A 56895-nucleotide genomic window follows, 5' to 3' on the forward strand; every position below is an offset into this window, starting at 1 on the left:
CCGTCGTCGGGCGCGAACGGCAGGTAGTACCACTCGCTGACGGCCTTGTGGCCGCCGCGCTCCATGTTCGCGCCGTCCCAGGTGGCGAACGCGACGTTCAGGTCGTTCTCGAGCGCGACGTCGGTCCGGTTCGGGCTACTCGCGTGCAGGTCGCGGTGGAAGACGACCGCCCAGTGGCCGTCCTCGTAGGTCGCGTTCGCCGCGACCGTCGCGTTCGCGAAGCGCGTCGTCGTCCCGGGGCCGCCCGCGAGCAGTTCGTCCGTCCCCTCGGCCGCGCTCCACACCCAGACGTTCACGGGCGTGCCCGTCGACCCCATCGAGATGGGCGGGCGGGCGCTCGCGTTCACTGGGAGTTCGATCGCGGCCTTGTCGGGGAACTGCCGCGGGCCGGTGGCCGAGCGGTTCGCCGTCGGGTCCGCCCACTCGAGGCGGACGTAGAGTTCGCGCTCGGTGCGGACGACGCGGACGTTCGCGCGCTCGGCGGTGACGTCGGAGGCGTTCGGCGCGCCGCTCGGCGCGCTCGCCAGCGGCACCTCGACGCCGGAGGTGTTCAGCCACGCGTCCGCCCCGGGGTCGGCGAAGCGCGCGCCGTCGTCGACCTCGTGTACCGGGATCTCGTAGGCGGGGCGGCCCGCGACGACCGCCGGCCCGACCGCCATCGCGACGAGCAGGACGGCGGCGAGCACCGCGAACGCCCGGCGGCGGCGGTCAGTCGGCACGGCCCTCCCCCTCATCGAAGACGTCGAGGCGGTACTGTCGCGCCGGGTTCTGGTCCTGGAGGATCTCCATGAGCTCGCTCTCCCCGCCGTTCTCGACGCGCGTCCGGTGGCGCTCGATGGTGTCGAGGGCGTCGTGGACCTGCTCGCCGAAGAGGTCCTCGAGGTAGTTGCGCGGGATGCGCTCGACGTCGATGGTCTCGCCGTCCTCGGAGTGCTGGGGCGGCGCGAACGGCGGGATGTAGTAGACGTTCGGCTGCGTCCGGAACTCCGGGTGGAGGCGGAGCGCGACGCCGTACTCCTCGACGAGCTTGTAGATGGGGCCCTTCGGGTCGTCGAGGAAGCCGACGAGGCGGAGCTGGGTCGGGCACTGCTCCGCGCACGCCGGCGCGTGCGTCTCGCCGTCCGGCCCTTCGCCCTCGACGCGCGGATAGCAGAAGAGGCACTTCTCCGACTTCTTCCGCTGGGCGTTGTAGTAGATCTTCTTGTACGGACAGCCCTCGACGCAGTAGCGATAGCCCCGGCAGCGGTCCTGGTCGACGAGGACGATGCCGTCCTCGGCGCGCTTGTACACCGCGCTGCGCGGGCACGCCTCGACGCAGGAGGGATGCGTGCAGTGGTTGCAGATGCGCGGGAGGTAGAAGTGATAGGAGTTGGGGTACTCGCCGGCGCCCTGGTCCTCCTCCCAGTTCGGCCCCCACTGCGGGTCCTGCTCGGGTTCGACGTGCTCGCTCTCGCCGGTGAAGAGCGTGCTCTCGTAGTCGAACTCCCACGGCTCGCCGTAGTCCTCACCGTCGGGGATCTCGCCGACCTGCCGGTCTGTGTGGTCGTCGGACTGCCAGCCGCCGCCGAGGTCCTCCCAGCCGCGCGGGTAGCCCTCGCCGGGCTTCGTCTCGACGTTGTTCCAGTACATGTACTCGCGGCCGCCGGAGTCCGTCCAGAGGTTCTTGCAGGCGATGGTGCAGGTCTGACAGCCGACGCATTTGTTCAGGTCCATCACCATCGCGACCTGGTGGTCGATGCCGTCCGCGATGTCGACGCCGTCGGGCGTCTCGGAGGCCTCCTCGGCGCTCACTGGCCCTCACCCCCCTTCTTGCGGACGTCGATACGGACGTCACTGTTCACGCCCGTCGGTCCCCAGTAGTTCGGGGAGAAGGAGAGGTGTTCGCCCGAGTCCGCCGGATACTGAACGAGTTGAGTGGGCTTCATGTACATCGGAACGAGCGCGTTGAAGTTCTGGTGGTCGGGGAACTGATACATCTCCCACGCGTGGTACATCGTCGCCGACCCCTCCGGGCTCGCCGGGTAGATCTTCGCGACGGCCTCGACCTCCGCGAGGTCGTTGAAGAGGACGACGTCGTCGCCGTCCTCGATGCCGCGCTCCTCGGCGTCGCCCGGGTTGAGGTAGACGACGGGTTCGCCCCGGTTGAGCCGGAGCATCTGCGGGTGGTCGCGCCACGTCGAGTGGATCGACCACCGGCCGTGGGGCGTGTTGTACTGGAGCGGGTAGTCGTCCTGCATCGTCTCCGGGGACTTGTGCGTCGGGAGCTCCTCGCCGAGGTCGAGGAACCAGTCGTGGTCGATGTAGTACTGCTGGCGCCCGGAGAACGTCGGCCACGGCTCCTTGTCCTGCACGAAGTCCTTCCACGGCGCGTACGCCTCGCCCTCGTCGAGGTCGGACGTCCAGTGGCCGCCCGCCGCTTCGAAGCGCTGGGGCTGCTCGACGATGTCGTCCACCGTGACGTGGTTCTCGCTCTCCTCGGGGTTCGTCTCCTCGGAGTGCTCGAGGACGAAGTCCACGGCCCCGCGGTCCTCGGCGAGCGCGCCGGGCTCGCCGCTGATCCAGTCCCGAACGTAGTCGTCGTGGATGGACTGGAGGTCGATCTCGCGGTCGAACTCGCGGTCGTCGATGGGCTCGACGCCGCGCTCGGTGGCGACCTCCTGTATCTTCGCAGCGAGCTCGCGGAAGATCTGCCAGTCCGTCTTCGCCTCGCCGAGCGGCTCGATGGCGGGCGTGAACGGATGCACGTAGGAGTGCATGTCCGTCATCGAGAGGTCGTATTTCTCGTAGTGGCTCGCCGCCGGGAGGACGATGTCCGAGTAGAGCGCCGTCGAGTCCATCCGGAAGTTGACGTCGACGACGAGGTCGAGTTTCGGCCAGAGCGTCTCCTCGACGGCGACGTTCCCCTTGGACTGGTTGAAGTAGTTCCCCCGCCAGACGAACATCGTCGAGGGGTCGGGGCGCGTGCCGTCCGGGCGCTCGGCGGGGTACATCGGCATCCAGTCCTTCTCGAGGGCCTCCTCGACGCGCGCGACCGTCTCCGGGTCGGCGTTGTCGAGGACGCCGGCGTGGTAGTACGTCCAGAGCGTCGTCGGGACGCCGCGAACGTCGCCGGTGGGGAAGGAGAGGCTCTTCCAGCCGTGCGTCGTCCAGATCTTCTCCTGGCCGACGTAGTGGTCGAAGCCCGTGCCGTTCTCGCCGATGTTCCCGGTGAGCGTGCAGAGGAGCTGGATGGCGCGGTTCCCGAGGTCGTTGTGGTACCAGTCGTTGACGCCCTTGCCGTGGATGATCTTCGCCTTCTCGGCGTCGGCGAACTCGCGGGCGATGCGCTGGAGCGTCTCCGTGCCGACGCGCGTCTCCTCGTGGACGGCCTCGGGGGTGTACTCGGCGAGGCGGTCGGTGAGCTTGTTCCACACCGTCGTCACGGGGACGCCGTCGACGGTGAGGTCGGCGTCGAGGCGGGGGTCGAAGTCGAGGGTGATGCTCGACTCGGCGTCGTACTTGCCGTCGCGGACGCCGAGCGACCCGGGCGCGACCCGGACGTCGCCCCCCTGGTCGCACATGAGGAGCGTCTTGTCGTTCCCCATCCCGACGTCGCTCGCACGGAGGTACTTCCCGGTGTCCTCGCGGACGAGCAGCGGCATGTCCGACTGCTCTTTCAGGTGCGCCTCGTCGTAGCGGCCCTCCGAGACGATGGTGTGTGCCATCCCGAGCGCGAGCGCGGCGTCCGTCCCCGCCTTCGGACTGAGCCACTCGTCGGTGTGGATGGCGGTCTGGGAGTAGTCCGTGAAGATCCCGACGCGCTTCGTGCCGTCGTAGCCGGCGTCGAGGAAGTACTTCGCGTCCGGGATGCGCGTGACGTTCACGTTCGACCCCCACGCGATGAGGTAGTCGGCGTTGTACCAGTCGGCGGCCTCCGCGTTGTCCGTCTGGTGGCCGTACGTGAGCGGCTCTCCCGGCGGCAGGTCCGAGTACCAGTCGTAGAAGGAGTGACTGACGCCGCCGAGGAGGTTGACGAGCCGACTCCCCGAGGCGAAGGAGACCGGGCTCATCGCCGGGATGGGCGTGAAGCCGCTGATGCAGTCGTAGCGCCCGGCCTCGACCTCGTCGACGACGTGCTCGGCGATCTCCGTGAGCGCCTCCTCCCACGTGATGCGCTTCCACTTCCCCTCGCCGCGCGCGCCGGTGCGCTTCAGGGGGTGCTTGATACGCTGCTCGGCGTTCACGTAGTCCGAGTAGCACGCGCCCTTGTTGCACCCGCGCGGGTTCGGGTCCGGGAGGTCCTCGTCGAACGTCGGGTAGTCGGCGGCCTGCTCCTCGCGCCAGACCTGCCCGTTCTTCACGTAGACGTCCCACGAGCAACTGCCCGTGCAGTTGACGCTGTGCGTCGAGCGCGAGATCGAGTCCCAGTCCCACTTCTCCCGGTAGAAGTCCTCCCAGTCCCGATAGGGGTAGTCCCCGATGGGGTCGGAGACGACTTCGAGGCCGGTCAGTCCCTCCTCGCGAGCGGCGGAGAGGCCGCTGATGCCGAGCGCGGCGGCCGTCCCCGCGCCGGTGAGGAAGCTCCGGCGCGAGAGGCCGCCGCCGTCGTCGGTCGTGTCACGATCCGTCCGTGGTGCGTCGTTGGTCTCACTCATTGTCGTATCAGTCGTCGGCAGGTCGTTCGTCGACGGTTCGGTCGGCGGGGTCGTCGCCGCGGAGCGCGTAGTAGGTCGCGAGCGCGCCCGCGGTCGGCCAGACGAAGATGGCGATGGTCAGCGCGGTGTTGACGGGGCCAGTGCCAACCCCGAGCAGGTTCGCGAGCAGGTTGTTCATCCCCGCGATGGAGGCGATCATGACCATGAGGACGCCCGCGACGCCGACCGCCGTCGCGACCGGGCGCGCGAGCGGGTCCGCAGTGAAGTGGACGCTCCGCTCCTGGGGCCGGACGAACGGCCACGCGAACACCGCGAGGAACACCAGCCCCGAGAGGCCGACGCCGGCGAGGAACTCCGGGGAGAAGTGGAAGCCGGCGACGCTGAAGTTCAGCCACGTCGGCCAGAGCTTCAGGAAGCCGTAGACCCACATGAGGAACCAGTCCGGCATGATGACCGCCGGGGTGCTCGCGGGGTCGTGCGGGCCGTACTCGGCGACGTTGTGCACGGGGAGGAACCCCGCGAGGAGCGACGTCGTCGCGACGGTGAGGAAGAAGACGACCGCGCTCACCGCCGTCTGGTTCGGGACCGCAGGGAGGCCGATGACGACGTCGCCGTCGTCGCGCTCGACCGTCCCGCGGCTCGTCTCGACGTCGTCCTCGCGCGCCGCCTCCGTGTGCTTCTGGTGGACGAGAATCGCCATGTGGAGCGCGATGAAGCCCGCGATGAGCAGCGGGACGACGAAGACGTGCAGGAAGTAGAGGCGCGGAATCGAGGTGTTCGTCGGGTAGTCCCCACCGAAGACGAGCTGCGCGAGGAAGTCCCCGAGGAGCGGGATGGAGCTCGCGAGGTTGAACCCGATGGACGTCGCGGTGGTCGCGAACTCGTCGAAGGGCAGCGAGTAGCCCGTGTAGGCGGCGAGCATCGCGAGCGCCGCGAGCACGACGCCGACCGCCCAGTTCGCCTCCCGGGGCTTCCGGTACGCGCCCGTGAAGAAGACGCGGAGCATGTGGAGCGCGATGGAGGCGACGAAGATGTGGGCGGCCCAGTGGTGGAAGCGCCGCACGAACATCCCGAACGGGACGTCGTAGGTGAGTTGCAGGACGGAGGCGAACGCCCCGGGGAGCTCTTGGCCCTGATAGCGGACGACGCTCCCGTGGTAGGTGACGGACTCGATCGACGGGATGTAGAAGAGCCCGAGGTACGTCCCCGTGAGGACGAGGACGACGAAGCTGAAGAGCGCGACTTCGCCGAGGAGGAAGGAGTCCTCCGCCGGGAACGACTTCCCGAGGTAGGGCTCGAACACCTCCGTCTCGAAGCGCTCGCTGACCCACGCGGTGAGGCGGCCCATCGTCACCCACCTCCCGCGCCGACCGGCGCCTCGAAGTCGCCGATGGCGATGAGTTCGCCGCTCTCCGTCTGCGTGATGGGGAGCTGGGGGAGCGGGCGCGGCGGCGGCCCGCCGACGACGGCCGCCCCCTGCGTCGGGTCGTACTTCCCGAAGTGACAGGGGCAGACGAGCGGGTTCTCGTTCTCGCCCCCGACCATGCAGCCGGCGTGCGTGCAGACCTTCGAGTAGGCGGCGTAGCCCTCGACGACGGAGTCCATCCGCGTCTCGCCGCCATACTCGCTCTCCTCGTAGCGCACGAGCACCGTCGGCGCCTTCGCGATTCCCGGGTGCGTCGCGGGATAGACCGTCATCCCCTCGCCGTAGTCGAGCGCCTCGGTCGTCACGCGGTTCCCGTCGCCGTCGACGAGGTGAACGCCCTCGGAGTAGATCGGCCCCGTGTACTCCTGCTCGAAGACCTTCGTGAGGCTCGCGACCGGCGCCGCGAGGCTCCCGACGGCCGTGAGGCCGCCGACGGTCGCGAGCGCTTGGGCGTAGCGCCGGCGCGGGAGCGAGCGCCACGCCGCCGTGAAGATGCTCGGCGACACGCTCTCGCCCCCGTCGTCGTGCGGGCACGACTCGCAGGCGTCCGATTCGTCGTGGTCGTGATCGTGGTCTGATCGAGTCATGCGCGATGGCTCCGTTCCTCCGCGACCTCGACGTGCGGCATGAACCACGCGTAGTAGGCGATCGTCGACCCCGCGAGCGAGAGGAACATCCCCGCGAGGTAGACGCCGAAGAACTGCGTTCGCGCAAGCGTGAGGTACTCGCTCGTGAACAGCGCCGCGAAGACGATCGCGAGGACGGTCAGCCCGCCCATCGCGACGAGTCCGGTGACGTCCTCGCTCGGCGCGTGGTACGCCGCGACCCATCGGTCCTCCGTCTCGATCCACGGGAACGTCGTCCCCTCGTCCGGCGGCGTCGACGCTTCGCCGTCCGCCGGCCGGACGAGTCGGTCCATGAACCGGTGGGTGGCGACGAGCGCGACGACCAACCCGAACAGCGCGAGCCAGACGACGACGCCGACCTCGCTCGGCATGAGCTCGTTCGGCGTCGCGACGAACCCCGAGAGGGGGCGGATGCGGGATACGGACTGGTCGATGGCGATCTCCTCGACGTGGCCGTAGTCGTTGAGCGCGACCACCCACATCGGGACGAGGACCGAGGCGACGAACCCCGATACGATCCAGAGCCGTGTCTTTCGTCTCATATATTGCTATCGTTCATCTGCTTCAGTCGCGTCTCGACACACGAGGAAGTCGGCACGAAACAGGAATAGAGGAGTGCCCCGTATGCGGTGGTGTTTTAAGTACCCGGGTGGGTGGATCCGGCCGTCACGACGTCGAGGAAGACCCCGACAGCGGGACGAAGTCCGCCTCCGAGAGCGGCGCCCCGCAGAGGACGCACCCGGCGGCGAGGAGGTCGTCGCGCATGGCCGCGTCGACCGCGAATGACTCCGCGCAGGACGGGCAGCGGACCCGGTATTCGGCCTCGGTCATCGGTGCAGACGGGTACCGGCGTCTACTGGGTAACCACTCACCCCCGATATGGCGGGCCACTTTACGGACCGTGAAAGCCCTCGATACCGTGGTCGGGTCGTGAAGGACGGACGACGCGTCGATACGCATGATGTCCATCGTAGACAGCGTCACCGACCTCGTCGGGGAGACGCCGCTCGTCCGCCTCGACTCCGTCCCCGGGACGGTCGTCGGGAAGCTCGAGTCGGCGAACCCGACGCACTCCGTGAAGGACCGCATCGCCGTCGCGATGCTCGAGGCCGCCGAGGAGCGCGGGCGCCTCGACGACGGGACGACGATAATCGAGCCGACGAGCGGCAACACCGGCGTCGGTCTCGCGGCCGCCGCCGCGGCGAAGGGGTACGACCTCGTGCTCACGATGCCCGAGTCGATGAGCGAGGAGCGCCGCCGCCTCCTCGCGGCGTTCGGCGCGGACCTCGTGCTCACGCCGAGCGCGGACGGCATGGACGGCGCCGTCGAGCGCGCGCACGACCTCGCGGCCGACACCGAGGGCGCGTTCGTCCCCGAGCAGTTCGAGAACCGCGCGAACCCGCGCGTCCACCGCGAGACGACCGGGCGCGAGATCTGGGAGGCGACCGACGGCGACGTCGACGTCGTCGTCGCGGGCGTCGGCACTGGCGGCACGATCACCGGCGTCGCCGAGCACCTCGTCGAGGAGCGCGGGGCGGACGTCACGGTCGTCGGCGTCGAGCCCGCCGGCTCGCCGGTCCTCTCCGGCGGTGACCCCGGCTCGCACGGCATCCAGGGGATCGGCGCGGGCTTCGTCCCGGACGTCCTCCGCACGGACCTCCTCGACGACGTCGTCACCGTCGAGGGGGCGGCGGCCGAAGAGCGAACCCGGCAACTCGCGACCGAGGAGGGCATCCTCGCCGGCGTCTCCTCGGGCGCCGCGCTCGACGCGGCCGCACGCGTCGCCGCGCGCCCCGAGCACGAGGACGACCGCGTCGTCGTCGTGCTCCCGGACACCGGCGAGCGCTACCTCTCGACGGACCTCTTCGCCCACGAGTGACCGAGCGCACCGGCTGACGCCGCGCGGCGCGCTCCGAACTCTCGCGACGCGCGCTCGATCGGCGGAAGCCGTTATGCCCGTCGAGCGCGAACGCGTCCGCGTGCAGTCCCACGACCGCGCGGGGAGCGTATCCGCGACCGCCCGAAGCCGGAGGCTGGGGGTGCGACCACGGTGACGGCGGCGCACCTCCCGGTCGAGCACCTCCCACCGCTCGCGACGCGCGTCGACGAGGTGCTCGCGGACGTCGGGTACGAGGTGGCGGCCGCCACGGACGCCATCGACGACGCCGTCCCCGGCTACGGCGGGCTGTTCGACCCCGCGACGACGCCGGCCGAGTTACGGGGCGCGCTCGACGACCTCCGCGAGACCGGCGTCACCCGTCCGCCGACCCCCGAGCCGTCGGGCGACGCGTTCGTCCTCTACGTCGACGGGAGCTCGCGCGGCAACCCCGGACCGGCAGGTGCGGGGGCGGTCATCGTGGACGCCGAGGGGGCGGAGCTCGCCCGCCTCGGCCGTCCCGTCGGCGCTCGCACGGGGAACAACACCGCGGAGTACGTCGCGCTCCACCTCGGGCTCACCGAGCTGCTCGCGCGCTACGACCCCCGGACGCTCGAAGTCCGAATCGACTCCATGACCGTCATCCGCGACGTCTGGGGCGGCGAGGCGCCGAGCGAAGCGGGCGTCGAGTCGTACAGCGACGCCGTCGCGGCGGCGCTCGCGTGCATTCCGAGCCACCGCTACACGCACCTCGCCGACAGCGACCCGAACCCCGCCGACGCGCTCGCGACCGTCGGTGCCGACATCGCGGCGCTCGGCCCGTGAGCGCGCTCAGTCCCGTGGCGCGCCCGGTGACGCCTCGGGGTCGACGGTGACGAGCCGCTTCACGTGTGACGCGTCGGCGTAGCGCTCGTGGATGCGCTGGTCCCACAGGAGCGCGCCGAGGCCGACGCCGTCCGCGACGCCCGCCGCGCGTTCGACGGTCGCTGGCGAGCGTTCGCGCTCGGCGCACACGAACACGAGGGCGGCGTCGCGCTCACCGCCGCCGACGCGCGGCGATACCCACGTCGGGTCGTCGTCGTCCGGCAGTCGGATGGCGAGTCGGCCGACGCGGCCGTCACCGGCGACGACGCGAACGTCGCCGTGCCCGAGCGCGCGCACGGTCGGCGTCATCATCGCCTCGAAGAGGTCGGCGAGCAGCGAGCTCACGACGAGGGGCGACACCGCGTCCCGGTCGATGGGGACGACGAGGTTCAGCGCCGCGGTGAGTTCCGACGGGACGTCCGAGAGCCCCTCCGCGACGAACACGGAGCACGCGCCGGTGGAACGCGCGAGGTCGTGCGCGCACCCGACCACGCCGGCCTCGTCGGCGTCCCCCGTGAGGAAGACGAACGCGGCGTCCACGACGGCGTCCCGGAGGCTCGCGGGCGTCTCGGGCGGGTCGTCGACGGTCCGGAGCGTCGCCGCGGTGTCGGTGTCGATCCGTTCGACCGACGCGGTGCCCGCGGCTCCGAGGCCGACGACGACCACCGCGGGCTCCCAGGCCGGCGACTCACTCATCGACGTGCGTCGGCCTCACGGTCCGTCGCGCTCGGTCGGGTCGGTCGGAGTCGGTGCCCTATCGGCGTCCCAGCGTGGTGTGCGTTCCCCGTCACCGGGCGGGTGATTCGGCTCACGTGCGGATAAAGCGATGGGGTGCGCTCTCGTGCCCACACGCCGGGCGCTCGGACGCTCCGCGGTTCACGCTCCGAATCAGACGGTCGTCGTCGCGACGTCGCCGCTCGGCGTGCGACGGACGGCGGTGAGGTCGTCCCGGGTCTCGACGAGGACACCCTCGCCGCCGGGCGACCCGTGATTCATCCGAATGACGTTCCCGCAGACGACGTTCCCGTTTCGGGTGGCGCGGGCGTGCTTCGTGTGGCCGACGACCTGCGGCGGCGCGGAGGCGTCGAGGTGCGCGAAGTCCATCCAGCAGAGGCCGGCGTCCGGCCCGCGCCCGCCGTGGCTGTCGCCGATACCGAGGATGGCCGCGTGCTGCGACGCGAGGCGGCGCTGGACGCGTTCGTCGCCGCCGTCGCGCGCGAGGAGTTCGCTCGCGGCGTCACGCAGGGCGTCGTTCACGTCGCCGACGTCGAAGGGGTCGTTGCGCCCGGCGTGACTGTACGTGTAGTCGTATCCGTCGAACGCGGCGGTGACGGCGCCGTCGGCGACGCGTTCGAGGAACGCGCGGCGCTCCTCGGGGGAGAGGGAAACCGAGTACTCAGTGCGCCACCCGACGAGCGCCGGGAGGAGGACCGCGAGTTCGTGGTTGCCGATGTGGTAGCGCACGCGTCCCGGTGGGGCCTCGCGCTGGAGGCGCCGGACGAGGGCGAGACACTCCGCGTTCGCCGGCCCGCGGTCGATCAGGTCGCCGTTGACGACGAGGACGTGGTCGTTGTCCGCCCAGTGGAGCGTCCCGTCGTCGTCGGCCGTCACGACCGGGTCGAACGCGTCGGTCTCGCCGACCGCGCGCAGCGCGCGGCGCGCGTCCGCGAGGTAGCCGTGGACGTCGCTGACGTGGACGACCGTCGGGGCGCCGTCGAAGGCGTCGACCGTCGCTGGCGGCGTGGACATGGACCGGGATTGCGTCTCGTCCGGGGTAGGTCTTTCTCCGAACCGCGGCGTCGGCGCCGCGCGCGTCGCACGTGGCCACAGCCCCGTCGACATAACTATACGTTATACCTATACCGAATAGCTATACTCGAATGGCCGTCGCGCTCGCCCCACGGCATCGGCAGCGCGCGAAACCGGCGGGTCACTCGTCGTCGGCGTCGGTCGACTCCACCGGCTCGGTGATCCGGAGCGTCCCGTTCGCCTCGTAGAGATAGCCGCGCTTCAGGAGGCGCTCGACCGCGTACTCGCTGTCGCTGTGCTCGGCGGAGACCGCGTCCGCGTCGTCGAGAACCGCGTAGGCCTCCTCGTACGTGAGTTCGCCGTGCGGGCCGTCGGCGGCGTCGACGAGGGACGCGTAGGCCTGCTGGACCCACTCGGGGAGCGGCGGTCGCGGGTCGGACGGATCGGGGAACGGAACCATTGGGTTTCGTGACTCGTGGTGTGGCCTACGGCCGGCGGGCACGTGAACGTTCCCACCGACGCCACGTCGCGCTGGCGCTCGCGAACGCCCATGCGCGCGTCGCCGTGGGACTACTCGCGGACGCAGTCGGGGGACTCTGAGCCGGTGGGCGTCGAGTCGTCGGAACCCTCGAGTACGAGCGCGAGTGCGAACGCGGTCGGGGACGTGCTCGGCGCCGACCAAGGTTTATCGACGTGACGCTCCTCAGATGCGGTAATGACCGAGACACCGGACACGACGGGGGCGTCGAGCGCGGGCGAGCGACGCCGGACGCTGACGGTCACCCTCACCGTCCCGGAGATGGACTGCCCGTCGTGCGCGCAGAAGGTCGAGAAGGGCCTGCGTCGCGTTGAGGGCGTCGTCGAGACGGCGCTCCGACCGACCACGGGGACGGCGACGGTGACCTACGACCCCGAGCGGGCGAGCGACGCCGACGTCGCCGACGCCATCGAGGGGGCCGGCTACGAGGTCGTCGGTCGCGATGCCGACGACGCGGACGACGCGGAGCGCGAGGAGGTGCGGGTCGCGCCGCCGTCCGAGGTCTGGACGAGCGCGCGTGCGAAGAAGACGTGGGTCGGCGCGGCGCTCGTCGCCCTCGGCCTCCTCTTCGAGTTCCTGCTCACCGGGCAGAACGCCCCCGTCGCCAGCGTGCTCGACTACCCGCTCCGCGTCGCCGACTGCCTCTTCCTCGGCGCGATCGCGGTGAGCGGCGCGCCGGTCGTCCGAAACGGCTACTACTCCGCGCGGGCCCGCTCGCTCGACATCGACCTCCTGATGGGAACGGCGATACTCGCCGCGACGGGCATCGGTTACTTCGTCGAGGCGGCGACGCTCGCCGTCCTCTTCAGCGTCGCGGAGTTGCTCGAGGAGTACGCGATGGACCGGGCGCGCGACTCGCTGCGCGAGCTGATGGCGCTCTCGCCGGACGAGGCGACGGTCGTGCGCGATGGCGAGGAGGTGACGGTGCCCGCGGCGGCGGTCGCGGTCGGCGAGACGGTGCGCGTCCGGCCGGGCGAGAAGATACCGCTCGACGGCACCGTCGTCGAGGGCGAGAGCGCCGTCGACGAGTCGCCGATCACAGGCGAGAGCGTCCCCGTCGACAAGGGCGTCGGCGACGACGTGTACGCGGGGTCGATCACCGAGGAGGGCTACCTCGAGTTCGAGGTGAGCGCGCCCGCCGCCGAGTCGACGCTCACCCGAATCATCGACCTCGTGCAGGGCGCCCAAGAGCAGCGGACCGAGACCGAGCAGTTCGTCGACCGCTTCGCCGGCTACTACACGCCCGCCGTCGTCGCGCTTGCGATACTGACCGCCGTTCTCCCGCCGCTCCTCGTCGCGGGAAGCGTGACCGTGGACGTCGCGGGCGTCACGCACACGGTCGCGGGGGACTGGCGGACGTGGTTCGTTCGCGGGCTCACCCTCCTCGTCATCGCGTGCCCGTGTGCGTTCGTCATCTCGACGCCCGTCTCCGTCGTCTCCGGGATCACGAGCGCCGCGCGGAACGGCGTACTCATCAAGGGCGGCGTCCACCTCGAAGCGATGGGGGACGTCGACGTCGTCGCCCTCGACAAGACCGGGACGCTCACGAAGGGCGAGCTCGCGGTCACGGACGTCGTCGCCGTCGGCGACGCGGACGAGGGAGACGTCCTGCGGTACGCGGCGGCGCTGGAGCAACGGAGCGAGCACCCGATTGCGACGGCTGTTCTGGCGCGCGCCGACGAGGCGGGCGTCGACTACCCGGCGTTCGAGGCGTTCGAGAGCATCACCGGTCGGGGCGTCCGCGCGACCGTCGACGGCGAGACGTACTACGTCGGGAAGCCCGGACTCTTCGCGGAGCGAGGCGTCGACCTCGACGCGCGCGGCCGGCCGGACGGCGGGGCGCTCGACGACGCCGAGCGTGACGGGCGTTCGGGGAGCGTTCGGGAGACCGTCGAGCGCTTCGAGGCCGAGGGGAAGACGGTTGTCCTCGTCGGGACGGGGACCGACGTGCTCGGCGTCGTCGCGGTCGCGGACGAGGTGCGCCCGGGCGCGGCGCGGGCGGTCGCGCGCCTCCGCGAGCGCGGCGTTTCGCGCGTCGTGATGCTCACCGGCGACAACGAGGGGACGGCGCGCGCAATCGCGGAGCGCGTCGGTGTGGACGCCTATCGGGCCGAACTCCTCCCGGAGGAGAAGGTCGAGGCCGTCGCCGACCTCCGCGAGTCTGACGGCGACGTCGCGATGGTCGGCGACGGCATCAACGACGCGCCCGCGCTGGCGAGCGCGGACGTCGGCATCGCGATGGGGGCCGCCGGCACCGACACCGCGCTGGAGACGGCGGACATCGCCCTCATGGGCGACGACATCGACAGGCTCCCCTACCTCTACGCGCTCTCGAAGGAGGCGAACGGCGTGATCCGCCAGAACATCTGGGCGAGCCTCGGCGTGAAGGCGCTGCTCGCGCTCGGCGTCCCGCTCGGCCTCGTGAACGTCGCGATGGCGGTCGTCGTCGGCGACATGGGGATGAGCCTCGGCGTGACGGGGAACGCGATGCGACTCTCGCGGATCCGTCCGGAGAGCGTCCGCGACGACGCGACTACCGGCGAGTAGCGCGATTCGGGGCCGGGTCGCGGGTGTGGGCTGTGTCTACCGAGGAGAGTCGGCTCGCGAACCGGAATTAGATTCGTCTAATTATGAGATTCGGTAGAAGAAACTTTATAGTTAGTCGGTCTCGGGGACGGTAGACAGTCGTATGCGTCACCCCTCTCCACTGCGGTCGGCTGCCGGCACTGCGCGCTCGCGGACACGCCACGGTCCCGCGCTCGCCCGTCGAGGCCGCGAATGACCGCGAGCAGCCACACTCTCGGCGCGCTCCCCGCCGCGCTTGGCATCGGCGTCGAGGACGCCCTCGACGTCCTCGTCTTCTCCGTGCGCGACGGCTTCGTGCAGGTGAGCGCGTTCGTCGCCGTCACCGTCCTCGTCTTCAGTTACGTCCAGTACCGCACCGACGGCCGCATCGTCACCTACCTCGAGAACAACGAGCGCATGCAGCCGCTCGCCGGCGCGCTCCTCGGCCTCACCCCCGGCTGTGGCGGCGCCATCATCGCGATGCCGCTCTACATCCGTGGCACCGTGAGCTTCGGCACCGTCGTCGCCGCGCTCGCCGCGACCGCCGGCGACTCCGCGTTCGTCATCCTCGCGCTCGCCCCCGAGGCCGCGCTCTACGCCTACGGCCTCGCGTTCGTCGCCGCCGTGCTCTTCGGCTACGCGATCGACCTCTGGGGGCTCGGCATCGGGCGCGTCGACGCCGCCGTGCGCCGCATCGGTCGCCCCGTCACCGACGGCGGCTTCCGGACTAGGAGTGTGGCGGCCGGCGGCCCGAGCGTCCCCGACTTCGAGGGGGGAGCGCACGCCGAGCACGGAGACGGCGACTCCGCCGATACACGGATGGTGACGCTCACGCACGGCGTCCACGTCCTCTGGTGGGTCGTCGCCGTCGCCGGCCTCCTCGCGGGCGTCACCTACCTCGTGCGCGGCGCGCCGGACGTCCCGCTCACCGTCGGCCTGACGTTCGCCGGCGTCTTCACCGTCGCCGGCCTCACCGGCACGCTCGCGTCGTTCTATCTCCACTTCGTCGGCCGCCACTACATCGGTGCGGGCGCGGCCGGCCGCATCCGCGACGACTTCACGAGCGCGTACGCGACCTTCCAGCACGCCGCGATGGAGACGAGCATGGTAACGGTCTGGGTCATCGCCGCCTACCTCATCTACGAGTACAGCATCGCCGTCTTCGGCATCGAAATCGCCGCCATCGCCGCTTCCGTCGGCGTCCTCGCACCCGTCGGCGGCGCGCTCCTCGGGCTGATCCCGGGCTGTGCGCCCCAGATCGTCTTCGCCGAGATCTACGCCGAGGGCGGCCTCCCGTTCTCCGCGCTCGCCGCGAACGCCGTCAGTCAGGACGGCGACGCGCTCTTCCCTCTCTTGGCCATCGACGCGAAAGCCGCCGTCGTCGCCACCATCTACACGACCATCCCCGCGCTCGTCGTCGGCGTCGCCCTCCACTACCTCTGGCCGCACGCCCAGTTCGGCTTCGGGGTGATATAGATCTACGACCGCATCCTCGTGCCGACGTGAGGGAGACGCTGCGCGACGTCGGCGAGGCCCGTGACGATGCCGACCGGAAGTCGGAGGGGGCTGAGCGCGAGGCGCGCGTCGGCGCTGGCCGGGACGTCCGATACGGTCAGCTCCCCGCGTCGCGTTCGGCCTCGATCTCGCGCGCCCGAGCGAGAACGGCGTCGTCGTCGACGTGCTCGAGGAGTCGCTTCTGGCCGCGCTCGGCCGCCGCCGCGAGCGCCTCGGCGTCGCGATACGTGTCGAGTCGGCGGTCGATCTCCCGCTCGCGGACTGCGGCGACGCGCTCCTCCTCGAGGTCGACGTCGTCGGGAACGCGCTCCGCGAACCAGTCGCGCCACGTGTCGCGCTCCGTCCACTCGCCGCTCAGGTCCGCCTCGCGGCGCACCCAGTCGTAGTGGTCGGCGACGGCGTCCGGATAGCCGCGCTCGCGCCGGACGTCCGCGAGGAGCGTGCGCGCGGTGCGCGCGCCCTGCCCGGCGGCCATGATCGCCTGCGCGTCCGCCGTGCTCGTCGGCGACGCGACGTAGACGCCGTCGATGGGCGTCCGGCCGTCCGCGTCCGGGTAGTCGCGGTCGAAGTGCTCGTGGGTCTCCCCGTCGTGCTCGTGCGACTCGAACATCGCGTCTGTATCGCCGAGCGCGCGGAGGTAGTCGCCGTCGTAGCGGGTCGCGGCGACGACGCGGCGCGCCGTCAACTCCCGGCCGTCCTGCGTCTCGACGGCGAAGCCGTCGCCGTCGCGCGTCACGGTCTCTACGAGGTCAGCGACGAGGTCGGCACCCGCCTCCGCGACGTGCTCGTGCAGCAGGCCGTAGAACGTCTCGATGTCGATGCCCGCGGGGAAGCCGAGGTAGTTCTCGAGGTACGCACAGCGCCGGAGGGAGGCGGTCCCACGGTCGAAGACGGCGGTGTCGAGGCCGTAGCGCGCCGTGAAGACGGCGGCCGAACAGCCGGCGGGGCCGCCGCCGACCACGACGACGTCGCGGTCGAACTCGTCCTCGTCGTCGGCCTCGTCTACGTTCGGCATCGTCAGCGCTCCCCGTTGATGACGTCCGCGACGCGCTGGCGGTCGAAGAACTGCTCGCTCTCGGGAATCTCGGGATACGGCCCCTCAGTGTACGTGGGCCACTCGCCGAAGACGTCGGGGTAGAGCTGTTTGGCCGTCATCTCCAGCTGGAAGAGGTTGAGGACGGGGCCCTGGTAGCGGCCGCCCTGCGGGTAGATATTGCCGTTCTCGACGGCGGGAATCGTCGCGCCGACGGGGTCGTCTTCGAGCGACGACCGGATCGCCGCCATGTCGTAGCTCGGGTGGAGGCCGCCGAAGACGAGGATGACGTCGGGGTTCGCCTCCGCGAGCGACTCCATGTCCACCCGCGAGCCGGACGTCACGTCGTCGCCGAACGCGTCCACCGGCTCGAACGGGCGGACGTGCGCGCTGAGGAAGCCGGGCGTGTCGACGTTGTAGACGTAGGGCGCGGCGGGGTCGCTGAACCCGCCCATGACGATGCTCGGGCGCTCCGCCTCTGCCGGGAGGCCCGACTCGATGCGGTCGAGCACGTCGTCGTGAATCGCGGCGAGCGCGTCGTACTTGGCCTCGTCCTCGAAGACCTGCGCGACCTTCTCGAACTGCTCCCAGAGCGTGTAGTACTCGTACGCGTCGGCGTAGGCCGCCGGTGGCTCGGAGTGGCTGTCGCTGAACGTGTTGCCGAACCACGGCCCGACGTTCTCGCTGATCTCCGCGATGTCCTCAACGGTCCAGTCGTCGAGCGCGACGACGCTCGCGGGGTCGGCGAGGTGGACGTCGCTGTCGAGTTCGTAGAGTTTCTCCTTCGAGGTGGTCCACGAGGAGTAGCGGCCGGTCCAGTCGAGTTCGACGCCGGGGAGGCGCGGCGTGAACTGGTTCCAGAGCGCGTCGTAGTAGTCGGGCGCGTGCAGCGCGTTCACGTCGTTCCCGCGTCCGAGCGCGAACGCCATGCCCGCGAGGTGGGTGAGCCGCGTGAAGATCGTCTCCGGGACGGCCTCGAACGTCACCTCCCCCATCGGCGCCATCGACACCGTGTACGAGGCGTCGGCGGTCGCCTCGGTGGACGTGGAGTCGCTCGGTGTCGTCGTTTCGTCGGCTCCGGTGCCAGTACAGCCGGCGAGGAGGCCCCCGCCGAGGACTGCGCCGCCGTACGTCAGGTAGTCCCGACGCGTCGGGGCGTCGCGACCGGTGGCGTCTCGTGCCATAGGAATTAGGCTAGCCTAAAAATATAAAACGCTTCCGGGATTTAGGCAGGCCAAAAGTAAGGGCGGGCCGGGGCCCGCGCGGAACCCCACAGTGCGGACACGCCGCGTCGGGTGCCGTGATGGCCGCGACGGCGGCGTCCATCGTCTCGCGGACCGCGTCGAACGCCCCCCATCGAGGTGGGCGCGAAGGTCGCGGGTCGTCGAGGGGGACGGTGAGTCGTCCATCGGGTAGCCGTCTCCGGGACACTCTCGCCCGCCGTAGCTCGATCTTTTCAGGTTCGGCTAAATGGACGTCACGGAGGGAAACATCGAAGGAATAGTGGCGGGCATCGCGCCACGCGACGGCGGGGAGACGGGGTGAGCGTGAACTCGATATACACATACGTAATCCGTCTGTTAATCGTAGCTACCAAATACGTTATATTATAGAGACGGCCGACGTGACGGCCACGTTTCGAGAGCGGTGACGAATCGCTTCGAACGCGGGGCCACGTTCGATACGGCGCCTAGCCGCCTCGCGTTAGCGTGGCTTGACACCGCTATGGGAACGAATAGCGGCTCTCGGCGGTACAATGATGGCGTGGGCCGACGCGGACGGGGTCGAGGCGTTCGATAGTCGTGAGGTCGACGGCTCCGGTCGTCTGCGGCAGAGATAGATGCGCTATCGGCGTCGACAGCGCGGCGGGAAAGAGCGCTCGCACGTCGCGTCGACATCGCGATCAATACGGCCCAGTCGCCGTCCGTGAGCGCGTTACTCCGCGAAGTCCTCTCGAAAAAGGAGATAGTTGATATAGTAGAGGGGTCGTATAGGGTGAACATTGAATGTCGCGTGACGTGGGGGTCGAGAGCCGCCGTGGTTACGGTCGACGGCACAGCCCTCAGCGGTGCGTCTCGGCGGCGACTTCGACGCCGGCGGCGACGAGCGCCTCGCGAATCGCCTCGGGGACGGCGGCGTCGGTGACGAGCAGGTCGATCGCGTCGTGTGAGGCGACGCGGAACGCGTGGCTCTCCGCGAACTTCGAGTGGTCGGCGACGAGGACGACGCGCGCCGCGTTCTCGATGAGCGCGCGCTTGGCCTGCGACTGCTGCATGTCGCGGGCGCTCAGGCCCTCACGGTCGACGCCGTCCGTCCCCAAGAAGAGGACGTCCGCGTTCGTCTGCCGGACGCGCTCGTCCGTCCACGGGCCGACGCAGTCGTGGCCGTCCGGCCGATACGTCCCGCCGGTGAGGTGCGTCTCGTGGCCGCGTTCGGACAGCTCGTGCGCGATGGCGGGCATGCGCGTGACGGCCGTCATCGAGAGGTCCTCGGGCACCTGCTTCGCCACCTCGATGAGCGTCGACCCGCTGTCGAAGAACGCAACCTGCGTGTCGCGCACCTCCGCGACGGCGCGCTCGGCGATGGCGCGCTTCTCCTCGACGTTGTACACGCGTCGCGTCTCGTACGGGCGGCCGTGACTGATGACGGGCGTCGCGCCGCCGTGCGTCCGCTCGAGGAGACTGCGCTCCTCGAGGTCGCGGAGGTCGCGCCGGATGGTCGTCTCCGAGACGCCGATCTCGGTGGCTAACTCGGCGACCGAACAGCCGTCCCGGTCGTTGACCAGATCGACGATGGTCCGCTTCCGGCGTTCGGGGAGCATACGTACGCATCGACTCCCGCGCGAATATACCTTTGCTCCCGTGGCGGGACACGACCCGTCGGTCGGTGCATCCTCCTCAAATAACCCTATATTAACGGAAGGTACGCAGAAATAATCAGGGGGTGAGGTTTACAGCGCTATGCTCGTAACGAACGGTCGGGACGGGCCATCGGCGAGCGCAGTCGATGGAGAACCGACGCGCGCACGGCCGTCCGAACTCGGGCACCGGGTTCGGTGGTGACGGACTGGCGGGCGAGGCGTGGGCGCTCGGCCGTCGTTCCCGGTACGGACGGCCGAAAACAATCACGTGGCGTCGCGCTCGACGTGTCGGACGCCCGAGGAACAAGAGTCATTTACCCCGCCGTCCAGTATCCGGTATGTCCCACGACTCAGCCACGGCGCTCCGCGAGTGCTACGCGCACGCGAGGGACGGGCGATACGGGTTCTTCGCGAGCAACGTCACCCACTTCGAGGTGCTCGTCGGCCTCCTTCGGGGAAGCGCGAGCGCGCGCTCGGACCTCGTCGTCCAACTCGGCGAGGAGGAGGCGGCGTTCTTCGGTGACGGCGACCCGGCCGCCGGCGTGCGCGTGTTCGGCGCGTGCCTCGACGCCTTCGCCGCGCGCTACGACATCGACGTCTACTGCAACATCGACCACATCCACCTCCCGGAGAGCGTCGGCTTCCTCGAGGCCGCGCTCGACTCGGGCGTCCCGGACTCCGTGATGGTCGACGCCTCCGACGAGGCCTTCGAGCGCAACGTCGAACTGGTCGCGGACGCCGTCGAGCGCGTCGGCGACGACGTGCTCGTCGAGGCCGAACTCGGCCGCATCGCTGGCGTCGAGGGCGGCACGGAGACGCCGGACGACGAGGCCTTCTACACGGACCCCGACGACGCCGTCGAGTTCGTCGAGCGGACGGGCGTCGACCTGCTCGCGGTGTCAATCGGCACCCAGCACGGCGTCGCGTCCGGGCGCGACCTCGACGTCCGCCCCGACCTCGCCGCCGACATCGACGCCGCGCTCCGGGACGCCGGCCACGAGACCGGGCTCGTCGTCCACGGCGCCTCCGGCCTCTCCGACGAGCGCATCCGCGAGCTGCTCGAGGCCGGCGTCTGCAAGTTCAACAAGAACACGCGTTACCAGTACGAGTTCGCGCGCACGCAAGCGGACTTCTACCACGAGCACGCGGACGCGATCCGCCCGCCCGAGGGCGTCCCCGACGACCGCGACGGGTTCTTCGCGGACAGCGACTGGTCGCCCGAGAAGGCGCAGTTCCACCCGCACGTCGTCTCCGAGGAGGTTCGGGACCGCATCGCGTCGGTGATGGCCGACCTCTGTGAGCTGACCGGGAGCGCGGGCGAGAGCCTGCACGAGACGCGATGAGCGAGGCGGAGCCCGTCCTCGTCGGCATCGACGCGGGGCTGACGAACGTCACGGTGACGGCGTTCGACCCGTCGGGCGCGGCGCTCGCGAGCGCGTCCCGGGACACGCCGACGGCTGAGGCGGCGCGCGGGCGCGACGAGCAGGACCATGACCGCCTCTGGGGCGTCGTCTGCGAGGCGACGGCGGCGGTCGTCGCGGACGACGCGGTCAGCCGGGACGCCATCGCGGGCGTCGGCGTCGCCGGGCACGGCCACGGCCTCTACGGCCTCGGCGCCGACGGCGAGCCGGTCTGCGGCATCAAGTCCACGGACAGCCGCGCGCTCGACGCGCTCTCGGACGCACAGCGCGAGGCGGCGACCGAGCGCCTCGGCTGGAAGCCGTTCGGCGCGGACCCGTTCAGCCTCCTCGTCTGGCTCCGCGAGCACGACCCCGAGACCTACGAGCGCCTCGACACCGTGCTGTTCTCGAAGGACGTCCTCACCCACCGGCTCACCGGCGAGCGCGTCACCGACACCTCCGAGGGGAGCGTCTTCTACGGGCCGGACGGCGACTACGACGAGCGCGTCTTCGAGGCGCTCGACGTCGCGGCGGCGTTCGACGCGCTGCCGTCCGTCGTCCCGAGCACCGACGCCTGCGGGACGGTGACGGCCGGGGCGAGCGAGCGGACCGGGCTCCCCGAGGGGACGCCGGTCGCCACGGGGCTCCACGACGTCGCCGCGTGCACGCTCGGCGCGGGCATCGTCGATCCCGGTGACGGCCTCGTCATCCTCGGGACGTGGGGCCAGAGCGTCGCCGTCCTCGACGACCCCGACGACGGGGACGCCGGCCTGCCGCGTCGCTACCTCGACGGGTGGCTGCGCTACGAGGGCGTGCGCGCGGGCGCGGCCTGCCTCGAGTGGTTCGTCGAGAACTGCGGGAGCGACTGGCGCCGCGAGGCCGCAGAGCGCGGCGTCTCCCCGTACGTCGTCTACGAGGAGGCCATCGAGGACATCCCGCCGGGCGCGAACGGCCTCGTCTTCCACCCCTACCTCGAGGGGGCGACGGACGCGCCGAACAGCACGGGCGGGTTCTACGGCCTCCGCCTCGAACACACGGACGCGCACATGCTCCGGGCCGTCTACGAGGGCATCGCGGTGACACAGGCGCGCGGACTCGACGCGATCACGTCCGACCTCGACGCGATCCGGCTGACCGGCGGGGGCGCGCGGAGCGCGACGTGGGCGCAGATGGTCGCGGACATCTCGACGCGACCGGTACAGGTGCCCTCGGAGCGCGAGACGGGGGCGCTCGGTGCGGCGCTCTGCGGCGGCGTCGCCGCCGACGTCTATCCGGACGCCGACGCGGCGGTCGAGCGCGCGGTCGGCACGGCGGCCCGCTACGATCCCGACCCGGCGACGGAGTCCCAGTATCGGACGCTCGGCGAGGCGTTCTCGCAGATCGCAGACGCGATGGCCGAGCCGTGGGAAACACTCAAGACCCTAGGCGAAACACGATAGCGTGATGGAGTTACTACTCTGTGGTGACCCGCAGCAGCCGAGCGAGTACATGCACGAAGCCCTCGGCCGCCTCGAGTCGCGCGGCGTGACGTTCGAGCGGATGGACTGGATGGGCGACGCCTCGCCCACCGAGTTCCGGAACGTCACGATGGACATGGAGGCCGACGGGCCGGGCAGCTACGACACGGACGCAATTGCGGCGAACCTCGACGGCGTGGACGGCCTCGTCGTCCACAAGGCCCCGGTGTCGCGCGAGCTCGTCGAGGGCGCGGACCTCTCGGTGGTCGCGGCGGCGCGCGGCGGCACCGAGAACGTCGACGTCGAGGCCTGCCGCGAGAACGGCGTGACTGTCCTCCACGCGCCCGGGCGGAACCGCGACGCCGTCGCGGACTACGCGGTGTCGATGCTCCTCTCGCGTTTCCGCGAGATCCCGTTCAACCACGCCGACCTCTCCGGTGGGGAGTGGAACCAGGTCTTCGACCCCGACGAACTGCCGCCGGACGTCCGCACGACGACGGTCGGCATCGTCGGCTTCGGACACATCGGCCGCGGCGTCGCCGACCGCCTCGCCGGCTTCGACCCAGACCTCCTCGTCCACGACCCGTACGTCGACGACGCGGAAATCCGCGAGCGCGGCGCGGAGCCCGCGTCCCTCGACCGGCTGCTCGGCGAGTCGGACGCCGTCACGCTCCACGTCCGGCTCTCCGAGGAGACCGAGGGGATGCTCGGCCGCGAGGAGTTCGAGGCGATGAACGACGCGGGCTTCCTCGTCAACACTGCGCGCGGCGGCCTCGTCGAGACGGACGCGCTCGTCGACGCCGTCACCGAGGGCGACATCGCGGGCGCCGCACTCGACGTCTTCGAGGAGGAGCCGATTCCGGACGGCCACCCGCTCCTCGATCTCGATGGGGTGGTCCTGACGCCGCACGTCGCCGGCTCGACGCGCGACGCCGTCCTCGGCGGCCCGCGCATCATCGCCTCGCAGCTCGAGGCGTACCTCGACGGCGAGACGCCCGAACACACCGTCGAGTAGGGACGCGCCATCGTGGCGTCACGGCCGACGGCGGCGGAGAGCGTATCACGGGCAGGCCGACGTCGTGGTCCGTGCCGACGCGTCCGCCGACGCGGAACGCTCGGTTCGCGGGGGGTGGTGTTCTACAGGTACAGTTCCGTATCCGCGGTGGTCGCCACCGAGGAGCGCGCCGGAGCGGAGCTACCCGGCGAGGCGACTGCGGGCGTAGCCCTGCGCGTACGCGCCGAGGAACATGCCCGCGACCGCCCAGAGGACGGGCAGGTTCCCGATGCCGACGCTGGCGTAGGCGGCGCCCGGGCAGATACCCGAAATCCCCCAGCCGACGCCGAACACCGCGCCGCCGAGGACGACGTTGCGGTCCATGGCCTTGACGCGCCGCGTGTACGCGCGGCCGGTGAGCGGCGCGCGCTCGAGGAAGGTCGTCCCGACGAAGAACGCGAGTCCCGTCACGACGGCGGCGCCGCCCATGACGAAGAGGAGACCGAGGTCCTCGAACTGGAGGAAGTCGAGGACGACTTCGGGTTTCGCCATCCCGCTGACGGCGAGCCCGAGTCCGAAGACGAGCCCACCAGCGAACACGACGGGCGCGAACAGCGCGCTCTCGCGCTCGCTCATGGACTCACCCCGAGCGCGGCGACGAGTTGTGCGGTGCCGATGGCGAACGCCATGAACGTCGCGACGTTCGCGAGCGACGTCCCGGAGAGCGACCCGACGCCGCAGACGCCGTGCCCGCTCGTACAGCCCTTCCCGAGGCGCGTGCCAACTCCCACTAGGAGGCCGCCGCCGAGCAGGCGCCACCACTGGACGCCCGTCGTCCACGCGCCGGGATCGGGTGCGAGGACGAACCCCCAGACGGCCGCACCGGCGACGATACCGAGCGTGAAGACGACGCGCCAGTCGCGCGACTGCACGTACTCGTGGCGGTTGAAGCGCTCGACACCCGAGACGTAGGAGAGCGTGGACTCGAGGAACGTGCTCGCGCCGGCGATGATGCCCGTCGAGAGGTAGATGACGGCGGCACCGAGGCCGACCAGCGCGCCGCCCGCGAGATACGGGAGGATTCCCCTCGGGAAGAGCGAGTCGAGCCCGAGCGCGAGGAGCGGTGTGAACGCGCTCATGATCAGTTCGTCATGGCGTCTTCGCTCGCCGCGCAGTTGTTCGGGCCGAGTTCGAGCTCGAAGGCCGTCTCGTCGTCGGGCGCTCGCTGGCCGAGGTTCGTCGCGATGATTTCCTCGTGGTTCGCCGGCCGCGGCGGCATGTCGTTCACGACGTAGTCGACGAACCCGTCGGCGTCCATCGCGAGCGCGTTCATCGTTTCGACGAGCGCGCCGAGGTCGGCCGTGTAGCTGCCGTCGGCGTTCGGCGTCGCGGCGTTGCTGAAGTGGGCGGGCGCGACGAGGGCACCGTCGTCGAAGCGAGCGAGGAGGCCCTGAAGGCTCTCATGAAGGGTGCGTGCGGCGCCCCTCGCGGCCTCGGGGTCCTCGAGGTCGGGGCGCGCGACGCTCTCGGTGAACAGGCCGTCACCGGTGAAGAGGACTGTCCCGACGCGGTAGGTCGTCATCCCGGTCGTGTGACCGGGCGTGTGAATCGCCTCAAGGTCGACGGCGCCGACGCCGACGCTCTCGCCGTCCGCGATCGTCACGTAGTCGCTGTCGTAGTCGACGCCGCGGGCGTCGGCCGTGGCGGGGAGGACGGGCGTCGCATCGACCTCGTCCGCGAGGGCGCGGATACCGGAGACGTGGTCGGCGTGGACGTGCGTGTCGACGGCGTAGGTGAGGTCGGCGCCGAGCGCGCGGGCGTCGCGGACGTAGGTGTCGATGAACGCGCGCAGCGGGTCGACGACGGCGGCTTCGCCGTCGGAGACGACGAGGTACGCGAGACAGCCCGTAGAGGGGCGCCGGTACTGCACGACGGTGGCGTCGAGGCCGACGTCGAGTTCCGCGGACTCGTAGAGCCGCGCCCATCCCTTCATGCCGCGGTCGAGGTGCTCGGCGTCGTACCCGGCCGCGTCGAGGTCGGCGGCGACCATCTCGCTCGAGCCGCCCTTCGCACAGAGGACGGTGATGCGCCGCTCGTCGGGGAGGCGCTCGCGGAGGTCGTCGGGGAGCCCGTCGAGGAGCTCGAAATACGGGTAGTTCACGACGTCGACCGTCTCGCCGTCGAGATGCCACTCCTCGAAGTCGCTCCGTGAGCGCGCGTCGAGGACGAAGACGTCCTCGCCGGCGTCGATGCGCGCCTTCAGCGCGTCCGGGGTGACCGTCGGGACTCGCTCGGCCGTCGTCGCGGATGTGTCGTCGCTCATCTTCACCCTCATCTATCGACCGGTCGCGGATAAGAGTTTGTATAGAAGTGGAAACAGTACACAATTCTATATCCGTCAAGGAACTCGTTAGAGCGATTTAGGTGTGGTTCCCAGCCCATACGGGGCTACAGTAGTGCTCTTATTGAGAGGGACCACCGATAGGCTTTTGCGTTCGACCACGGTATTGTTCGGTGAAGTCAATACCATGATGGACTACGACATCACTGAGACGCTCGACGTACGAGGAGAGAACTGCCCGATGCCGGTGGTCAAGACGAAACAGCACGTCGACGGGCTCGCTCGGGGCGACGTGCTCGAAGTGCTCGCGACCGACCCCGGGAGCATGAGCGACCTTGGCGGCTGGGCCGAGGCGACCGCCGACGTCACCCTCCTCGATCAGACGGAGGACGACGGCGTGTACAAGCACTACGTCCGCAAGAGCGAGTGAGATGAGCGCGAACACCGACACCACGGACGCGGAGGCGACGCCGAGCGAGGCGGACGCCCTCTCGCGCGCGGAACTCGCGGAGCGCGTCGCGGAACTCGAAGACCGACTCGCCGCCGTCGAAGCGGAGACGACGGAGCGCCAGCCGAAGATGGCCATCGTCGCGACGAAGGGCACGCTCGACATGGCGTACCCCCCGCTCATCCTCGCGAGCACGGCCGCCGCCTTCGGCTACGACGTCACCGTCTTCCACACGTTCTGGGGGCTCGACGTCCTCCACGAGGAGCGCTCGAAGGACCTCAAGTTGAGTTCGGTCGGCAACCCCAACATGCCCGTGCCGAACGCCGTCGGCGCGCTCCCCGGGATGGACCGCGTCACGACGACGCTGATGGAGAAGCGCATCGCGGACAACGACACCGCCACGGTCGAGGAACTCATCGAGACGTCGCTCGACATGGGCGTCGAGTTCCAAGCCTGCCAGATGACCATCGACCTCATGGGCTACGACGAGGACGACTTCTACGACGGCGTGACGACCGGCGTCGGCGCCGCCACCGCGATTCGTGACATGGCCGACGCGGACGTCCAGCTCCTCGTGTGAGCGACCCCGATTCGACGATGACCGAGGAGTCAGGAGACGACGCCCGGGCGGGGGACGCAACCGACGCCGCGAATCGCGACGTCGGGAAGGGCCTCCTCGACGAGGAGATGGGACCGAGCGGGGCGATGGCGCACCTCTACCGGGGCGAAATCCACCGGATGAAGTACTGGCGCGAACGCCTCGACGAGACCACGAACTGGGCGGTCATCGTCATGGCCGCCGTCCTCACGTGGGCGTTCTCCAGTCCCGACAACCCCCACTACATCGTCCTCATCGGCATCGCGACGCTCGGCGTCTTCCTCACCGTCGAAGCACGACGCTACCGTGGGTACGACATCTGGCGCTCGCGCGTCCGAACCCTCCAAGAGAACGTCTGGGCGGTCGGACTCGACCCCGAGACGGAGGTCGCGAACCCCGAGTGGCGCGAGCGACTCGGCGCCGACTACCGCACGCCCACCATCAAGATCACCGCCGAAGAGGCCATCGCGCACCGACTGCGCCGCATCTACCTCCCGCTCTTCACGGTCCTCCTCGTCGCGTGGCTCGTCCGCATCACCGCCTTCTCCCCGGAGTCCGCGCTCGATACCGCCGCCGTCGGCGTGATTCCGGGCACACTCGTCGTCGCGGTCGTCGCGACGTTCGTCCTCGGCGCGCTCGCCGTCGCGTTCCGGCCGCGGACGTGGCACGCGCGCGGCGAGCTCCTCGAGGAGCGCCTCCGAAAGGAGGAGTGAGCGCACCGGGAGCCGACTCACCCGACGGTGCGTTCGAGGAAGCGCCGGATGGCGTCCGGTCCGGCGGGCGGGAGGTCCGCGAGGAGCGGGGTCGGCGTGCCGCCCTCGGGGACGTGCGTGGCCTCGTAGACCGATTGGGCGTGCGTCGGTTCCGCGGCGAGCAGGTCCATCGCGACGCGCTCGGACTCGATGTCCGCGAGGTCCTCGACCCAGACGTGGTTCAGGTCGTGGAGTTCGTAGCGAAGCGCGTTCACGCCCGCGTCGTCGAGCGCGTCGTAGAACCGCCGGCTCTGCTCGACGGCCACCATCTCGTCCTCGCGGCCGTGCATCAATAGCGTCGGCGGGCTCTCCGGAGTGACGTGCGTGACGGGACTCGCCTGCGCGTAGCGCTCGGGGCGCTCCTCGCGCGTCCCGCCAAAGAGGAGCGAGACGGGGCCGCCCTCGTCGTCGACGGCGGTGAAGTCGCTCACGCCGTACCAGCTGACGACGGCCTGCACCGCCCCGGAGGCGTCGGGCGCGACGGTCTTCGTCAGCTCGTCCGCGAAGGCGTCCCCGAGGTCGGTGACGTCGTCGACGACGCCCGCGAGCAGCGCGAGGTGGCCGCCGGCCGAGGAGCCCCAGACGGCGACGTCCGTCGCGTCGTAGCCGTAGTCGTCGGCGTGCGCGCGCAGCCAGCGGATGGCGGCCTTCACGTCCACGAAGTGGTCGGGGAACGCGCCGCGCGGCGTCGGGTTCGACGGGTCCACCTCGACGTCGGCCCCGTCCGGGACCTCTTGGAGGCGATAGCTCACGCTCGCGATCGCACACCCCCACTCGGCGGCGTAGCGTTCCGGATCAGGAATATTTGCGCGCGTCTCCGCCACCCAGCCGCCGCCGTGGACGTAGACGACGAGCGGCGGGTCCTCGACCTCTGGACGGTAGAGGTCGAGCGCCAACTCGCCGCTCTCGCGCTCGGCGTACGTCACTCCCTCGTGGACCGTGACTGACTCCGGCATGGTGTGCGCATCGCGAGCGTGCCGTATAGACCTGCGCCTCCCGGAATCGGATGGGCCGACGTGTCGGAGCGGCCGCGACGGCTCGCGACACGAGACGGAGTTATACCGTATAGCTATACTGTATAGCTATGTTTGTCGAAGGACCGTGGACCTCGCTCGGGCGCACGGCCGTGCTCGATATGCCCCCGAGCGAGGGCGGCGTCGTCGGACGGGGGAGACGGCGGCGGCCCGGTTGGGTGGGGGTGACCAGAACTGAAGCGGGCCGGGCGCGCCTCCCCGCGTAGGCGTGCGTGCCGTACGAGCATGGCTGTCCAGCCCCGATATTGAGGGCCCTTATTGTGGGGCCACTCGCGGCCGCGAAGCGCGTCGGCCGAAAGGGAGGCAACGGGAGCGTCAGTCGCCCGTACTGGGCGTCGTCGGCGCGTCGCGTTCGGCGTCGGTGAGGTAGCACTTCGGGTCGGGCGCGAACGGGTCGTCGTGCGCGGCGGTCGCGCGGAGTCGGGACGCCCCACGGCAGACGTCGCGGTAGCGGCAGTCCGCGCACTTCCCGGAGAGGTGCTCCTCGCGCTCGCGGAGCCCCGAGAGCAGGGGGTTCGACTCGTCCTCCCAGATGGCCGAGAACGGCCGGTCCCGGACGTTGCCCAGCGAGTAGCCCTGCCAGAACTGCGTGAGGTGGACGTTCCCCTGATAGTCGACGTCGGCGACGCGCTCGCCAGTCGGGTCGCCGCCGTTGCGCCGAAGGTAGTCGTGGACCGCGCGCGCCTTCGCCTCGCCGTACTCGCGGCGCGCGTACTCCACGAGGAACGCCGCGTCCGCGTAGTTCCCGACGAGCAGCGTCTCCACCTCCTCGCCGCGCGCGTGGTACTCGCGCGTGAGGTCGCAGAGCTCCTCGACGGCCTCGCGCGTCGCCTCGCGCGAGAGGTCGGCGTCGCTGATGTCCGCGCCGCGCCCGCCGTAGTCGAGGTGGTAGAAGCAGAAGCGATTCACGCCCTTCTCGTAGAGCAACTCGACGACGTCCGTCATGTCGGGGGCGTTGTGCTGGGTGATGGTGTAGCGCAACCCCGTCTTGATGCCCGCGTCGAGACACGCCTCGATGCCGCGAATCGCGGCGTCGAACGCGCCCTCCTGCCCGCGGAAGTCGTCGTTGCGCTCGTGGAGGCCGTCAACGGAGACGCCCGCGTACGCGAGGCCGGCATCCCTCAGGTCGGCGACGCGGTCCGGGGTGAGGAGCGTGCCGTTCGTCGAGAGCACCGGCCGAATCCCCCGGTCGGACGCGTACGCGACGAGTTCTTCGAGGTCGTCCCGAACGCAGGGCTCCCCGCCGGAGAAGAGGACGACCGGCGCGCCGTACGCCGCGAGGTCGTCGAGCAGGCGCTTGCCCTCCTCGGTGGTGAGTTCGCCGTCAGCGGTCTCGGTGTCGGCGGCGGCGTAGCAGTGCTCGCAGTAGAGGTTGCACTGCTTCGTGAGGTTCCACACGACCACGGGCTTCGTCGTTCGGTCCTCGACGATCTGGGGTTTCCCCGAGTCCGCGGCGTCGTCGTAGCGGAGGCCGTCGCCCTCCGCGTCGAGGTCACAGAGGAGTTTGCTGACGGAGATCACGACTCCTCCACCCCCGCGGCGGGCGCGCCGTCCTCGGTGCCTGCCTCGGTCTCGACGCCGTCGGCGACGAAGCGAGTGACGGCCGTCGCGGGCGCGACCCAGACGTCCGCGAGTTCCGCCCCGAAGAGCCGCGTCGCCTGCTCGTGGGCGACGTCCGCGTTCGGTGCGGTGACGCTCCCGACGTGCCGGAGCGCCGCCTCGGTGGTCTCCCGAACGAACACCTCCCACTCGCCGCTCGTCGCACTCCGTGACCGTGCGTCTATCCGCCGGCGGTCGGTCTCGTCCATACCCGACGTGTCTCGCGGCGTCGGCATACCGTCGTCGTCAGTTCCCGCGCGCTGGGAACGCTCCCGAGGGGCGCCGCGGTCAGGTGGGTCGGACGCGCGCCAGTAGCGCCCGCATCCGACCGAGGAAGTCACGACGTGCGTGCGAGTTACTCGCGAGTGTACGCGTGCTGTTCGCGACGACGAGGAGACTGGACGCGCCCATCGCGACGGCGGCGACGAGCGGGTTGAGGAGGCCGACGAGCGCGAGCGGGACGGCGACGGCGTTGTAGCAGAGCGCCCACGCGAGGTTCTCGCGGACGCGACGCCGGGTCGCGCGCGCGACACCGAGGAGCGCGGGGAGCGCGCGCAGGTCGTCGGTGGTGACGACGGCGTCGGCGGCGTCGACGGCGAGCGCGGTGGCGTCGCCGAGCGCGACCCCCACGTCGGCGGCGGCGAGCGCGGGCGCGTCGTTCGACCCGTCGCCCACCATCGCGACCGTCCCCTCCGTGCGGAGGCGGTCGACGACCGCGGTCTTCCCCTCGGGCGGGACGCCGGCGAAGACGTCGGCGACGCCCGGATGCTCGCGGAAGCGCTCGGCGGCCGCGCCCTCGTCGCCCGTGAGGACGACGACGCGGTGCGCGACCGCGAGGTCGGCCACCACCGCCTCCCACTCGGGCAGGGGGTCGTCACCCGCGAGGACGACGGCGCGCGCGGTCCCCCGGGTCCCGACGACGGCCGGGACGAGGCCGCGTTCGTCGGCCCCCGCAACCCGCTCGGCGAGCGCGTCGGGGACCGACCACCCTTCTTTCTCGAAGAGCGCGGGCCGCCCGACGAGCACGCGCTCGCCGTCGACGGTCCCGGAGACGCCCGTGCTGTGGCGCTCGACGTCGCTGACGGTGTGCTCGACCGCGTCGTCGGCGTGCGCGCAGACGGCGTGCGCGACCGGGTGGTCGGCGTACTGTTCGAGCGCGGCCGCGACCCCGAGGACGGTCTCGTCGCCCGCGACGTCGTGGACGCGCATCTCCCCGGTGGTGAGCGTGCCCGTCTTGTCGAACGCGACGACGTCGACGTCCGCGCCGCGCTCGAAGACGGACGCGTCGGTGACGATGGAGCCGTGCGCGAGCGCGCTCCGGACCGCGTTCGAGACGGCGAGCGGCGTCGCGAGGCCGAGCGCGCACGGACACGAGACGACGAGGACGGTGAGCGCGGTGAGGAGCGCCGCTTCGGCCGACGAGCCGAGCGCGAGGTGCGCGACGAACGCGCACGCCGCGAGCACGAGCACGGCCGGGACGAAGACGCTCGCGAGGCGGTCGGCGAGCTGCTGGACGCCGCCGTGCGTGCTCTGGGCCTCCCAGAGGGTGGCGACGACGCGGTCGAGCGTGCTCTCGGTGTCCGTGACTACGACGGTCACGCCCCCGGACACGAGGACGCTCCCGCCGACGACGTCGTCGCCGGGTTCGACCTCTCGGGGCGTGGATTCGCCCGTGAGGAGCGATTCGTCGACCGCGCCGTCGCCGTCGGTGACGGTGCCGTCGAGGGGGACGCGCTCGCCGGTCGCGACGACGACTGAGTCGCCCGCGTCGACGCGCTCGAGGGGGCGCTCCGCGATGCCGTCGTCGGTCGCGACACGCGCGGTCTCGACGCCGTCGGCGGTGCGCTCGGCGAGCCCGGCGCTCGCGCGCGCCTTCGCCTTCGACTCCCAGTGCTCGCCAGCGGTGACGGCGAGGACGATGACGACCGGGATGTCGAAGTAGACGTCGACGCCGCCGGTGAGGAGGACGGCGAGGCTGTAGACGAACGCGGCGCTCGCGGCGAGCGCGACGAGGAGGTCCATGTTCGGGCGGCGCGCGCGCAGGCTGACGAGCGCGCCCCGGAAGACCGGGTAGCCCGCGAGCGCCGTCGCCGCCCCCGAGAGGACGGCGACGTTCCAGAAGAGGTACTGGCCGCCGACGCCGCGCGGGTCGAAGAACGAGACGATAGGGCCCGCGCCGAGGTAGATGGGGTAGAGGAAGAGGACGTACCAGAGCATCACCATCATGCCGAAGAAGCCCCCGGCGAGCAGACGCATCCCCGTCGTGAGCGTCTCCTCGCGCTCGGCCTCCTCGTCGGCGTCGGCGACCCGGTAGCCGTAGCCGGAGAGCGCGTCCGCGATCTCCTCGCGCTCGCCCGCCTCGGGGTCGTAGGTGACCTTCAGCGCGTCGTTCGCGTAGCTCGCGGCGGCGTCGTGGACGCCCTCGGTGTCGGCGGCGCGGCCCTCGAGGAACGCCTCGCAGGTCGCGCAGTGCATGCCGTCGACGGCGAAGTACGCCGTCTCCGCCGTCTCGGGGACGTCGGTCGCGTCCGCCGCGTCCGCGCCGTCGGTCGCGTTCGCGCGCAGGTCCTCGCGGACGGCCTCGGGGTCCGCGTCCGCGACGGCCGCGTCGTCGAGAGTGCGCGCGACCTCGAGACAGCCCCGACAGCAGAACGCCCCGTCGACGCCGTCGTCCGTGACGGGGGGGTCGGGCGTCGGGAGGTCGCAGAGGGTGCAGTGCGTCTGGTCGGACATCGGGGATTATCGGTTCGGTATCGGGGCGAGTTGGACGGTCTTCTCGGAGGGTTGGTTGCCGATCGTGACGGTCGTCTCGACGCTCGCGGGCGTCGCGTCCGCCGGCAGGACGTACTCGGCGGTGAAGGACGCCGTCTCGTCCGGTGCGACGGGGTCGGTGGTGTAGCCGCCCTCGACGGTGTCGCCGCCGTCGGTGGTGACGGCGCCGAGTTCGAGGCGGTAGGGCGCGTCGGCGGTGTTGCGGACGGCGACCGCGAGCTGGAGGCGCCGGCCGTCCTCGACCTCGGTGAGCGCGGCGTTCTGCAGTTTCTCACGGGTGTCGAGGTCGGGGCGGAGGTCGCCGCCGATACCCACGGAGACGCCGGTGGGGTCGTCCCACGTGCTGTCCTCGCCGAAGTCGTTCTGCAGGAGGCCGACGAAGGTCTCCGTCTCGACGACGACCGGGATGGCGATACTGATCGGTGCGAAGTAGCGGACGAACGACCGGCGACTCCAGACGTCGTTCTCGGCGTCGCCGTCGCCCGCATCGTCGCTCGGGGTGGATGCGTGTTCGGTCATAGTCAGACTGGGATGGGGGCGCTTCCGGGTGCGAACAGGCCGTTCTGTACCATCGCCGCGAGCGGCGGGCCGTACGCGATGAGCAACAGCAGGAACGTCAGCGCGACCCAGACGCGGAAGTCGTCGAGGATGCGCGGGCTGTGCTCCGGCCCGGAGAGCGCCTCGGGGATGTGGCCGTTGACGGCGAGCGGTTCGGCGCCGCGCTCGCCGAGCCACGTCGAGAGGACGACCGCGAGGAAGCACAGCAGCGAGGCGAAGAGGATGAACGCCCCGCCGACGGTCTGCAGGTGGAGCTCGCCCATCGTCGCGATGGGGGTGTTGAAGAGCACCTGCTCGTACTGGGGTTCGGAGGTGCGTCGCGGGACGCCCGCGAGGCCGACGCGGTGCATCGCGTTCGACATGAACACCATGCCGACGAACCAGAGGTACGGTTGGACGGCGGCGAGCGTCCGCAGGCGCAGGCGCTTGCCGGTGAGCTGCGGGAGCAGCCAGTAGGTGATCGCCATGAACGTCAGCGCGACGGCGGTGCCGACGGTGAGGTGGAAGTGGCCGGGCACCCACATCGTGTTGTGGACGAGGGCGTTCACGTTCAGCCCGGCGTTCACCATCCCGCCGAAGCCGCTCGCGGCGAACGCGAGGCCGGCGAGCGCGATGCCGGAGAAGGACGGGTTCTCCCACGGGAGCGCGCGCAGCCACTTGAGGAGGCCTTTACCGCCGCGCTGGCGGGCGCCGTGCTCCATGCTCGCGACGACCGTGAACGCGGTGAGGAGGCTCGGCAGGAGGATGAAGTACGTGCTCGTCATCTGCACGAACTTCAGGCCCTGCGAGAGCCCGGGGTCACCGTACTGGTGGTGGACGCCGACCGGCGTGCTCAACACGAGGAAGAGCACGAAGACGACGCGCGCGAGCGGGTCGCTGAAGAGCCGGCCGCCCGAGAGCTTCGGGAAGATTGTGTACCAGACGAAGTACGCGGGCAGCAGCCAGAAGTAGACGACGGCGTGCCCGAAGTACCAGAAGAGCGTCCGCGTCAGCAGCGGGTCGACGCGGGGGATGAGCCCGAGCGACCACGGCAGGAGGAAGACGACGACCTCGACGGCGACACCGAGCGTGCAGACGACCCAGAGCAGCATCGTCGCCACCGCCATGAACGTCTGTAAGGGGATGCGCTCGTCGGGGTGCTCCGCGCGCCAATCGAGGAGTGCGAGGACGTAGTCGACGCCCGCGCCCCACGAGCCGACGACGAGGAGCGCGAGGCCGAGGTAGAACGTCGGGCTCGCCTCCAGCGGCGCGTAGAACGTGTAGAGGACGGCGGCGTGCGTCGGGATGAAGCCGACGATACCCCCCAAGATGGTGACGAACGCCAGCACGGTGCCGAGCGTCATCAGGCCGAGCCAGCCCCACGTGAATCGGAGGTCGCGAAAGCCCGTGTCGAGGCTGCGCGTGACTCCCCACGTGAAGAGGCCGACGATGAAGAACGTCGTGAAGACGAGCGCCATCAGCACGCCGTGCGCGGTGAGGATGGAGTAGTAGTCGACCGACGAGAAGAGCGAGCGACTGTACCCCGTGCGGAAGAGCGCCTGCAGGACGCCGAGCGCGCCGCCGAGGCCGATGGAGGCGAACGCGATGGCGAACGCCGTGCGGACGACGCGCGCCTCCCCGGGGAAGTCGTCGACGTACGTCATGCCGGCACCTCCGGCGTCGCGATTGATGCCTGCGTGGACGCGTTCACGGCGCTCGCGTTCGCGGCGTCAGCGCTCGCCGTCGCGTTCTGTGACATCGCGTCGGCGGGCACGACGACGAGTTGGCCCGCCATGCTCTGGTGGCCGGCGCCGCAGTACTCGTGACAGACGATGCCGTACGTCTTCGGCTCGTCGAACTCGGTGGTGAACTCGGTGACTTGTCCGGGGATGACCATGGTGTTCAGCTGCGTGCCGACGACGTCGAAGCCGTGGACGACGTCCGGGCTCGTGACGTAGAAGGTCACGGTGGTGTTCGCGGGCACCGTGATCGGCTCTTGGGTGCCCGGCTGGAAGAGGAACTGGCGCGCGACGACGTGGACGACGTAGTGGTCCTCGCTCGCCCAGTGCCCGCCGGGGTCGGCGAACTCCGTGTCGTCGAGCGCGGACGGGTCGAGTTGCTGTCCGGTGTCGCCGACGGTGCCGACGCCGACGCCGGCGACCCCGTAGACGATGGAGGCGATGAGCCCCACGATGAACAGCAGCGATACGGCGATCCAGATCTTCTCGAGTCTGTGTATTTCCATCGTGTTAGCCGAAGATGTGCGGGCCGGTTCCGAGGAATTCGACGAAGTACATGAGCGCCCACGCGACCGAGATGATCACGAAGTAGACGGCGAGCAGGAGCGCCGTCCCCCACGGGTCGTACTCGTCGTGGTCGATCTCGCGCTCGGGCGTCGCGGGCGGTGCCTCCGTGGTCGCCGGGGGTTCGGCGGACTCGCCGCGCTCGAACAGGTCGTCGAACGCACCGGCACGGCCGTAGTCCCAGAGGAGGTAGGCGACGATGGCCGGCACCGCGACGGCGGAGGGGCCGGCCATCCACGCGACGTTCCCCCAGTTGAGGTCGGGGACGAGACCGCCACCGCCGCCGCCGCCACCGCCGGCGCTCCCGGTGACGAAGATGCCGCCCTTCATCCCCATCGAGAGGTGGGGCGTGCAGTAGTAGCGGTAGGTACCGCTCGTCTCGAAGGTGTGCGAGTGCGTGTACCCCTCGTTCTTGATGGAGTCGACGCCCTCCCAGCTCGACCCGGAGGGCGCGGACTCGATCTGGATGTCGTGCGTGTTCGACGTCCACTCGAAGGTCACCTCCGTTCCGGGCGAGATCTTCAGCGCCGGCGGCGAATAGGCGTACGTGCCGCCGTTGCCCTGCGCGCCCACCTCGACGGTGACCGAGTCCTGTCCGGTCTTGTCGACGGTCGAGCCGTCGTAGTTTCCGACCGCGCCGCCGCGCCCCGAGTCCGTGAACCAGTCGCCCCACTCGGGGCTCCCGCCGCCGCCGGCACCGGAGCCGCCGACGACGACCGCGCCCTTCATCCCCATCGAGAGGTGGGGCGTGCAGTAGTACTTGTAGACGCCTGCCGTCTCGAAGGTGTGCGAGTGCGTGTATCCCTCGTTCTTGATGGAGTCGACGCCCTCCCAGCTCGACCCGGACGGCTTCGACTCGACCTGAACGTCGTGCGTGTTCGACACCCACTCGAAGGTCACCTCCGTGCCGGGCGAGACGCGGACCGCTGGCGGCGCGTACCCGTACGGCCCGCCGTTGCCCTGCGCGCCCACCTCGATAGTGACGGAGTCCTGTCCGGTCTTGTCGACCGTCGTCCCGTCGAAGTTCGAGGTTGCGCCGCCGCGCGCCGAGTCCGTGAACCAGCCGCCGTAGTCCGGTGACGCGCCGGCCGCGACGCCGGTGCTCGCGCCGAGCGCCACCGCGGCCGCCGACGCGTCGCGGAGGAACCGCCGACGGCTGTACCGACGCTCAGGCACCGCACTCACGGGCCGGGGTCGACCCACTGCTCGCCGCCGTCACACCCACCACGAGTGGTCGTAGCGATCGCATACTCGCACATCAGAGGAGCATCCACTTATCGTAACGCAGGCTTCCCAGCGCGTAGGAACACCCGACAGCCCTTATCTACTCCCGGAAGTAGCGATGACCATGGCCGACGTCCCACACCAATGGCTGGCAGTACTGGCGCTGCTCGCACTCCTCCCGGTCGCCGTCTACTTCGCGACGAACACCGACCTCGTCGTCGCGCTCACGTTCGTCAACGTCGTCCTCATCGCCGCGATGCTCTACCGGTTCTTCGTCCCCGACGAGGACGACCAGCCCGTCTCGGAGCACGCCTGACCACCACCGAGCACCTGAGTACCCGAGCGTCGAGGCGAGCAGTTCGGGCACGAGAGGTGGTCTACCGGAGCCGCGTCGAACCATTATTTTGTATCTCGGATGGGAACGCGTTGCCTATGCTCCCCTACATCGGCGAAGCGTTGTTCAACGAGCCACGAGGCCGCCCCCTCGCACTCGTTCAGTTCGGCGCATCCCTCGTCTTCGCGAGCATGTTCGTGTACGCTTGGAGCGGCGGCAACGCTGACGGAGCCCGGTGGGTGCTCTTTCCGGTCGTCGGAACGTCGCTGTCGGGTATCGCCGAGTCCCTCCCCGAGACCCGGCGACGGGCGGCGGGCGTCCTCCGCGTCGCGGGAATACTCGTCCTACTATGTCTGGTTATCGCCCCCGTCGCCGGTTTCGAGTTCATCATCGGCGGGTAGCTGTCGGCGCCGTCGCTCGCGTTCCGGGTCTTCCCCGACGGGCTCCGCGGCGACCTCGCTTCCGTCACTTCGATGTGGAGCGGAGGGAGCGACTCGCGAAAATCCCCATTAGCGGTCACCGACACTACACCGTTCCCGGGAGAAGACTGAGCGGGTCGGGGCCGTCACGGCGTCGCCGCACACCGGCCGCTCCAGAGCGTACGGTGGGCTATCGGTTCGGGGCCCGAGAGTCGTGTCGCCTGCCGAGCGACGGCGACGTCGACCGCGACGAGGTCGGCGTCGTACGTGGCGTTCCAGCGCTCGCAGAGGGAGCCGGCGTACGCCGCAGTGAGCCGGGGGTCGTCGCGCTTCCAGACGTTGCTGAGGTACTTCCGCCAGCGCGCGCTCGGGTACTGCGCGGCGAAGTCGTCGGGCGGCGTCCACGTGACCGCGCGCCCGGTCAGCGCGTTCACCGTCGACCCGTTCGTGGTGCGCGCCGGCGCGACGAACCAACGGTCGCTGCGCGGCGGGTCGGGCGCGAACATGTTCCAACTGTACTCCGAGGGTGCGACCGACGCCTCGTCCGACCCGCCGACGTCGAGCGCGCCGAGCGCGACCGCGTTCCACGCGAGCGCGGCGACGAGGAGGACGCACAGGACGACCGGAACGGCGTGCCGGAGGGGCCGAACGACGCCGTCCGGGAGGCGGGGCGACGGGCGGGGCAGCCGTGGGAGGCGGCTGGCGAGCGCGGTGAGGCGTCGGCCGCCGGCGCGTGCGGCGACACGCGCCACGCGTCGCTCGACGCGCGCCCAGACGCCGCCGTGGAGGAAGACGAGGAGCGCGGCGGCGGAGACGAGCGGGAAGACGCCGACGCGGAGCGTGAGGAGCATCGCGAGGTGCGCGCCGAGGAGACAGGCGGCGAGCGCCGTCCGCACGCGGCCGGTGGCGAGCACGAGGAGGGGTGAGGCGGCGATCAGCGCCAGCCACAGCCAGTCGGCGACCGTGAGGAGGAGCGCGTGCTCGGCGAGCGCGGGCCCGAGGAGGACGGTGAACTCGCGGAGGGAGAAGACGTAGCGGACGGCGTCGCCGCGTAGCCAGAGTTCGCCCCGGTGTTTGAACAGCGCGTTGACGACGTAGACGACGACGACCTGGATCAGGAGGCCGGCGGAGGCCACGCTGGCGACGCTTGCGAGGCGCTGGCGAGCCGAGCCCCGGTGAACGGCGTCGACGGACCAGCGCGTGCCGAGCGGGAGGAACAGCCCCCAGAAGAGGAGGCGACGCAGCAGGGAGTCGCCCGCGTTCAACACGAGCGGGTTCCGCGCGTGCAGGGAGACGAGGAGGAGGAGCGACGCGAGCGTCGCCACGCGCGTGTGGTAGCCGAGGCAGAGCATGAGCGCGAACGCGCCGGCGAGCGCGAACAGCGCGAGTTGGAGCCACGCGTCCCCCGAGAGCGCGTGGAGCGAGAGCTGGGAGAGAGTCGGGTAGAGGTCGGCGAGCACGGCGCGCGGGAGGACGCCGGCGTCGGTATAGAACGCGCGGAGGTGGCGCGTTCGGAGGGCGAGGTCGACGAGGAGGAGGAGGCCGAGCGCGACGCGAAGCGCCGCGAGCGCGCGCGTGTCGATACGCAGTCGGTCGATGAAGCCGTCGCGGAGCGACGCGAACGCGGTCCGAATGGAGGTCGGGAGGGCCAACCGGGATCAGTGGCTCGTCGTCGCTCGGCCGCGAGAATAAGCCTTCTGCTCGTGCCGGTGCACGAGTGTCCGGCGGCGAACGGTGGCGTGGAGTGAGTCGGCGACGACGGCGGTGCCGACAACACGACACATTAGAGTTTTCAAACTCCACCAAATACACCAATATACTCCCAGTACGTTTTGTTCTTGTTCCCTATATTGTGTTTTCGTGTTCCTTAATCAGTTTTAACACTACGTACGGAAGTATTATCTTCAGGAAGGACGAGTCGAGAGACGATGAATGGGGATGAATCCCACGCCCTCGACATCCGCGGCGACACCGGGCCGTTCCGCTACCTCTTCGAGAACGTCCAAGACGCCGTCGTCGCGTTCGAACTCGATGACGGGGAGCCGGTCGTATCGCTGGTCAACGACGCGTTCTGCGAGACGTTCGGCGTCACCCACGAGGAGGTCGTCGGCGCCTCGCTGAACGACCTCATCGTCCCGACCGGCCGGATGTCGGAGAGCGACCGGTTCGACCGGCGGACGGCCGCCGGCAAGCCGAACCACGCCATCGTCGACCGGCTCACCGAGGACGGCCTCAAGACCCTCCTCTATCGCGGCATCCCCTACGACGGCGGCGACCGCGGGTTCGCCCTCTACACCGACCTCACGGACGAGATCCGTCGCGAGCGCGAACTCGCCGTCCTCAACCGCGTCCTTCGCTACAACCTCTCCGAGGAAGTCGAGAGCCTCGTCGAGCACGCCGAGCACCTCGCCGAAGCGGTCGAGGACCCGGTGCTCGTCGAGTCGGCACGCGAAGTCCGGACGAGCACGCTCGCGCTCGACCGGATGGTCGAGGAAGCGAGCGACCTCGAGGACGTGCTGGACGCCGACCCGGACCTCGACGGGGTCGCGCTCGCGGACGCCGTCGAGGCCGCCTTCGATGACGTGCCGCTCGTCGACTACGCGGACGTCACCGTCGACATCGGCGACGTCCCGCCCGTGCGCTCGGGCGGCCACCTCGACCGCGCGATCGCCGCGCTCGTCGACAACGCGATCAGGCACACCGAGGCGCAGACGCCCCGCGTCCGCGTCAGCGCCGAGCACGCGGACGACGTCGTCGCTCTGACGGTGCGCGACCACGGACCCGGGCTCCCCGAGCGGGAGCGCCGCCTCCTCACCGGTGACGTCGAAGTCACGCCGCTCGACCACGGGAGCGGCCTCGGACTCTGGCTCGTCCGCTGGATCACCACCGCCTACGACGGCGCCGTCACCTACGAGGAACGCCCGGACGGCGGGAGCGACATCACGCTCGAACTCGTGCCCGCGCAGGACTGAGGCACCGTATCGGTGCGCATCCGCGCGGACGAAGACCGGAGTCGCGTGTTCGGGCCGGGCTACACGACGGCACCCGACGGGTCGGGATACGTCCCCGCGGTCATCGCGGATATTGTCGCCACCCACGACTCGTGACTCGCCGTCACCGAGAGCGTGGGCGGTGGCGCGTGCTTCGAGAGACGCGATGTCGATCCAGCGAACGATAGGGACCGTTCGGCACGTCAAGAACACTTACAACTCGGGTTGGCGTTTCGTCGGGGGGGAGGGCGGTATTCAAGAAGAGGAGAAAAAGAGGGTAATAGTACTGTTTTCGAGAGAAAAGGAATCGAGGCTGGGTCGCGAACGCCGCCGTCGCCCCCACTCCAGATTGTAAGTGTTCCGTGGGCAGAGAGGGCGACCCCCCCAGTGGGGAGGGCGAATCAGCTACTGAGTTAAAGACATGGAATAGTGGTGTAATACACTCCCCGGATTGTAAGTGTTTATATCCGTATTTAGGGCCTGTAGCTCCGATAGACAGTAGATAGATCATATTGCCTAAGGAGAAAAGACTAATACTACTATACTAGCCTAGTATCTAGTCTAGTAGTAGTACGGTAGTAACTGCTTCAACGGTTCTGGGTGTGGAATTTCGTACGTCTCGGCCGGTCTCTTGTCTCAGACTTCTCTCGTCTCGATATTGCTCCTTAGTTGCTCGTTTCTCCTCCTCCTCCCTTTTTCCTCTCTCCCTACCCCCCACCCCTCCTTCTCTCGCCGAAGAACACTTACAATCTGGGGGGTGTGTGTTCCGGTGTTTTCGGGAACACTTAGAACAGTTAGAACACTTGCAGGGGAGGGTTAATGTGGGTGGAGTGTGACGACGTGGCTATGGACTCGCCGTTCAAGGGGTCGAATCACATCTTCCGGGACAAGGAGCCGTTCAAGGAGGGCTACACTCCGGAGGAAATCCTCGAGCGCGAGGAGGAGATTCAAGAGTACGCCGCCGCCCTCCAGGACATCCCCGACGGGTTCGGTGCGCCCAACGTCTTCATCTACGGGCAGACGGGCGTCGGGAAGACCGCGACGACGCAGAAGGTCATCGAGTTCCTTGAGGACGAGGCGGCGAGTGCCGACGTCGAGCTCACGACGCTCTCGGTCAACTGCAACAAACGGACGTCGACGTACAAAGTCCTCCAGTATCTCGCGAACGAACTCTACCCCGACCAGCACTTCAAGCAGGGGACGCATCCCGACACCCTCTGGGAGCGCATCTACGCGCGCCTCGACGAAATCGGCGGCTACGTCATCGTCATCCTCGACGAGATCGACAAACTCGGCGAGGACGAGGAACTCCTCTACGACTTCCCGCGCGCGAAGGCGATCGGCGAACTCGAACACGCCGAGGTTGGCATCGTCGGCATCAGTAATAACTTCAAGTTCCGCGAGAACCTCTCCCAGCGCGTCAAGTCGACGCTCTGCGAGAAGGAGATCCAGTTCTCACCCTACGACGCGAACGAGCTCCGCTCTATCCTCTCCTACTACGCTGACCTCACGTTCCGCGACGGCGTCCTCTCCGACGACGTCATCCCGCTCACCGCCGCGCTCACGGCCCAGGACTCCGGCGACGCCCGAATGGCGCTCGACCTCCTCGAAACCGCAGGCGACATCGCGCGCCACGAGGACGACGACGCCGTCCTCGAGGACCACGTTCGCATCGCGCGCAGCGAGGTCGACCGTGCGAACACGCGCGACATCATCACCGAACGCCTCACCAGCCAGATGCAACTCGTCCTCATGGCGACGACGCTCCTCGTCATCGACCCCGACGGCGAGGCGAAGGTGAAGACGATCTACTCGCTCTACAAGGACCTCTGCGACCGCATCGACTCGGACACGCTCTCCGAAAGCCGCGTTCGCGACCACCTCGACACGCTCGAGATGTTCGGCCTCCTCGAGAAGGGCGAGCACAATCTCGGGCGTCGCGGCGGGCGCTCGTACATCTACTCGCTCGTCGACGAACCCCGCATCATCGTCGAGACGTTCCGCGAGGACGACCGCCTGCAACGCGGGTTCCCCTCCTCGGTCGACAGCCTCCTCGGGTCGTTCGAGCAGTCCAGTCGCTCGCACGTGCAGAGCGAGTTCGACGTCTGAGGGCGTCGAGAACACTTACAACGCGGGGGGTGTGGCCGTCCACGCACCCGCTCGACTGCCGCCTGTCTCCGTCTCCCACGGGCATCATTTCCCGGCCGATATAGACGGTGACGAGACCGGATACACTTACAACGTGGGGGGTGTGGGTGTGTGGTCGGTGCCGCCTCCGCGCGCCGATTTGCGTCCGTGCCGTTCTCGGCGAAGCGCTCGGCCGGCAGTCAACACGCGGTGACCGGCGAGGATACACTTACAATCCGGGGGGTGGTCGCGTTCGACCGGTCGATTCAGCGCCCCTGCCGGTTGCTGCTCCGGCGTATCACTTCGCGAGCGTGCGAAAGCTCGCGAGCACGCGCTCGGTATGTCCGCGAACGCGTGCGGTCCCGTTCTTCGACCGCCTCAGTCGTCGCTCTCCGCGACCGCCGTTTCGGTCCGCGCCGTCGCGCGCGGCGGCGCGTGGAGCGCGAACGCGGCGAGGCCGGCGATGACCGCGAGTGCGCCACCGAGGAGGAACGTCCGGTCCCACCCCATCGAGGAGACGAGGAGGCCCGTAACGGTACCGCCGAGGACGCCGCCCCACGTCTTTCCAGAGTAGAGGAGCGCGTAGTTCGCCGAGGAGTGCTTCGTGCCGTAGTAGTCCGCGACGAGCATCGGGAAGAGCGTGTACTTCGGGCTCCAGAAGAACGTCGCGACGACGACGGCGGCGACGAACACTCCCGCGATCCCCTGTATCCCGAAGTAGACGACGGCGAACAGTCCCAGACCGCACAGGAGGAAGGACAGCGCGGTCATCCGCATCGGCTCGAAGCGGTCGGCGGCCTCCCCGAGGACGAGGCGCCCGATCGCGCTCGAGAGCGGGAGAAGCGTCGCGGCGAGCGTCGCAATCACGGGTGCGAGGTCGTGATAGACCGCGTAGTCGACGATTTTCTCCGTCAGCATCAACCCCGACCCCGAGACGGCGACGAACATCGCGTACAGCAGCCAGAACTGCCACGTCCGCAGCATCTCCCGCCACGTGTACTGCTTGCGACGCGCGCTCGCGCCCGCACTCTCGGCGCCCGCTTCGTTCGACGCCTCCGCCGTGCCGTCGTCCGAGTCGTCGCGCCAGCCAGCGGGCGGATCTCGGATGACGAGTGCACCGACGAGCACGACGACGAAGATGAGGATGCCGACGTTCCGCAGGAGCGAGACGTACGCACCATCGGGAACCGTCGGTCCGGTGTTCGCGCGGACGTACGGGACGAGCGCGGCGGGACCGGCGGCGAACGCCATCGTTCCGACGCCGGTCGTGAGCCCGCGCCGGTCCGGGAACCACTTGAGCGCGGTGTTGACGGCGACCGTGTAGACGATGCCGACGCCGAACGCGCCGAGCGAGTAGACGAGGTAGACCTGCCAGACGGTCGTCGCGTAGCCGAGCGCGACGTACCCGCCGCCGGCGAGCACCGCCGCGAGCGCGCAGACCCCGCGCGGGCCGTGGCGGTCCCGCCACCATCCCACCGGGAACTGCGAGCACGCTTGCACGGCGACGAACAGCGTGAACACCGTCGAGAGCGCCGCCGCTTCGATGCCGAGGTGTCGTGCGACCGGCGAACGCAGGCTCGACCAGACGTACTGGTACGGGCCGACGACCGCCATCATCGCGGCGGCCGCCGCGATGAGCCACCACCGCGAGAACCCCAAGACGTCCTTCGCGCGCGCGGCGTGATCCGTCTCGGTACTCATGCGGCCTCCATAGGTGTTCCCGGACGGGTCGCCCCATAAATTCCTCGCACCCGCGCCCTCACAGCGACACACCTCGGTGTGGCGATTACTCCTCGCTTACTCCGCGTCGAGGTCGTACCCCCACTCGCGGAGGACGTCCGCGATGAGCTCGGGGTTGCGCTGGGCGACGACCATCGCGGCCTCGCGGTAGTCGGACTTGTAGACGGTTTCGCCGAGCGCGTCCTCGAGCGTGTCCTGGAGGTCCTCCTCGCCCGCGATGACGTCCTCCCGGAGGAAGTACGGCACCTGCTCGCGGCCCTCGTTCACCTTGTTTCGCCGGAGCTTGTAGGGGATCGAACTCATCGAGGGACGGTCGTCGCTCCCCTCGGCTTCCGCTGCGGCGTCACTCGATGTGTCGCTCGCCGCGCTTGCGTCGCCGCCCGCGTCCGTTTCCGTGCCGGCCGCGTTCTCGGCGCCTCCCGCCGCCGCCGGTTCGCCCGCGTCGCTCGCGGCGTCGGCCACGGATTCCTCGACCTCCTCGCCGTCCGAGCCCTCGACATCGGCATCCTCCGCGTCGTCAAGGCCGGAGTCCCGCGATCCCGATTTGAGGCCCATTACGCCGACACCTCCGGCGTGTCGAGTCCCGCTTCGGCCTCGAGGAACGCGGCGAGCTCCTCGAACTGCTCGAGCGTCTCAAGCTCGTAGTCGCGCTCACGCGAGCGGTGCGCCTCGATATAGCGATATGGACTACATTGCTGTCGCCAACAGCCCTCCATCAGCGACCCGCGCTCGCCGATGACGACCGGCACCGGGAAGCCGCTCTCCCGGAGCTCGCCGAGGATTTCGCGCTGGTCGCGCGTGTCCCGATAGCCGATGGGGAGGACGGCGAGGACGCCGACGTCGATGCCGATGTTCTCCTCGAGGCCGTCCACGAGGTCGTCGAGGCCCTCGATGGACTCCTGGCCCTTCGCCGTCGCCTCGAAGGGGATGACGACGTTCCGCACGGCGACGAGCGCGTTGTAGAGGATGGGGCCCGCCTTCCCGGCGGTGTCGACGACGACGACGTCGTACGCCTCGCGGACGTCCGCGTCGCGGAGTACGCGGTGGAGCTGGTGGTACATGCTGTAGGACTCCCCGAGGCGGTCGGCCTGCTGTTTCTCGCTCAGGAGGAACTCGTGGAGGTCCTCGAGCATGTTGTGCGAGGGGACGAGGTCGACGCCGGCCTCGACCTCGTGCGTGAGGTCGTGGAAGTCACCCTTCGGTCGGCCGACGAGGTGGCGGACGAGGTTGTCGACCTCGGGGTCGCCCCGGTCGTAGTCCGGTCCGAAGAAGTAGGTCAGACTCCCGTTCTGTGTGTCCATGTCGATGGCGAGGACGTCGTGGCCGTTGCGCGCGTGGCTGACCGCGAGCGTCGCCGCAGTCGTCGTCTTCCCGACGCCGCCGGCCTCCGACACGGGGGTGTAAGTCAGCATATAGCGTCTCATTGTGGTCCTCGAATATAAAACTAAGTCAGACAGTATAGTTATAGATTATAGCTATACGATATAGTTCGGTAGTATAGTTATTTGCGGTCCAGGTGATATCTCCGATAGCCTGTGCGAGTCCGTCTACCTCCAGATCCCCGGACTACGGCGTTTTCCTCCTCTATCGGTGGACTAGGCGCCTCCGGCACCAATCCGGCACGATCTCCACGGGTGGTATCCGAGCCGATACCCAATAGTGGATAAGTACACGTTTCCACTATAGGTATATGGTATAGGTAGATAGTATAGCTATATCATCTGGGGCCTGCCTCAACTCGTCCCGCTTCGATCGCCCCCGCGCCTCTTAGTAGCCACCTTCACCAGCTATTTGCTATATCTGAACTCTATGACTATCCCTCAATCTATATTTTCCACCTATTGAATACCTCTACATCGCACGCGTTCGTCCGCGAGCTCGACGGCTTGGCCGGCCCCGGCGTACTTAGGCGATAGGTGTGCCCCCAATCTCGCCACCGACGAGTATCGAATGACCGGCGTCGACGACCACCACCTCGTCGAGATAGAGCGCTCAGAGATACTCGCCGAAGATGTCGGCGAACTCCTTTTGGACGAGGTCACGCATGGCGTCGGCGCGGGCCTGCCGGCGCGTCCGTTCATCGAGATAGTTGCGCTCCGACACCGATGCGTCCCGCGACCCCTGTGCGGCCGCGACGGCGGCCGTGCCAGCCTCAATATTCGGGCGCTGCTGGCGGTAGAGACGGTACCACGTCCGACGTCCCATCTTCGGGAGGGGGTGGCCGCCGTCGATGGTGACGCCGGCGCGCTCGCCGAGGTCGCGGAGCCAGCGCCGCGCTGTCTGCGTGGAAATCGGCCGTCCTGGGGACTGACCGGGGAGGAGGTAGCCCGTCCACGCCGAGTCCTCGGCGAGCCGATCAATGCGTTCTTCGATAGCGCCGACGCCGACGAGGAGTTCGACCGTGTTGCGCGTCCGGCGGGAGTTCTTGCGCTGGCCCGCCTCGAAGGCGATGTAGGGAACGTCGCCCTCGTCGGGGTCGAGTTCGAGTTGGTCGACGTGTAACTCGCAGGCCTCCACCGGACGTAATCCCCAGCCGGCGAGCGCCAACAGCAGAAAGCGTTCCTCCTCGTTCGCGACATCGAGGAGCGCCGTGAGGTCGTCTCGAGAGAGGGCGGGATGGTCGTAGATGGGGTCTTCGTCCCAGCCGAAGCGATTCAGCAGGTTCTCTGCGGGGTTGTAGAGCCCACGCCCCATCTCGACGAGGAACGTGTACCAGTTTTTGACGGCGGAGACGTACTTCTTCTTCGAGGCGAGCGTCCCGAGTTCGTCGTCGAGGACGCGGAAGGTGTCGCGGACGCGCGCGATCTCGTCGGGCTTCGCCGTCTCGTCGAGCAGCGGCGAGAGGAGGTCGCTCGTCCCGTTCACCTCCCGGTAGGTCGTGACGTACGTCCGCAGACGCGAGCGTCGCGGGCCCACCGTCGTCGGCGCGCGGCCGCGGTCGCGTTCGAGCTCCTCCAGGTAGTCCTCCAGACCGCGCACCGTGGGGTCGTGGTCGAGACCCCATCCGTCGTCGTCCTCTTCGGGGTTCGGCGGGAGGCCGACTTCCTCGTAGAACTCGCCCGGCGAGAGATCGTACTCGCGTCGGAGGCGTTCGACGAACCCTGAGTAGTTCTCCTTCAGCCACGCGTACGTCGGCGTCTCCCGCTCGGGATCGACGTCGACGGCCGGGTCGGCGCGGAGCGCGGGCGCGATCTCCTCGCGGTAGAACTCGGCGAACTCCTCGAGATCGTCGAAGCGAGCGTAATAGGGCATCGCTAGTCGATGGACGGACAGAGGGACTCCATTTCAGAGACAAACTGGCGGGTCCGAGCGAGGAGGGCGTTGACGTTCTCATCGATTGTCCCATAACCGTAGTCGGCCTGCTGGCGGAGTTCTCCGAGGTCGTTCAGAAAGCGTCCATCTGTACGAGGTGCGTCACCCTCTCCGACGATCTCAGAGCCAAAGAGAGTGAGGACACCGCCGTGGGTCGTCGGCTCGAAGCCGCGGTCGTAGAGTGCGGCCTGCGCGGCGTGAAAGCAGGCATAGTACAGGCGGTTGATGATGACCGCGTCGGAAAGGTTCGCGTTCCGTGCACCTTCGGCGTCCGAAAGCGCTTGGCGTGCCTGTCTGAGTTGGTCCTCAACTGCAGCCATCCCGGGCGCGTCATCGTCGTCAGGCATACGCACGTCCCTCGTCGACTACGTTGCGTACGAACGGGTTTCCCTCCTCACGATAGCGCTCGAACATCGATTCAGAGAGGATGTGGAGCTCAACGAGTGGTCCGCACTCGAGCATCACGTCGTACGCGATATCTCGGAGGGAGTCGGTGACGGCTTCGTGATTCACGTCGTCGCGTAGGACGACGAGGACGTCGACGTCACTCGATCGACCGCTCGCCTCGCCACGAATGGTCGATCCGAAGACGTACAATTCGGCGAGGTCGTCGCCGTAGTCGGACCGCGCACGCTCGACGAACGTCATCGCCGCCGCCTCGTGGGCGCCGTCTGGGAGCGCTTCGTCCGCGGTCTTACTACTCATACGTCCGAATACACGCTCCGTCGTCATTATCTTTCCCGATCAGCCGTTGATTACGGAGCAGACGGCTTGCTCGGTGGTGTGGCAGTTCTAAGGGCACGGTTCTGAGTGGATAGAGCGATACAGTCTATTTGCTTAGTATTTGTGGTGCGTTGATGTCAGGGTTGGACAACCAAACAACACAGAATAGTCTCCGAACAGGGAAGGGTTTCGATATACTCTATTTCGCTATATTGAATTTTGTAGCTCGGCGACGAGGGCAGCGACCGCTTCGTCAACAAGATCACTGTCGAGACGACCCTGCCAGAAGTCGATGTCCTCATGATCGATCGATTGGACGCCCCACGGAACGATCCGACTCTCATCGGGTGTCCCACCACGAAGCCAACTCGCTCCAGGGATGTCGATGAGGCCTTCCATCCAGAATTTAGACGTCAACGTGAGCGCGATATACTGGTCGCCGTGGAACGACGGTCCTCATGGTTCGAGAGGATGAGCCAAGGCCGAGCGTCTTCCTCAACCGTTGAAAGGGTCATCACCGTAGACGACGTCGCCCCGTTCGAAGATTGGTGTCTCTTCGTTGGTCACTGTTCGTCCTCAACGCTCGGGTGTGGTTCTGTCGGTGCATGCTCACGCCAGGAGTCCTTGTCCTCCACACCCCGTTGTTCGTTGAACAGCGCCGTTGCTCGTTCGTACCCGCTGTAACTCTCGAGTCGCTCGGCGTCGTCGGTTATCGCCCAGTACGTCGCCTTGTGTTCGACCAAATCGCGGTCCTTCAACCGTGAAAGCGCAGTGCTGACTGCGCCCTCATCGACGTCGATTTGGGAGGCGATTTCGCGGGCCTTGAACGCACGATCCTCGTTGGCAGCGAGAAACCCGAGGACTTGGTCCGGGACCGAAAGATCCGCGAGTTCGTCCTCGCTCGTGTTCTCGAAGGTGTCTCGGTCGATGGACATCGTTGAATGGAGATACGTCATCCGCTGTAAAGAGTGTTAGGAGTGAAAATGGTGAAAACTCGGGGGAGAAATCGTTATTGACCACGACACGATTCGGGAATGCATTGAGAGGACCAGCCTCAACGACTATTTTCTCAGTCCGGACTTTGGATTAGTTTCGCGTCGCCAGCCGCGCGATTGCGGCGCTGGTGACCATCTCGACGATGCCGAAGCAGACAGCGGGGAGCGCAGCAATCGCGGGGAAGCCCGCAGCGACGACGAGCGCGGCGGCGACGGCGAAATCGCGCATTCCGACGGCGAACGTCCCAGCGAGGCGTTCGGCGGGCGTTGCGTCCACAAGGCGTGCGACGCTCCACCCGAGGCCGTAGCCGAGGAGGTTCAGCGCGAACGCGCCGGTGACGACGAGTGCGAGGAGAGGAGTGACAGCACGGAGATGGGTGGCGTTCGCGGCGGCGACCCCGCCGATGATCAGGACGACCATCACGGACGCGATACTCGTGTAGTAGTCGTCGTAGCGCGCGACGACGCGCTCGTAGCGCGAGCGGGCGAGGATAGCGATAGCCATCGGGAGGACGACGGCGACGAGGAGTTCGGAGACGAGGCGCCCGCTGTCGACGTGGACTGTCCCATTGAGAAGCGCGGTGACGGAGGCAGGCGTGTAGAGGACGCTCACGGCGCCGATGGCGACGAGCGAGATAGAGGAAAGCGCGATATTGCCGTCGGCGAGCGCGGTCATCGTCGGGGAGACGAGCTCGGGCGTAACCGCGCCGAGGAGGACGAATCCTGCGGTGAGCGCGGGTGAGAGCCCGAGGAGGGCGGCGATGGTGAACGCGAGAACCGGCATCGCGAGGTGTGCGAGGAGGACGCCCGCGAGGACGCGTCGGTTGACCGCACGGACGTCTCCGAGTGAGAGGAGGAGCGAGGTGCTTCCGACCATCACGACGAGAATCGGTGTGGATGCCCGCGTCACCACACTCAGCTCTGGGACGAGGACACCGAGGAGGACGGCGAGGATGACCCACCCGATGAGGTATTCGTTGATCAGGCGTGTCAAGCGCACACTGGGGGGTTGCCGGAGCGCGGTTGAAGCGGTACCGGTTCTACTGTTCAGGATTCGTCCCCCACCGAGGGCTCGACGAATAGCATTTTCGATGAATTGTTTATTTATCCGCTAGGAAAGTAGCAGAAGATATTTATTTCCGATTCAGTTATAGCATCTCGGATGTATCACATACGGGCCTGCAGTCTCGTGATTTCGCCTGCTTCGGGCAGAAAGTCTCGACGTGACTGCTCTCCAGCGCTGCTCTCGCGATCACTCACCAGCGGTTCGCGGCCCGTCACCACCAACTCCTACCCAACAATTCGTGACCGACCCAACCTCTCCCGCTGACGAGTCGCCCCCACCGACTCATACTGTATTGCCGAATCGACTGCCGCGACGTGCCGTGATCGGGCTCGCCCTCCTCAGCCTCGTCGCCGTCGAGCCGGCCGCCGCCCAGCAGTCGGCGGTCTGCAATGCGGACAAACTCCCGAGTATGATCGAGGGCTTCTTCCAGTTGACGACGGCGCTCGGGATCGTCGGACTCGCCGTGGTGTGGCAGGCGAACTCCCTGATCGATATGTTCACGCTGAGCCCCGAGCAGAAGAAGGGGCTGAAGCGCCACAAGCGCTCGGCACTCAAGTCTACCGTCGTCCTCGTGGTTCTCGGCCCGCTCTACACGGTCGCGGGGTCGATGATGAGCCTCCCGCTCGCCCAGTGCGTGGACCTCGTTCCCTGGTAACCCGACTCCGCCCTCCATATCGATGTCCCCGTCGCGCGCGGTTTCGATAGCGATTGCCGGCGTCCTCCTCCTCGCGATAGTCACCGGGCTCGCCGCCGCGAACCACCCCCGTCCGGGGACGGAGGGGAACGGCCTCACAGAGAACGAGTCCGCGACGCTCTGGTCGCACGACGCAGACGACTACACGAACGAATCCGCCTACTACGAGCGCTACGGCGAGCACCGAACCGCACTCCAACAGCTTGCGAACGGGACGGACGTCACGTTCACCCGACCACCCAAGACGGCCGCGACGTGGACCAAGCATGACTTCCGCGATCTACAGGCCGGCGGCCCAGAGACGTCGCGCCACCCGGAGAACGCCGACCTCGAGGACAGCGCCCTCATCGCGGACGCTCACGCGACGATCTTCGCCGCCCACCCCTCGACACGAGCGCACCTCGCGTCCGGTAAGACACGCGCGTATCTCGCACCGGACGGGACGCTCCGCGGCCTCGTCGACTACCGGGTCCGCTCCCCGAACACGAGTACCGAGTGGTCGCTCACCAGCAATCAGGTATCGCACGTCTGGCTCACCCAGGACGGCGAGACGATCGCCTCGAGCACCGGGACGCAGACGCCGACGCTCGACTACCACCTCCAGAACACGCGAAACACGACGCTGACGTTGCACGCGACGATCGAGATCACCGTCGAGCAGACCACCACAGTAAACGGGAACACCGTAAGCACGACGACGGAGACGGATTCCGTGACGGTCACGGACTCACTCAGCGGGTCGGTGTACGACCTCGCAGCATACCCCTACTACGCGGAGTACCCGGATGGGGATGCGGGCGTCGCGATCTTCCAGTCGCGGCCGTGGCAGGGCTACACGCTCACCGACAACGGGAGCGCTCGTGTGCGTGGTGTGTGGCGGTTCTACACCGCACGGCACACGAACTGGGACACGCTCGTCGCATCGACGCGCGACGGCGAGACACGCACAAACTCCGACGCGATCCCGGTTTCCGTGCACGCATATCCGTCACGGATCGGGCCGGTCGCCGAACCGGTTCGGACGGGACCATCGGTCGTTCGGACGTGGGGGATCAACCGATCCTCGCCCGCCTCAACGCTCGGCGAAAACGTTCACATCGACGTCGTGAACGACTCCTACAAGACGTCCTACGGCGTCGCCGTCCGCGCGAATCAGGTCGACCGGCAGGCACTCCACGTCGCGGGAATCGTCCGCGGCGTGAACGCGACGATCTTCCAGCCCAGCTCCGGCTCGACCCGCCACCTCCGCGAGAGCAATCTCACCGCGAGCGTGCTCTCGCAGAACGACTCGGCCGCCAAGGTCCGCCTCGAGCTGCGGGACAACCAGACGGATGCGCCGATCGATCTCTCGACAGAGCAGCGCGGCCGCGCGCTCGCACAATCACCGAACGGCTCCATCGCCATCGGTGACCAGCACGTCGAGACGAACGCCTCCGGGATTGCGGTCGTCACGCTCACTCAGCCCGGCATCTACACCGCCCAGTACCACCCCGAATCGTGGCTCGGCGCCAACCCCGCGTACGTGCGTGATCAAGCAAGCGTACGCTGGCACCCGCTGGGCACGCTCTCGGGATGGTTTAACCTCGCGTTCACGACCGGGTGGAAACTCCTCCCGTTCGTCGTGATGTTCTACGCCGGCCAGCGCCTCCTCCGACTCTTCGGCCTCGATCGCTTCCAGAACTCATGACTGACAGCCCACCACCCATCGACCGTCGTACCGCCCTCCGAGCACTCGGCAGTCTCGCCCTCGCCGGCGTCGCCGGCTGCACCGGTACCCAGAACTCTGGGACGTCGAGTTCCTCGACAACCAGTGCGTCTGGGCCCTTCGCGACCGTCGACGTCCCAGGGGACGACGCTCGTTGTCGACCTCACGAGTGGCGTGGACGTCGAGCACGTGAACCTCGTGAAGCCGAACGGGTCGCTGTTCGGGAAACGCGGCGTCGCGAAGGGTGCGAGTCGCGTCTCCTTCGACGTCGGCACCACCTACACGCCCGGCGAGTACACGCTCGTCGCCGTCAACGGCGACCAGACTGTCGGCACGACGACGCAGTCGCTCCGTCCCGACCTCCAGATTCTCGAGATGGGCATCGGACGCAATCAGCCCGCAAAGATGTGGGACGGGACAGAGCACAGAACAGGCGTTGAGGCGTTTGTGAGTGTTGCCAACAGAGGGAGTGGGCCGACGGCGATCACGAAACTCCTGTTTATGGGGTTCGTGCCATATCCCAGCGGCGAGAACGGTACATCCTACGCCGATCAAACAGACGTGAGTGGCATCTACAACCCAGAGAGTGACTCAGAGGTACAGGACGTCGTCATCCCGCCAGGAACGCAGACAACCATATACAGCTATCGCGCCCCGTTTGCGTTTGGTCCTGGTGCCAACGTAACCTGCACCGATCAACAACAGGAGGGCACGTTCCGGCTCATCCTCGAGACGGGTTCCAGGGAGGGTAACGTTTCTCAGACGTACAGCATCCACTACTCCGCATCTGAGCAGCTCCATAACTGCTCAATCACAATCGGGGAGAACTAGCCGTGGTTGACCTCATTGATGTCGTCCTTCAGAGTTTCAAGGATGCAGTCAACTGGTTCACCGGTCTCTTCATGCAGGGGCTCAAGCAAGGATATCATACCCTCTCGGTTGAGACGTTTGGTACTCCGACACCACAGACGGACGGGGCGTTTGTCTTCGGCCAGCCCACGAACGCTCCCTGGCAGTCCATCCATCACGCATTGATCGGCGGCGAGATCATGGTCGTCTCGCTGCTCTTACTCGTAGTCTGCGTGCAGGGACGCCACCTCATCCGCATCTTCAACATCGGGAGCGCCTACGAGTCACGACGAACCCGCAAGACTGCGTGGGTCGGTTCCTTCCTGATCATCACGTGGTACTGGATCGCCGTACTCACCCTCTACCTCGTCAACGGATTCACGATCGCTCTACTGCCGAGTCTCAGCTCCGTCAGCGCTGCAATGATTGACCTCCTTCGGTTCTCCCTCCACAACGCAGCATTATCACTCGTCTTTGGAATGCTCGGTGGACTCTCGATGTGGGCGCTCGAAGCGCTCTACTACATCCGTGGGGTGCTGCTCTACGTCTATATCTACGGGATGCCGATCGCGTTCGCACTCGCCTACGGCAACATCCCAGTGCTCTCGGACGTCGCGATGGGCTTCAGCAAACGCTTCGTTCCGCTTGCCATCCTCCCACTCCCTGCCGCGGTCGTGTTCAAGGGCTACGACTTACTCTATGCACAGAACGCCCTCAATCCATCCTCACCGTTCCTGAGCTACATTGTCGCGGTCTCCCTCCCGCTCGTCGCCTTAGTGGTGACGTGGAAGACGTTCGAGTACGCGACACCACTCACCGCGAAAGCCATCGGCACCGCCACACAGGGTGCCGCGCTCGTCGGCGGCGTCGCAGCCGGTGTGTACGTCGGTGGGGCGAGTGTTGCGACGACCGCCGCGCGCTGGGGCCCGAAGGCCGCCGCCGGACAAGCCGTCGCCGAACACGCCAGCCGTCGCGCCGGCGACGAGGAGAGTGGTGAGACGCCGTCGTATCGCCGCACAGAGAACGACCCGAATACTCGCTAATCCATGTCGACAGATCCAGACGCCGCCGCACGACGCATCATGAATCAGTTCGGCGAGGAGAGCCGCATTCCCTACCTCAACATCGAGGAGGGCGACGTCGGCGTCCTCATCGCCTTCCCCATCATCGGCCTCCTTCTCGCCGCCCTCACCGGCGTCGACTCGCTCGCCCTCCCCTTCGTCGCCGGTGGCTTTGGCCTCGGTGTCGCCATCATCTACGTCGCCCCCACTCACCTCAACGCCTGGACGTGGGCCACCGACGTCTACCAATACCTCAAACGCCCCCGCGTCACCTTCAGCGCCCCCGACGAGCCAGACTTCGAGACCAACGAGACGGTGCGCAACGAGGGCGGGCTCGCGAACTACACGCCCTTCACGCCGGACGAACGCACCCAGGACCTCACCAATATCGAACGCGCGTGGCCGGGTGCGGGCGCCATCCAGCGTTCTGATGGGACGATGGAGGCGTTCGTTGAGGTCGACCCCGACAACATGGACTTCGCGATGTCCGCCGATTGGGCGCAACTCCAGGAGGCCGGCGCGGAGTTCGCGAACAAGGAACTCGACTCGAAGCTCAAACTCCACGCGACCACTCGTGAGTTCCCCATCGAGCGGGTTGTCGAGAACATCCAAGACCGCCTCGACGACGAGGACGTCACCGAGAATCCGGTCTTTCGCGAGCTCCTCGAAGAATACCTCGAAACGCGTCCACGCGAGATGCGCGAACGCGGCATCCAGCAACTCCACTACTACATCGGCGTCGAAGTCTCACCCATCGAGGTCTACGACCGGTATCGCGACGAGTCCACACCCGCCGAGAAACTCACCCAGATTCCCGTGGTCGGCTTCCTCTTCAACCCGTTCGTCACCCGCCGCGAGAACCTGCAGGAGGCTGAACGGCGCGCACGGATGTTCGAGACGCTCGACGACCGCGTCGCCGCGGTCCGCAGCGAGTTCGTCCAGCAGGCGAGTGGCTGGTCGGCACGCCGCCTCAGCACGGTCGAACTCTTCACGCTCGCGATGGACTTCTGGAACGGCCACGAACACGACTACGGCGACCCCGAATCAGTCATTCGCGGCCAACCAGCGATGGTCCACCAGGAACGGGAGGACGCCGATGCATAACGTCGTCCTGCCGGCGGCGACCGGGGTCGGCGAACAGCTCACGGAGTGGGCGTTCAACCCCACGACGCCGGGCGGGATGCTGCTCTACGCCCTCGTCGCCGTCCTCGTCGTTGCGACCAGCATCGTCACGTGGACGCGCTATCAGGCCCGCGACGACGAACCCACCGTCGAGTTCGCGGACGTCCTCGACGAAGAGACGCTCGAAGACAGTCAGGCGGAGGGACGACTTCTCGACGAAATCGCGGAGTCGCACAAGACGGCGGTTGCGCCGGCTGCGATCGAGTGGGAGACGCGTGCGGCGCACGTCGGTGAGCAGTGGACGAGCACCCTCTACGTCGCCGAATATCCAGACCACCCTACTGATGGATACCTCAGCGACCTCTTCGAGTTGACCGACGTCGAGTTCGACCTCACCGCGCACGTCACGCCGAAGAACCAGGAGCGCGCCCGGAACGAACTGGAGGAGATCGCCGACGACCTCCAAGTGGACGCCGACCTCGAACAGAGCGTCCGTGGCGCCTACCTCCAAGAGCGCGCTGACGAGGCGGCGGCGACGTACAAGGCCGTCGAGAGCGGTGCGAACGTCTTCGACCAGGGCGTGTTCATCACGGTGCGCGCCGACGAGAAGGAC

At 68.4% G+C, this 56895-nt stretch carries 53 protein-coding genes and 1 pseudogene (2 of these 54 only partly in view); 20 read left to right on the forward strand and 34 right to left on the reverse strand.

Features of this window, described 5'->3' with window-relative positions:
* From IEY12_RS13840 to IEY12_RS13870, 7 genes are all read right to left on the reverse strand, one after another.
* Nucleotides 1-659, reverse strand: the 5' portion of a protein-coding gene (locus tag IEY12_RS13840; protein WP_425433172.1) for an ethylbenzene dehydrogenase-related protein. It extends 115 nt beyond the left edge of the window; only the first 659 of its 774 coding nucleotides appear in the window; its start codon is at nt 657-659; its stop codon lies off the left edge, out of view.
* A gap of 49 nt (nt 660-708) precedes the next feature.
* Entirely contained in the window at nt 709-1791 is a 1083-nt protein-coding gene (gene narH / locus IEY12_RS13845) for a nitrate reductase subunit beta (RefSeq protein WP_188884250.1), read from the reverse strand.
* Entirely contained in the window at nt 1788-4634 is a 2847-nt protein-coding gene (gene narG / locus IEY12_RS13850) for a nitrate reductase subunit alpha (RefSeq protein WP_188884251.1), read from the reverse strand. The genes narH and narG overlap by 4 nt, the downstream gene beginning before the upstream one ends.
* Nucleotides 4635-4641: 7 nt before the next feature.
* The gene (locus IEY12_RS13855; protein WP_188884252.1) at nt 4642-5982 is read right to left on the reverse strand and encodes a cytochrome b; all 1341 of its coding nucleotides are present in this window, start codon (nt 5980-5982) and stop codon (nt 4642-4644) included.
* Nucleotides 5983-5984: 2 nt separating this feature from the next.
* Nucleotides 5985-6647: a QcrA and Rieske domain-containing protein gene (locus IEY12_RS13860; RefSeq protein WP_188884253.1), complete on the reverse strand. Its 663-nt coding sequence runs from the start codon at nt 6645-6647 to the stop codon at nt 5985-5987.
* Nucleotides 6644-7228 carry a hypothetical protein gene (locus IEY12_RS13865; RefSeq protein ID WP_188884254.1) on the reverse strand — a complete coding sequence of 195 codons (585 nt, stop codon included), beginning with the start codon at nt 7226-7228 and terminating at the stop codon, nt 6644-6646. Before IEY12_RS13865 ends, IEY12_RS13860 begins: the two co-directional genes overlap by 4 nt.
* 124 nt (nt 7229-7352) lie before the next feature.
* A complete protein-coding gene (locus tag IEY12_RS13870) occupies nt 7353-7517 on the reverse strand; it encodes a DUF7560 family zinc ribbon protein (protein WP_123079232.1) in 165 nt (54 codons plus the stop codon).
* Nucleotides 7518-7647: 130 nt separating this feature from the next.
* Here IEY12_RS13870 and cysK point away from each other — a divergent pair, with 130 nt between their 5' ends.
* Entirely contained in the window at nt 7648-8565 is a 918-nt protein-coding gene (cysK, locus tag IEY12_RS13875) for a cysteine synthase A (protein ID WP_188884255.1), read from the forward strand.
* Nucleotides 8566-8736: 171 nt separating this feature from the next.
* A complete protein-coding gene (locus IEY12_RS13880) occupies nt 8737-9387 on the forward strand; it encodes a ribonuclease HI family protein (RefSeq protein WP_188884256.1) in 651 nt (216 codons plus the stop codon).
* A 6-nt stretch (nt 9388-9393) separates the two neighbouring features.
* On the opposite strand, the gene IEY12_RS13885 is transcribed toward IEY12_RS13880, so the two are convergent.
* The 3 genes from IEY12_RS13885 to IEY12_RS13895 form a co-directional block, all read right to left on the reverse strand.
* Nucleotides 9394-10122, reverse strand: coding sequence for a hypothetical protein (locus IEY12_RS13885; protein WP_188884257.1), 729 nt, complete (start codon nt 10120-10122; stop codon nt 9394-9396).
* Nucleotides 10123-10314: 192 nt separating this feature from the next.
* On the reverse strand, nt 10315-11175 hold the full coding sequence (locus IEY12_RS13890; protein ID WP_188884258.1) for a metallophosphoesterase: 861 nt from the start codon (nt 11173-11175) through the stop codon (nt 10315-10317).
* A gap of 181 nt (nt 11176-11356) precedes the next feature.
* Entirely contained in the window at nt 11357-11635 is a 279-nt protein-coding gene (locus tag IEY12_RS13895; protein ID WP_188884259.1) for a hypothetical protein, read from the reverse strand.
* A 255-nt stretch (nt 11636-11890) separates the two neighbouring features.
* Between IEY12_RS13895 and IEY12_RS13900 the strand changes: the two genes are divergently transcribed.
* On the forward strand, nt 11891-14260 hold the full coding sequence (locus IEY12_RS13900; protein WP_188884260.1) for a heavy metal translocating P-type ATPase: 2370 nt from the start codon (nt 11891-11893) through the stop codon (nt 14258-14260).
* 231 nt (nt 14261-14491) lie between these two features.
* Nucleotides 14492-15754: a putative manganese transporter gene (locus IEY12_RS13905; protein WP_188884261.1), complete on the forward strand. Its 1263-nt coding sequence runs from the start codon at nt 14492-14494 to the stop codon at nt 15752-15754.
* 136 nt (nt 15755-15890) lie between these two features.
* Here the strand turns inward: IEY12_RS13905 and IEY12_RS13910 are convergent, their stop codons facing one another.
* From IEY12_RS13910 to glpR, 3 genes are all read right to left on the reverse strand, one after another.
* The gene (locus tag IEY12_RS13910) at nt 15891-16808 is read right to left on the reverse strand and encodes an FAD-dependent oxidoreductase (RefSeq protein WP_188884262.1); all 918 of its coding nucleotides are present in this window, start codon (nt 16806-16808) and stop codon (nt 15891-15893) included.
* A gap of 2 nt (nt 16809-16810) precedes the next feature.
* Nucleotides 16811-18010 carry an ABC transporter substrate-binding protein gene (locus IEY12_RS13915; protein WP_188884263.1) on the reverse strand — a complete coding sequence of 400 codons (1200 nt, stop codon included), beginning with the start codon at nt 18008-18010 and terminating at the stop codon, nt 16811-16813.
* Between the two features lie 878 nt (nt 18011-18888).
* Complete coding sequence (glpR, locus tag IEY12_RS13920) at nt 18889-19647, reverse strand: HTH-type transcriptional regulator GlpR (RefSeq protein ID WP_188884264.1); 759 nt, start codon at nt 19645-19647, stop codon at nt 18889-18891.
* A gap of 377 nt (nt 19648-20024) precedes the next feature.
* Here glpR and fba point away from each other — a divergent pair, with 377 nt between their 5' ends.
* The 3 genes from fba to IEY12_RS13935 are packed head-to-tail and all read left to right on the forward strand — an operon-like array spanning nt 20025 to nt 23558.
* Nucleotides 20025-21029, forward strand: a complete 1005-nt coding sequence (fba, locus tag IEY12_RS13925) for a class II fructose-bisphosphate aldolase (RefSeq protein WP_188884265.1) — start codon at nt 20025-20027, stop codon at nt 21027-21029.
* Nucleotides 21026-22525 carry an FGGY-family carbohydrate kinase gene (locus tag IEY12_RS13930; RefSeq protein ID WP_188884266.1) on the forward strand — a complete coding sequence of 500 codons (1500 nt, stop codon included), beginning with the start codon at nt 21026-21028 and terminating at the stop codon, nt 22523-22525. Before fba ends, IEY12_RS13930 begins: the two co-directional genes overlap by 4 nt.
* Nucleotides 22526-22529: 4 nt before the next feature.
* The gene (locus IEY12_RS13935; RefSeq protein WP_188884267.1) at nt 22530-23558 is read left to right on the forward strand and encodes a 2-hydroxyacid dehydrogenase; all 1029 of its coding nucleotides are present in this window, start codon (nt 22530-22532) and stop codon (nt 23556-23558) included.
* A 180-nt stretch (nt 23559-23738) separates the two neighbouring features.
* Here IEY12_RS13935 and IEY12_RS13940 read toward each other — a convergent pair whose 3' ends face one another.
* Genes IEY12_RS13940 through IEY12_RS13950 form a run of 3 tightly spaced genes read right to left on the reverse strand, consistent with a single transcriptional unit; the run spans nt 23739 to nt 25860 of the window.
* Nucleotides 23739-24173, reverse strand: coding sequence for a DUF6691 family protein (locus IEY12_RS13940; RefSeq protein ID WP_188884268.1), 435 nt, complete (start codon nt 24171-24173; stop codon nt 23739-23741).
* Complete coding sequence (locus IEY12_RS13945) at nt 24170-24676, reverse strand: YeeE/YedE family protein (protein ID WP_188884269.1); 507 nt, start codon at nt 24674-24676, stop codon at nt 24170-24172. The genes IEY12_RS13940 and IEY12_RS13945 overlap by 4 nt, the downstream gene beginning before the upstream one ends.
* A gap of 2 nt (nt 24677-24678) precedes the next feature.
* Complete coding sequence (locus IEY12_RS13950; protein ID WP_188884270.1) at nt 24679-25860, reverse strand: MBL fold metallo-hydrolase; 1182 nt, start codon at nt 25858-25860, stop codon at nt 24679-24681.
* A gap of 205 nt (nt 25861-26065) precedes the next feature.
* On the opposite strand from IEY12_RS13950, the gene IEY12_RS13955 reads away from it, so the two are divergent.
* Genes IEY12_RS13955 through IEY12_RS13965 form a run of 3 tightly spaced genes read left to right on the forward strand, consistent with a single transcriptional unit; the run spans nt 26066 to nt 27637 of the window.
* Nucleotides 26066-26308, forward strand: a complete 243-nt coding sequence (locus IEY12_RS13955) for a sulfurtransferase TusA family protein (protein WP_188884271.1) — start codon at nt 26066-26068, stop codon at nt 26306-26308.
* A gap of 1 nt (nt 26309) precedes the next feature.
* Nucleotides 26310-26906: a DsrE/DsrF/DrsH-like family protein gene (locus IEY12_RS13960; protein ID WP_188884272.1), complete on the forward strand. Its 597-nt coding sequence runs from the start codon at nt 26310-26312 to the stop codon at nt 26904-26906.
* Nucleotides 26907-26923: 17 nt separating this feature from the next.
* Nucleotides 26924-27637 (forward strand): DUF2270 domain-containing protein, encoded by a 714-nt coding sequence (locus tag IEY12_RS13965; protein ID WP_188884306.1) that lies wholly within the window; start codon nt 26924-26926, stop codon nt 27635-27637.
* Nucleotides 27638-27654: 17 nt separating this feature from the next.
* Here the strand turns inward: IEY12_RS13965 and IEY12_RS13970 are convergent, their stop codons facing one another.
* The 8 genes from IEY12_RS13970 to IEY12_RS14005 all read right to left on the reverse strand — a co-directional run bounded on the left by IEY12_RS13970 (nt 27655) and on the right by IEY12_RS14005 (nt 37106).
* Nucleotides 27655-28632 (reverse strand): alpha/beta hydrolase, encoded by a 978-nt coding sequence (locus IEY12_RS13970; RefSeq protein WP_188884273.1) that lies wholly within the window; start codon nt 28630-28632, stop codon nt 27655-27657.
* Between the two features lie 393 nt (nt 28633-29025).
* Entirely contained in the window at nt 29026-30231 is a 1206-nt protein-coding gene (locus IEY12_RS13975; RefSeq protein ID WP_188884274.1) for a TIGR04347 family pseudo-SAM/SPASM protein, read from the reverse strand.
* On the reverse strand, nt 30228-30518 hold the full coding sequence (locus IEY12_RS13980; protein WP_229871368.1) for an Htur_1727 family rSAM-partnered candidate RiPP: 291 nt from the start codon (nt 30516-30518) through the stop codon (nt 30228-30230). Before IEY12_RS13980 ends, IEY12_RS13975 begins: the two co-directional genes overlap by 4 nt.
* Nucleotides 30519-30597: 79 nt before the next feature.
* On the reverse strand, nt 30598-33042 hold the full coding sequence (locus IEY12_RS13985; RefSeq protein ID WP_188884276.1) for a heavy metal translocating P-type ATPase: 2445 nt from the start codon (nt 33040-33042) through the stop codon (nt 30598-30600).
* 6 nt (nt 33043-33048) lie between these two features.
* Nucleotides 33049-33600, reverse strand: coding sequence for a hypothetical protein (locus IEY12_RS13990; protein ID WP_188884277.1), 552 nt, complete (start codon nt 33598-33600; stop codon nt 33049-33051).
* A gap of 2 nt (nt 33601-33602) precedes the next feature.
* The gene (locus IEY12_RS13995) at nt 33603-35282 is read right to left on the reverse strand and encodes a b(o/a)3-type cytochrome-c oxidase subunit 1 (RefSeq protein WP_188884278.1); all 1680 of its coding nucleotides are present in this window, start codon (nt 35280-35282) and stop codon (nt 33603-33605) included.
* On the reverse strand, nt 35279-35863 hold the full coding sequence (locus IEY12_RS14000) for a cytochrome c oxidase subunit II (RefSeq protein ID WP_188884279.1): 585 nt from the start codon (nt 35861-35863) through the stop codon (nt 35279-35281). Before IEY12_RS14000 ends, IEY12_RS13995 begins: the two co-directional genes overlap by 4 nt.
* A gap of 4 nt (nt 35864-35867) precedes the next feature.
* Nucleotides 35868-37106 (reverse strand): halocyanin domain-containing protein, encoded by a 1239-nt coding sequence (locus IEY12_RS14005; protein WP_188884280.1) that lies wholly within the window; start codon nt 37104-37106, stop codon nt 35868-35870.
* A 163-nt stretch (nt 37107-37269) separates the two neighbouring features.
* On the opposite strand from IEY12_RS14005, the gene IEY12_RS14010 reads away from it, so the two are divergent.
* Both IEY12_RS14010 and IEY12_RS14015 read left to right on the forward strand, forming a co-directional pair.
* A complete protein-coding gene (locus IEY12_RS14010) occupies nt 37270-37461 on the forward strand; it encodes a DUF8131 family protein (protein WP_229871371.1) in 192 nt (63 codons plus the stop codon).
* Nucleotides 37462-37577: 116 nt separating this feature from the next.
* Nucleotides 37578-37880 carry a DUF8011 family protein gene (locus IEY12_RS14015; protein ID WP_188884282.1) on the forward strand — a complete coding sequence of 101 codons (303 nt, stop codon included), beginning with the start codon at nt 37578-37580 and terminating at the stop codon, nt 37878-37880.
* 164 nt (nt 37881-38044) lie between these two features.
* Here the strand turns inward: IEY12_RS14015 and IEY12_RS14020 are convergent, their stop codons facing one another.
* Nucleotides 38045-39550 carry an HTTM domain-containing protein gene (locus IEY12_RS14020; protein WP_229871374.1) on the reverse strand — a complete coding sequence of 502 codons (1506 nt, stop codon included), beginning with the start codon at nt 39548-39550 and terminating at the stop codon, nt 38045-38047.
* A gap of 276 nt (nt 39551-39826) precedes the next feature.
* Here IEY12_RS14020 and IEY12_RS14025 point away from each other — a divergent pair, with 276 nt between their 5' ends.
* Nucleotides 39827-40870: a sensor histidine kinase gene (locus IEY12_RS14025; protein WP_188884283.1), complete on the forward strand. Its 1044-nt coding sequence runs from the start codon at nt 39827-39829 to the stop codon at nt 40868-40870.
* An 864-nt stretch (nt 40871-41734) separates the two neighbouring features.
* Nucleotides 41735-42997, forward strand: a complete 1263-nt coding sequence (locus tag IEY12_RS14030; protein WP_123078533.1) for a Cdc6/Cdc18 family protein — start codon at nt 41735-41737, stop codon at nt 42995-42997.
* A 396-nt stretch (nt 42998-43393) separates the two neighbouring features.
* Here the strand turns inward: IEY12_RS14030 and IEY12_RS14035 are convergent, their stop codons facing one another.
* From IEY12_RS14035 to IEY12_RS14075, 9 genes and pseudogenes are all read right to left on the reverse strand, one after another.
* Nucleotides 43394-44716, reverse strand: coding sequence for an OFA family MFS transporter (locus IEY12_RS14035; protein WP_188884284.1), 1323 nt, complete (start codon nt 44714-44716; stop codon nt 43394-43396).
* Nucleotides 44717-44812: 96 nt separating this feature from the next.
* Nucleotides 44813-45310 (reverse strand): DUF7970 domain-containing protein, encoded by a 498-nt coding sequence (locus IEY12_RS15775; RefSeq protein ID WP_229871383.1) that lies wholly within the window; start codon nt 45308-45310, stop codon nt 44813-44815.
* Complete coding sequence (locus IEY12_RS14045) at nt 45310-46167, reverse strand: ParA family protein (protein WP_188884285.1); 858 nt, start codon at nt 46165-46167, stop codon at nt 45310-45312. Before IEY12_RS14045 ends, IEY12_RS15775 begins: the two co-directional genes overlap by 1 nt.
* A 580-nt stretch (nt 46168-46747) precedes the next feature.
* A complete protein-coding gene (locus tag IEY12_RS14050) occupies nt 46748-48007 on the reverse strand; it encodes a tyrosine-type recombinase/integrase (protein ID WP_188884286.1) in 1260 nt (419 codons plus the stop codon).
* A 2-nt stretch (nt 48008-48009) separates the two neighbouring features.
* A complete protein-coding gene (locus tag IEY12_RS14055) occupies nt 48010-48414 on the reverse strand; it encodes a HEPN domain-containing protein (protein WP_188884287.1) in 405 nt (134 codons plus the stop codon).
* A complete protein-coding gene (locus IEY12_RS14060) occupies nt 48407-48772 on the reverse strand; it encodes a nucleotidyltransferase domain-containing protein (protein WP_188884288.1) in 366 nt (121 codons plus the stop codon). The genes IEY12_RS14055 and IEY12_RS14060 overlap by 8 nt, the downstream gene beginning before the upstream one ends.
* 225 nt (nt 48773-48997) lie before the next feature.
* Nucleotides 48998-49357: pseudogene (locus IEY12_RS16030) on the reverse strand (type II toxin-antitoxin system PemK/MazF family toxin).
* On the reverse strand, nt 49354-49725 hold the full coding sequence (locus IEY12_RS14070) for a MarR family transcriptional regulator (protein WP_188884289.1): 372 nt from the start codon (nt 49723-49725) through the stop codon (nt 49354-49356). The pseudogene IEY12_RS16030 and the gene IEY12_RS14070 overlap by 4 nt, the downstream one beginning before the upstream one ends.
* 151 nt (nt 49726-49876) lie before the next feature.
* The gene (locus tag IEY12_RS14075; RefSeq protein WP_188884290.1) at nt 49877-50785 is read right to left on the reverse strand and encodes a bile acid:sodium symporter family protein; all 909 of its coding nucleotides are present in this window, start codon (nt 50783-50785) and stop codon (nt 49877-49879) included.
* Between the two features lie 358 nt (nt 50786-51143).
* Between IEY12_RS14075 and IEY12_RS14080 the strand changes: the two genes are divergently transcribed.
* The 6 genes from IEY12_RS14080 to IEY12_RS14105 form a co-directional block, all read left to right on the forward strand.
* Nucleotides 51144-51506, forward strand: a complete 363-nt coding sequence (locus IEY12_RS14080; RefSeq protein WP_188884291.1) for a DUF7985 family protein — start codon at nt 51144-51146, stop codon at nt 51504-51506.
* Between the two features lie 22 nt (nt 51507-51528).
* Nucleotides 51529-53232, forward strand: coding sequence for a DUF8186 domain-containing protein (locus IEY12_RS14085; protein WP_188884292.1), 1704 nt, complete (start codon nt 51529-51531; stop codon nt 53230-53232).
* A 192-nt stretch (nt 53233-53424) separates the two neighbouring features.
* Entirely contained in the window at nt 53425-54081 is a 657-nt protein-coding gene (locus IEY12_RS14090) for a hypothetical protein (protein WP_229871394.1), read from the forward strand.
* 2 nt (nt 54082-54083) lie between these two features.
* Nucleotides 54084-55142 (forward strand): TrbL/VirB6 family protein, encoded by a 1059-nt coding sequence (locus tag IEY12_RS14095; RefSeq protein ID WP_188884293.1) that lies wholly within the window; start codon nt 54084-54086, stop codon nt 55140-55142.
* A 3-nt stretch (nt 55143-55145) separates the two neighbouring features.
* Nucleotides 55146-56264 carry a TraC-like domain-containing protein gene (locus tag IEY12_RS14100; RefSeq protein ID WP_188884294.1) on the forward strand — a complete coding sequence of 373 codons (1119 nt, stop codon included), beginning with the start codon at nt 55146-55148 and terminating at the stop codon, nt 56262-56264.
* On the forward strand, nt 56257-56895 hold the start of the coding sequence (locus IEY12_RS14105; protein ID WP_188884295.1) for a VirB4 family type IV secretion system protein. It continues 1551 nt past the right edge of the window; only the first 639 of its 2190 coding nucleotides appear in the window; the start codon lies at nt 56257-56259; its stop codon lies beyond the right edge, outside the window. Before IEY12_RS14100 ends, IEY12_RS14105 begins: the two co-directional genes overlap by 8 nt.

It is taken from the genome of Halarchaeum grantii, from assembly GCF_014647455.2.
In the GTDB taxonomy this organism is placed as follows: domain Archaea; phylum Halobacteriota; class Halobacteria; order Halobacteriales; family Halobacteriaceae; genus Halarchaeum; species Halarchaeum grantii.

Coding starts and splice junctions, on each gene's coding strand:
- narG (WP_188884251.1), bottom strand. CDS start 4,634: ATGAGTGAGACCAACGACGCACCACGGACGGATCGTGACACGACCGAC.
- IEY12_RS13855 (WP_188884252.1), bottom strand. CDS start 5,982: ATGGGCCGCCTCACCGCGTGGGTCAGCGAGCGCTTCGAGACGGAGGTG.
- IEY12_RS13860 (WP_188884253.1), bottom strand. CDS start 6,647: ATGACTCGATCAGACCACGATCACGACCACGACGAATCGGACGCCTGC.
- IEY12_RS13865 (WP_188884254.1), bottom strand. CDS start 7,228: ATGAGACGAAAGACACGGCTCTGGATCGTATCGGGGTTCGTCGCCTCG.
- IEY12_RS13870 (WP_123079232.1), bottom strand. CDS start 7,517: ATGACCGAGGCCGAATACCGGGTCCGCTGCCCGTCCTGCGCGGAGTCA.
- cysK (WP_188884255.1), top strand. CDS start 7,648: ATGTCCATCGTAGACAGCGTCACCGACCTCGTCGGGGAGACGCCGCTC.
- IEY12_RS13885 (WP_188884257.1), bottom strand. CDS start 10,122: ATGAGTGAGTCGCCGGCCTGGGAGCCCGCGGTGGTCGTCGTCGGCCTC.
- IEY12_RS13890 (WP_188884258.1), bottom strand. CDS start 11,175: ATGTCCACGCCGCCAGCGACGGTCGACGCCTTCGACGGCGCCCCGACG.
- IEY12_RS13895 (WP_188884259.1), bottom strand. CDS start 11,635: ATGGTTCCGTTCCCCGATCCGTCCGACCCGCGACCGCCGCTCCCCGAG.
- IEY12_RS13900 (WP_188884260.1), top strand. CDS start 11,891: ATGACCGAGACACCGGACACGACGGGGGCGTCGAGCGCGGGCGAGCGA.
- IEY12_RS13905 (WP_188884261.1), top strand. CDS start 14,492: ATGACCGCGAGCAGCCACACTCTCGGCGCGCTCCCCGCCGCGCTTGGC.
- IEY12_RS13910 (WP_188884262.1), bottom strand. CDS start 16,808: ATGCCGAACGTAGACGAGGCCGACGACGAGGACGAGTTCGACCGCGAC.
- IEY12_RS13915 (WP_188884263.1), bottom strand. CDS start 18,010: ATGGCACGAGACGCCACCGGTCGCGACGCCCCGACGCGTCGGGACTAC.
- glpR (WP_188884264.1), bottom strand. CDS start 19,647: ATGCTCCCCGAACGCCGGAAGCGGACCATCGTCGATCTGGTCAACGAC.
- fba (WP_188884265.1), top strand. CDS start 20,025: ATGTCCCACGACTCAGCCACGGCGCTCCGCGAGTGCTACGCGCACGCG.
- IEY12_RS13930 (WP_188884266.1), top strand. CDS start 21,026: ATGAGCGAGGCGGAGCCCGTCCTCGTCGGCATCGACGCGGGGCTGACG.
- IEY12_RS13935 (WP_188884267.1), top strand. CDS start 22,530: ATGGAGTTACTACTCTGTGGTGACCCGCAGCAGCCGAGCGAGTACATG.
- IEY12_RS13940 (WP_188884268.1), bottom strand. CDS start 24,173: ATGAGCGAGCGCGAGAGCGCGCTGTTCGCGCCCGTCGTGTTCGCTGGT.
- IEY12_RS13945 (WP_188884269.1), bottom strand. CDS start 24,676: ATGAGCGCGTTCACACCGCTCCTCGCGCTCGGGCTCGACTCGCTCTTC.
- IEY12_RS13950 (WP_188884270.1), bottom strand. CDS start 25,860: ATGAGCGACGACACATCCGCGACGACGGCCGAGCGAGTCCCGACGGTC.
- IEY12_RS13955 (WP_188884271.1), top strand. CDS start 26,066: ATGATGGACTACGACATCACTGAGACGCTCGACGTACGAGGAGAGAAC.
- IEY12_RS13960 (WP_188884272.1), top strand. CDS start 26,310: ATGAGCGCGAACACCGACACCACGGACGCGGAGGCGACGCCGAGCGAG.
- IEY12_RS13965 (WP_188884306.1), top strand. CDS start 26,924: ATGACCGAGGAGTCAGGAGACGACGCCCGGGCGGGGGACGCAACCGAC.
- IEY12_RS13970 (WP_188884273.1), bottom strand. CDS start 28,632: ATGCCGGAGTCAGTCACGGTCCACGAGGGAGTGACGTACGCCGAGCGC.
- IEY12_RS13980 (WP_229871368.1), bottom strand. CDS start 30,518: ATGGACGAGACCGACCGCCGGCGGATAGACGCACGGTCACGGAGTGCG.
- IEY12_RS13985 (WP_188884276.1), bottom strand. CDS start 33,042: ATGTCCGACCAGACGCACTGCACCCTCTGCGACCTCCCGACGCCCGAC.
- IEY12_RS13990 (WP_188884277.1), bottom strand. CDS start 33,600: ATGACCGAACACGCATCCACCCCGAGCGACGATGCGGGCGACGGCGAC.
- IEY12_RS13995 (WP_188884278.1), bottom strand. CDS start 35,282: ATGACGTACGTCGACGACTTCCCCGGGGAGGCGCGCGTCGTCCGCACG.
- IEY12_RS14000 (WP_188884279.1), bottom strand. CDS start 35,863: ATGGAAATACACAGACTCGAGAAGATCTGGATCGCCGTATCGCTGCTG.
- IEY12_RS14010 (WP_229871371.1), top strand. CDS start 37,270: ATGGCCGACGTCCCACACCAATGGCTGGCAGTACTGGCGCTGCTCGCA.
- IEY12_RS14015 (WP_188884282.1), top strand. CDS start 37,578: ATGCTCCCCTACATCGGCGAAGCGTTGTTCAACGAGCCACGAGGCCGC.
- IEY12_RS14025 (WP_188884283.1), top strand. CDS start 39,827: ATGAATGGGGATGAATCCCACGCCCTCGACATCCGCGGCGACACCGGG.
- IEY12_RS14030 (WP_123078533.1), top strand. CDS start 41,735: ATGGACTCGCCGTTCAAGGGGTCGAATCACATCTTCCGGGACAAGGAG.
- IEY12_RS14035 (WP_188884284.1), bottom strand. CDS start 44,716: ATGAGTACCGAGACGGATCACGCCGCGCGCGCGAAGGACGTCTTGGGG.
- IEY12_RS15775 (WP_229871383.1), bottom strand. CDS start 45,310: ATGGGCCTCAAATCGGGATCGCGGGACTCCGGCCTTGACGACGCGGAG.
- IEY12_RS14045 (WP_188884285.1), bottom strand. CDS start 46,167: ATGCTGACTTACACCCCCGTGTCGGAGGCCGGCGGCGTCGGGAAGACG.
- IEY12_RS14050 (WP_188884286.1), bottom strand. CDS start 48,007: ATGCCCTATTACGCTCGCTTCGACGATCTCGAGGAGTTCGCCGAGTTC.
- IEY12_RS14055 (WP_188884287.1), bottom strand. CDS start 48,414: ATGCCTGACGACGATGACGCGCCCGGGATGGCTGCAGTTGAGGACCAA.
- IEY12_RS14060 (WP_188884288.1), bottom strand. CDS start 48,772: ATGAGTAGTAAGACCGCGGACGAAGCGCTCCCAGACGGCGCCCACGAG.
- IEY12_RS14070 (WP_188884289.1), bottom strand. CDS start 49,725: ATGTCCATCGACCGAGACACCTTCGAGAACACGAGCGAGGACGAACTC.
- IEY12_RS14085 (WP_188884292.1), top strand. CDS start 51,529: ATGTCCCCGTCGCGCGCGGTTTCGATAGCGATTGCCGGCGTCCTCCTC.
- IEY12_RS14100 (WP_188884294.1), top strand. CDS start 55,146: ATGTCGACAGATCCAGACGCCGCCGCACGACGCATCATGAATCAGTTC.